52 protein-coding genes (2 of these 52 cut by a window edge) are annotated in these 57,671 nt (G+C 40.1%); 29 read left to right on the top strand and 23 right to left on the bottom strand.

Features of this window, described 5'->3' with window-relative positions; translation table 11 throughout:
* From QSH13_RS09950 to QSH13_RS09935, 4 genes are all read left to right on the top strand, one after another.
* Nucleotides 1–1,337, top strand: the 3' portion of a protein-coding gene (locus QSH13_RS09950; protein WP_185901423.1) for a DUF4026 domain-containing protein. The gene continues 109 nt to the left of window position 1, outside the view; only the last 1,337 of its 1,446 coding nucleotides appear in the window; its start codon lies off the left edge, out of view; it ends in the stop codon at nucleotides 1,335–1,337.
* A 398-nt stretch (nucleotides 1,338–1,735) separates the two neighbouring features.
* Nucleotides 1,736–1,972, top strand: a complete 237-nt coding sequence (feoA, locus tag QSH13_RS09945) for a ferrous iron transporter A (RefSeq protein ID WP_109395933.1) — start codon at nucleotides 1,736–1,738, stop codon at nucleotides 1,970–1,972.
* 48 nt (nucleotides 1,973–2,020) lie between these two features.
* Nucleotides 2,021–4,348: a Fe(2+) transporter permease subunit FeoB gene (feoB, locus tag QSH13_RS09940; RefSeq protein WP_109395934.1), complete on the top strand. Its 2,328-nt coding sequence runs from the start codon at nucleotides 2,021–2,023 to the stop codon at nucleotides 4,346–4,348.
* A 19-nt stretch (nucleotides 4,349–4,367) separates the two neighbouring features.
* Nucleotides 4,368–4,598, top strand: coding sequence for a FeoC-like transcriptional regulator (locus tag QSH13_RS09935; RefSeq protein ID WP_006534547.1), 231 nt, complete (start codon nucleotides 4,368–4,370; stop codon nucleotides 4,596–4,598).
* Nucleotides 4,599–4,690: 92 nt separating this feature from the next.
* On the opposite strand, the gene bioH is transcribed toward QSH13_RS09935, so the two are convergent.
* Complete coding sequence (gene bioH / locus QSH13_RS09930; protein ID WP_109395935.1) at nucleotides 4,691–5,458, bottom strand: pimeloyl-ACP methyl ester esterase BioH; 768 nt, start codon at nucleotides 5,456–5,458, stop codon at nucleotides 4,691–4,693.
* Between the two features lie 37 nt (nucleotides 5,459–5,495).
* Between bioH and gntX the strand changes: the two genes are divergently transcribed.
* The 6 genes from gntX to glpD all read left to right on the top strand — a co-directional run bounded on the left by gntX (nucleotide 5,496) and on the right by glpD (nucleotide 10,792).
* Nucleotides 5,496–6,188: a DNA utilization protein GntX gene (gntX, locus tag QSH13_RS09925; protein WP_109395936.1), complete on the top strand. Its 693-nt coding sequence runs from the start codon at nucleotides 5,496–5,498 to the stop codon at nucleotides 6,186–6,188.
* 60 nt (nucleotides 6,189–6,248) lie between these two features.
* Nucleotides 6,249–6,827 carry a Fe-S biogenesis protein NfuA gene (gene nfuA, locus QSH13_RS09920; protein ID WP_006534544.1) on the top strand — a complete coding sequence of 193 codons (579 nt, stop codon included), beginning with the start codon at nucleotides 6,249–6,251 and terminating at the stop codon, nucleotides 6,825–6,827.
* A 179-nt stretch (nucleotides 6,828–7,006) separates the two neighbouring features.
* Nucleotides 7,007–7,333 carry a thiosulfate sulfurtransferase GlpE gene (glpE, locus tag QSH13_RS09915; protein WP_196543827.1) on the top strand — a complete coding sequence of 109 codons (327 nt, stop codon included), beginning with the start codon at nucleotides 7,007–7,009 and terminating at the stop codon, nucleotides 7,331–7,333.
* 19 nt (nucleotides 7,334–7,352) lie between these two features.
* On the top strand, nucleotides 7,353–8,192 hold the full coding sequence (glpG, locus tag QSH13_RS09910) for a rhomboid family intramembrane serine protease GlpG (RefSeq protein WP_109406756.1): 840 nt from the start codon (nucleotides 7,353–7,355) through the stop codon (nucleotides 8,190–8,192).
* A 38-nt stretch (nucleotides 8,193–8,230) separates the two neighbouring features.
* Nucleotides 8,231–8,989 carry a DeoR/GlpR family transcriptional regulator gene (locus tag QSH13_RS09905; RefSeq protein ID WP_006534541.1) on the top strand — a complete coding sequence of 253 codons (759 nt, stop codon included), beginning with the start codon at nucleotides 8,231–8,233 and terminating at the stop codon, nucleotides 8,987–8,989.
* 309 nt (nucleotides 8,990–9,298) lie between these two features.
* Nucleotides 9,299–10,792, top strand: coding sequence for a glycerol-3-phosphate dehydrogenase (gene glpD / locus QSH13_RS09900; protein ID WP_109395939.1), 1,494 nt, complete (start codon nucleotides 9,299–9,301; stop codon nucleotides 10,790–10,792).
* A gap of 113 nt (nucleotides 10,793–10,905) precedes the next feature.
* Here glpD and QSH13_RS09895 read toward each other — a convergent pair whose 3' ends face one another.
* Nucleotides 10,906–11,265 carry a DUF488 domain-containing protein gene (locus QSH13_RS09895; protein WP_109395940.1) on the bottom strand — a complete coding sequence of 120 codons (360 nt, stop codon included), beginning with the start codon at nucleotides 11,263–11,265 and terminating at the stop codon, nucleotides 10,906–10,908.
* A gap of 276 nt (nucleotides 11,266–11,541) precedes the next feature.
* On the opposite strand from QSH13_RS09895, the gene metF reads away from it, so the two are divergent.
* Nucleotides 11,542–12,441 carry a methylenetetrahydrofolate reductase gene (gene metF, locus QSH13_RS09890; RefSeq protein WP_098941645.1) on the top strand — a complete coding sequence of 300 codons (900 nt, stop codon included), beginning with the start codon at nucleotides 11,542–11,544 and terminating at the stop codon, nucleotides 12,439–12,441.
* A gap of 50 nt (nucleotides 12,442–12,491) precedes the next feature.
* On the opposite strand, the gene QSH13_RS09885 is transcribed toward metF, so the two are convergent.
* The 9 genes from QSH13_RS09885 to QSH13_RS09845 form a co-directional block, all read right to left on the bottom strand.
* Entirely contained in the window at nucleotides 12,492–13,082 is a 591-nt protein-coding gene (locus QSH13_RS09885) for a DUF4291 domain-containing protein (protein ID WP_185901429.1), read from the bottom strand.
* A gap of 246 nt (nucleotides 13,083–13,328) precedes the next feature.
* On the bottom strand, nucleotides 13,329–14,333 hold the full coding sequence (locus tag QSH13_RS09880) for a LacI family DNA-binding transcriptional regulator (protein WP_109395942.1): 1,005 nt from the start codon (nucleotides 14,331–14,333) through the stop codon (nucleotides 13,329–13,331).
* A 56-nt stretch (nucleotides 14,334–14,389) separates the two neighbouring features.
* Nucleotides 14,390–15,907, bottom strand: coding sequence for a tripartite tricarboxylate transporter permease (locus QSH13_RS09875; RefSeq protein ID WP_109395943.1), 1,518 nt, complete (start codon nucleotides 15,905–15,907; stop codon nucleotides 14,390–14,392).
* Between the two features lie 19 nt (nucleotides 15,908–15,926).
* Nucleotides 15,927–16,388, bottom strand: coding sequence for a tripartite tricarboxylate transporter TctB family protein (locus QSH13_RS09870; protein ID WP_109395944.1), 462 nt, complete (start codon nucleotides 16,386–16,388; stop codon nucleotides 15,927–15,929).
* A 61-nt stretch (nucleotides 16,389–16,449) separates the two neighbouring features.
* Entirely contained in the window at nucleotides 16,450–17,424 is a 975-nt protein-coding gene (locus QSH13_RS09865) for a tripartite tricarboxylate transporter substrate binding protein (RefSeq protein WP_228407144.1), read from the bottom strand.
* Between the two features lie 20 nt (nucleotides 17,425–17,444).
* Nucleotides 17,445–18,497: a sialidase family protein gene (locus tag QSH13_RS09860; RefSeq protein WP_109395945.1), complete on the bottom strand. Its 1,053-nt coding sequence runs from the start codon at nucleotides 18,495–18,497 to the stop codon at nucleotides 17,445–17,447.
* A 22-nt stretch (nucleotides 18,498–18,519) separates the two neighbouring features.
* Nucleotides 18,520–19,449 carry a dihydrodipicolinate synthase family protein gene (locus tag QSH13_RS09855; protein ID WP_109395946.1) on the bottom strand — a complete coding sequence of 310 codons (930 nt, stop codon included), beginning with the start codon at nucleotides 19,447–19,449 and terminating at the stop codon, nucleotides 18,520–18,522.
* A 10-nt stretch (nucleotides 19,450–19,459) separates the two neighbouring features.
* Entirely contained in the window at nucleotides 19,460–21,106 is a 1,647-nt protein-coding gene (locus tag QSH13_RS09850; protein WP_109395947.1) for a signal transduction protein, read from the bottom strand.
* A gap of 50 nt (nucleotides 21,107–21,156) precedes the next feature.
* Nucleotides 21,157–22,743 carry an FGGY-family carbohydrate kinase gene (locus QSH13_RS09845; RefSeq protein WP_109395948.1) on the bottom strand — a complete coding sequence of 529 codons (1,587 nt, stop codon included), beginning with the start codon at nucleotides 22,741–22,743 and terminating at the stop codon, nucleotides 21,157–21,159.
* A gap of 440 nt (nucleotides 22,744–23,183) precedes the next feature.
* Here QSH13_RS09845 and QSH13_RS09840 point away from each other — a divergent pair, with 440 nt between their 5' ends.
* Nucleotides 23,184–23,612, top strand: a complete 429-nt coding sequence (locus QSH13_RS09840; RefSeq protein ID WP_286039089.1) for a hypothetical protein — start codon at nucleotides 23,184–23,186, stop codon at nucleotides 23,610–23,612.
* Nucleotides 23,613–23,663: 51 nt separating this feature from the next.
* Here QSH13_RS09840 and QSH13_RS09835 read toward each other — a convergent pair whose 3' ends face one another.
* The 6 genes from QSH13_RS09835 to QSH13_RS09810 all read right to left on the bottom strand — a co-directional run bounded on the left by QSH13_RS09835 (nucleotide 23,664) and on the right by QSH13_RS09810 (nucleotide 29,475).
* Nucleotides 23,664–24,416, bottom strand: a complete 753-nt coding sequence (locus QSH13_RS09835; RefSeq protein WP_286039090.1) for an ABC transporter ATP-binding protein — start codon at nucleotides 24,414–24,416, stop codon at nucleotides 23,664–23,666.
* 27 nt (nucleotides 24,417–24,443) lie between these two features.
* Nucleotides 24,444–25,259 (bottom strand): ABC transporter ATP-binding protein, encoded by an 816-nt coding sequence (locus QSH13_RS09830; RefSeq protein ID WP_286039091.1) that lies wholly within the window; start codon nucleotides 25,257–25,259, stop codon nucleotides 24,444–24,446.
* Nucleotides 25,237–26,106 (bottom strand): nickel/cobalt ABC transporter permease, encoded by an 870-nt coding sequence (opp1C, locus tag QSH13_RS09825; protein WP_109395952.1) that lies wholly within the window; start codon nucleotides 26,104–26,106, stop codon nucleotides 25,237–25,239. Before opp1C ends, QSH13_RS09830 begins: the two co-directional genes overlap by 23 nt.
* Before the next feature lie 2 nt (nucleotides 26,107–26,108).
* Nucleotides 26,109–27,035, bottom strand: a complete 927-nt coding sequence (opp1B, locus tag QSH13_RS09820; RefSeq protein ID WP_286039092.1) for a nickel/cobalt ABC transporter permease — start codon at nucleotides 27,033–27,035, stop codon at nucleotides 26,109–26,111.
* A gap of 71 nt (nucleotides 27,036–27,106) precedes the next feature.
* Entirely contained in the window at nucleotides 27,107–28,681 is a 1,575-nt protein-coding gene (nikA, locus tag QSH13_RS09815) for a nickel ABC transporter substrate-binding protein (RefSeq protein WP_286039093.1), read from the bottom strand.
* An 11-nt stretch (nucleotides 28,682–28,692) separates the two neighbouring features.
* On the bottom strand, nucleotides 28,693–29,475 hold the full coding sequence (locus QSH13_RS09810; protein WP_109395955.1) for a class I SAM-dependent methyltransferase: 783 nt from the start codon (nucleotides 29,473–29,475) through the stop codon (nucleotides 28,693–28,695).
* 407 nt (nucleotides 29,476–29,882) lie between these two features.
* Here QSH13_RS09810 and QSH13_RS09805 point away from each other — a divergent pair, with 407 nt between their 5' ends.
* The 13 genes from QSH13_RS09805 to QSH13_RS09745 all read left to right on the top strand — a co-directional run bounded on the left by QSH13_RS09805 (nucleotide 29,883) and on the right by QSH13_RS09745 (nucleotide 48,188).
* On the top strand, nucleotides 29,883–31,376 hold the full coding sequence (locus QSH13_RS09805) for a vWA domain-containing protein (RefSeq protein WP_249717091.1): 1,494 nt from the start codon (nucleotides 29,883–29,885) through the stop codon (nucleotides 31,374–31,376).
* A 578-nt stretch (nucleotides 31,377–31,954) separates the two neighbouring features.
* Nucleotides 31,955–33,430 carry an SrfA family protein gene (locus QSH13_RS09800; protein ID WP_286039472.1) on the top strand — a complete coding sequence of 492 codons (1,476 nt, stop codon included), beginning with the start codon at nucleotides 31,955–31,957 and terminating at the stop codon, nucleotides 33,428–33,430.
* Between the two features lie 3 nt (nucleotides 33,431–33,433).
* The gene (locus QSH13_RS09795; RefSeq protein WP_109395958.1) at nucleotides 33,434–36,418 is read left to right on the top strand and encodes a virulence factor SrfB; all 2,985 of its coding nucleotides are present in this window, start codon (nucleotides 33,434–33,436) and stop codon (nucleotides 36,416–36,418) included.
* On the top strand, nucleotides 36,415–39,126 hold the full coding sequence (locus tag QSH13_RS09790) for a putative virulence factor (RefSeq protein ID WP_286039095.1): 2,712 nt from the start codon (nucleotides 36,415–36,417) through the stop codon (nucleotides 39,124–39,126). Before QSH13_RS09795 ends, QSH13_RS09790 begins: the two co-directional genes overlap by 4 nt.
* A 3-nt stretch (nucleotides 39,127–39,129) precedes the next feature.
* Nucleotides 39,130–40,137, top strand: coding sequence for a hypothetical protein (locus QSH13_RS09785; protein WP_109395960.1), 1,008 nt, complete (start codon nucleotides 39,130–39,132; stop codon nucleotides 40,135–40,137).
* 9 nt (nucleotides 40,138–40,146) lie between these two features.
* Nucleotides 40,147–42,144, top strand: a complete 1,998-nt coding sequence (locus QSH13_RS09780) for a vWA domain-containing protein (RefSeq protein ID WP_109406747.1) — start codon at nucleotides 40,147–40,149, stop codon at nucleotides 42,142–42,144.
* The gene (locus QSH13_RS09775; protein ID WP_109406746.1) at nucleotides 42,144–42,836 is read left to right on the top strand and encodes an ABC transporter ATP-binding protein; all 693 of its coding nucleotides are present in this window, start codon (nucleotides 42,144–42,146) and stop codon (nucleotides 42,834–42,836) included. The genes QSH13_RS09780 and QSH13_RS09775 overlap by 1 nt, the downstream gene beginning before the upstream one ends.
* Entirely contained in the window at nucleotides 42,817–44,052 is a 1,236-nt protein-coding gene (locus tag QSH13_RS09770; protein WP_260619511.1) for an ABC transporter permease, read from the top strand. Before QSH13_RS09775 ends, QSH13_RS09770 begins: the two co-directional genes overlap by 20 nt.
* Nucleotides 44,042–45,598, top strand: coding sequence for a formylglycine-generating enzyme family protein (locus QSH13_RS09765; protein ID WP_286039096.1), 1,557 nt, complete (start codon nucleotides 44,042–44,044; stop codon nucleotides 45,596–45,598). Before QSH13_RS09770 ends, QSH13_RS09765 begins: the two co-directional genes overlap by 11 nt.
* 26 nt (nucleotides 45,599–45,624) lie before the next feature.
* Entirely contained in the window at nucleotides 45,625–46,308 is a 684-nt protein-coding gene (locus QSH13_RS09760; RefSeq protein WP_109395964.1) for a hypothetical protein, read from the top strand.
* Nucleotides 46,309–46,325: 17 nt separating this feature from the next.
* Nucleotides 46,326–46,814 (top strand): hypothetical protein, encoded by a 489-nt coding sequence (locus tag QSH13_RS09755; RefSeq protein ID WP_109395965.1) that lies wholly within the window; start codon nucleotides 46,326–46,328, stop codon nucleotides 46,812–46,814.
* A gap of 251 nt (nucleotides 46,815–47,065) precedes the next feature.
* Complete coding sequence (locus QSH13_RS09750) at nucleotides 47,066–47,617, top strand: Ail/Lom family outer membrane beta-barrel protein (protein ID WP_109395966.1); 552 nt, start codon at nucleotides 47,066–47,068, stop codon at nucleotides 47,615–47,617.
* A gap of 70 nt (nucleotides 47,618–47,687) precedes the next feature.
* Complete coding sequence (locus QSH13_RS09745; RefSeq protein ID WP_286039097.1) at nucleotides 47,688–48,188, top strand: outer membrane beta-barrel protein; 501 nt, start codon at nucleotides 47,688–47,690, stop codon at nucleotides 48,186–48,188.
* Between the two features lie 117 nt (nucleotides 48,189–48,305).
* Here QSH13_RS09745 and chbG read toward each other — a convergent pair whose 3' ends face one another.
* The 6 genes from chbG to QSH13_RS09715 all read right to left on the bottom strand — a co-directional run bounded on the left by chbG (nucleotide 48,306) and on the right by QSH13_RS09715 (nucleotide 53,668).
* Complete coding sequence (gene chbG / locus QSH13_RS09740; protein ID WP_109395968.1) at nucleotides 48,306–49,070, bottom strand: chitin disaccharide deacetylase; 765 nt, start codon at nucleotides 49,068–49,070, stop codon at nucleotides 48,306–48,308.
* 36 nt (nucleotides 49,071–49,106) lie between these two features.
* Nucleotides 49,107–50,462 carry a 6-phospho-beta-glucosidase gene (locus QSH13_RS09735; RefSeq protein WP_286039098.1) on the bottom strand — a complete coding sequence of 452 codons (1,356 nt, stop codon included), beginning with the start codon at nucleotides 50,460–50,462 and terminating at the stop codon, nucleotides 49,107–49,109.
* 160 nt (nucleotides 50,463–50,622) lie between these two features.
* Nucleotides 50,623–51,480 (bottom strand): transcriptional regulator ChbR, encoded by an 858-nt coding sequence (gene chbR / locus QSH13_RS09730; protein WP_261191319.1) that lies wholly within the window; start codon nucleotides 51,478–51,480, stop codon nucleotides 50,623–50,625.
* 1 nt (nucleotide 51,481) lies between these two features.
* Nucleotides 51,482–51,829, bottom strand: coding sequence for a PTS N,N'-diacetylchitobiose transporter subunit IIA (gene chbA, locus QSH13_RS09725; protein WP_109395970.1), 348 nt, complete (start codon nucleotides 51,827–51,829; stop codon nucleotides 51,482–51,484).
* Between the two features lie 59 nt (nucleotides 51,830–51,888).
* Complete coding sequence (gene chbC, locus QSH13_RS09720) at nucleotides 51,889–53,247, bottom strand: PTS N,N'-diacetylchitobiose transporter subunit IIC (protein ID WP_286039099.1); 1,359 nt, start codon at nucleotides 53,245–53,247, stop codon at nucleotides 51,889–51,891.
* A gap of 94 nt (nucleotides 53,248–53,341) precedes the next feature.
* Nucleotides 53,342–53,668 (bottom strand): PTS sugar transporter subunit IIB, encoded by a 327-nt coding sequence (locus tag QSH13_RS09715; RefSeq protein ID WP_006534491.1) that lies wholly within the window; start codon nucleotides 53,666–53,668, stop codon nucleotides 53,342–53,344.
* A 452-nt stretch (nucleotides 53,669–54,120) separates the two neighbouring features.
* Here QSH13_RS09715 and QSH13_RS09710 point away from each other — a divergent pair, with 452 nt between their 5' ends.
* The 4 genes in view from QSH13_RS09710 to QSH13_RS09695 are tightly spaced (at most 1 nt apart) and all read left to right on the top strand, a layout consistent with a single transcriptional unit that may run on beyond the window.
* Complete coding sequence (locus QSH13_RS09710) at nucleotides 54,121–55,092, top strand: siderophore ABC transporter substrate-binding protein (RefSeq protein ID WP_109395972.1); 972 nt, start codon at nucleotides 54,121–54,123, stop codon at nucleotides 55,090–55,092.
* On the top strand, nucleotides 55,089–56,051 hold the full coding sequence (locus QSH13_RS09705; RefSeq protein WP_109395973.1) for an ABC transporter permease: 963 nt from the start codon (nucleotides 55,089–55,091) through the stop codon (nucleotides 56,049–56,051). Before QSH13_RS09710 ends, QSH13_RS09705 begins: the two co-directional genes overlap by 4 nt.
* Nucleotides 56,038–57,045 (top strand): iron chelate uptake ABC transporter family permease subunit, encoded by a 1,008-nt coding sequence (locus tag QSH13_RS09700; RefSeq protein WP_109395974.1) that lies wholly within the window; start codon nucleotides 56,038–56,040, stop codon nucleotides 57,043–57,045. Before QSH13_RS09705 ends, QSH13_RS09700 begins: the two co-directional genes overlap by 14 nt.
* Before the next feature lies 1 nt (nucleotide 57,046).
* On the top strand, nucleotides 57,047–57,671 hold the 5' portion of the coding sequence (locus tag QSH13_RS09695) for an iron ABC transporter ATP-binding protein (RefSeq protein ID WP_109395975.1). The gene runs 131 nt beyond the window's last position; 625 of the gene's 756 nt are visible here — the first part of the coding sequence; its start codon is at nucleotides 57,047–57,049; its stop codon lies off the right edge, out of view.

Here is a 57,671-nt window from a genome sequence, read left to right as displayed (position 1 = left end):
AACGTCTAGACGAGCAAACCGATTACACTGATGGTGAAATAAATTATCTGAGTGAAAACATTGACGACGGTTTTTTCTATCGTTGCCAGCATGGTGATGACGAGTTACATTTTTTTGTCTGTCTTTACCCTCGTGATGAAAGTTACGAAATACGGCCAATGTATTCGACTGATGAGCTCACACCACAACGACTCGCACATGCGAATGCGACCACTCAAGATTTATTGTTGGAAACACTGTTTACTGAAACCTTGCATCCTTTAGCTAGCTATCGCCATCAACTGAATTTTCTTAATATCATCGCACCAGAAATAGTCTTAGCATTAGATGAATCCGCGGCAGGCAAAGCATTAACACCGGAATGGATCCGCTTCCAATTAGAAACGCCTGATCTCTATCCAGAAGTAGAAAGCTTATATGTTATTCATGCTGTCTATGACACAGAAAATGATCCACCAACCATGTTCTGGTTCCATACACATGGATTAGCCCGTTGTGGCATAACAGAAGTCGATTTAGTTATTCCAAGTATGCTTGAATCTTACTATGGTATTCCTGATCTCTTCCGCTGTTTTGTTAACAACAGTATTAACCATCGCCAAATTAAATTTGGTGAACCAATGCTTTGCGGCCAAACATCATCAGGCTTGGAGTATCTTGTCGCATTACCTTTTGAAGAAGGTATTCGCCATGTTAATCAATCAACACCTCTTGAAAACCTTAGACCTTTAGAAGAGATGCGTTATGACACTCAAGGCGCACCAAATGGCGTTTTCTTGGGGGATTTAGCCGATCGTGATGAATATCATCAACATCCTTCTTCTATGCTATTTAGAACCAATGAAGAAAATCCTGTTTTAGAAACCTTCTTTAAAGGTTATGAAGAGCAGCAAGCAATGATGCTACTGCGTAGCAATGAAGAAACCTATGAGATGTCTGAAAAAGCCAAGCGACGCTGGGAATACTTCGTTTCTATGTTTGATAACTACAATCAACCACCTGTTGAGAAAAAAAGTGGTTTTCTCTCCAAACTATTAGGAAAAGACAAACCCGAAGAGACCGAAAACCCTTGGCAGTTTATGATCAAATTCGGTATTCCTTATGGTGAAGAGGAAGAAAAAGAGCTAGAGCATATGTGGTTTGTGCCACAATCTCGTGATGGGGATACCGTTTATGCAAAATTACTCAACGTGCCATTTTATGTTCAGGATATGCAAGAAGGTGAAATCTATCCTATCAACACGGCACTCATCACTGATTGGGTCGTTTCATTTGAAGGTGATAGTTATACCCCTAACAATATTTACCAACTTTTTAGCCACCAGCAAACTCACTAATTAGCGGGTATTTCACAATAACAACGCGAGCTTTCCACTTAAGCTCGCGATCTTCATATTCTTGAAATCTACTTTTATATTGTTACCCGTTAATAGCATTAATTGATTATTATTTTGTTGCTACATTGACATTTCAACTTGTTACATTCTGTTTTTGTCTAATAACAGATAGGATAAACAGTCAATTTTCATCTCAATATCTTTTCTCTAGTTGATTTAAATCAAGTGCAGATAAGCGTAGACTAGGCTAAATTATACCCAATAAGGATAATTATAATTCTCATTAGCATTAAAAATATTTATTATAATTAACCAGACTATTATTATGTGAATTCACATGCTAGTTAATAATAATCATTATCATTATTTTTTGTATCAATATTCGTGGAAGGACAATTATGTCTCTGATCCCAAATCACAGTTATAAAATCTTGAGCTACTCACCTCAGATTAGCCCTGCATACAGACAGAAATTATTATCCTTAGGTATGTTACCTGGCGCTGTGTTTAACGTTATTCGTATTGCGCCACTGGGTGATCCTATTCAAATAGAAACGCACCGAGTCTCTCTAATTTTGAGAAAAAAAGATCTCGCATTCATTAATCTTAGCGAAGTGCTTCATAACGAAAAATAATCGTTATTTCTCATTCAACCAGGCAAGACAACTATTGGCATCACTATTATGACTCCTCTCACTATAGGCCTTATCGGTAATCCCAATGCCGGTAAAACAACACTCTTTAATCAGTTAACAGGCTCTCGTCAGCGTGTGGGAAACTGGGCGGGGGTTACGGTCGAACGCAAAGTTGGTCGTTTTACAACTGCAAATCATAAAATTGAACTCGTCGATTTACCCGGAACATACTCTTTAACAACAATCTCAGAACAGACCTCTCTCGATGAGCAAATTGCCTGTCATTTCATTTTAAGTAATGAAGCAGACATGTTGATTAACGTGGTTGATGCATCAAATCTTGAACGTAACCTCTATTTGACATTGCAACTGCTTGAGCTTGGTATTCCGTGTATCGTGGCATTAAACATGCTCGATATTGCAGAACATCAAGATATGCAAATTGATATTCAGGCACTTTCAAAACATTTGGGTTGTCCTGTTATTCCAATGATTTCAACCAAAGCATCTGGCATTGATAAGCTCAAAGAAGCCATTGATACCTTCCCGGCTGAAAAGAAAAAACCACAAGAATTACTCACTTCTTATCCACTATGGTTATTAAATGAAGTTGAGGTGCTTGCTGAAAAAATTAATCATGATGAGTTTAATTTACAGCAACGTCGTTGGATGGCATTACAGTGCTTAGAGGGCGATATCTATACTCACCAACGAGCTCAAATCACTAGTGAAGACATCAAAACTATTCGCCAACGCATTCAAGACGAACAGAATAATGAACCAGAATTAGTCATCGCTGATGCCCGTTACCAAAATATTGAGCGCATCTGCCATACCGTGATTAATATGGAGTCCATCAAGCCGAATATTCTGACACAAAATATCGATAAAGTGATATTAAACCGTTGGTTAGGTGTTCCTATCTTCCTGTTTGTTATGTATTTAATGTTCGTTCTAGCAATTAACATTGGCGGTGCATTACAACCTGCTTTTGAAGGTGGCTCCGAAGCTATCTTTATTCATGGTATTCAATGGATTGGCGCAACGTTTAATTTCCCTGAATGGCTAACAATTTTCCTTGCCCAAGGTGTCGGTGGCGGTATCAATACTGTTCTTCCATTGGTGCCACAAATCGGGATGATGTACCTCTTTTTATCTATCCTTGAAGACTCAGGTTATATGGCTCGTGCCGCATTCGTTATGGATAGATTGATGCAAGCTCTAGGGTTACCGGGTAAATCATTCGTACCACTGATTGTTGGTTTTGGTTGTAACGTACCTTCCATTATGGGTGCACGTACTCTTGATGCACCAAGAGAGCGATTGATCACTGTATTAATGGCGCCGTTTATGTCTTGTGGTGCACGTTTAGCTATCTTCGCGGTATTTGCGGCAGCTTTCTTTGGTAAAAATGGTGCAAGTGTTGTTTTCTCACTTTATCTTCTGGGTATTGTGGTTGCTATCCTCACAGGCTTACTGCTAAAACACACTATTATGCGCGGTGAAGCGTCACCTTTCGTGATGGAACTGCCTGTTTATCACGTACCACACCTAAAAACGTTACTACTACAAACATGGCAACGTCTAAAAGGCTTCGTTATACGTGCTGGTAAAGTCATCATTATTGCTAGTATGTTTATCGGTGCACTAAACAGCTTTACCTTCTCAGGTAAACCTGCAGATAACATCAATGATTCTGCACTAGCTTCTGTCAGTAAAGTGATCACGCCATTACTGCAACCTATTGGTGTTCACAATGATAACTGGCAAGCAACGGTTGGTTTAGTCACAGGTGCAATGGCAAAAGAAGTGGTTGTTGGAACATTAAATACCCTCTATACCGCAGAAAGCATTGTTAATGAGCCATTTGATCCTGAAGAGTTCGACCTGTGGGGAGAAATTGGTGATGCATTTGGTGAAACATGGGATAGCTTAAAAGAGACATTCACTTTAGCTGCACTATCTAACCCAATTGAAGCCAGTAAAGGTGATGGTGAAATGGATACCGGCACAATGGGAACAATGGGGGCAAAATTTGGCTCAGGTATCGCAGCTTATAGCTACTTAATCTTTGTTTTACTGTATGTACCTTGTGTTTCAGTCATGGGTGCGATTGCACGTGAAACCAGTCGTGGCTGGATGACTTTCTCTATTCTTTGGGGGTTAAATATTGCTTACTCACTGGCTGCGCTGTTCTATCAAACCGCAACCTTTAGCGAACACCCGCAAAGCAGTACCATTACCATTGCCGCGGTTGTGATATTTAATCTGGTTCTATTTATTTTGTTGCGTAATGCGCGTAATCGTCTAACAATTAACTTAAGTAATAAGTCTTCATTGGCTAAACAATGTTGTTCAAAAGGTAGCTGTCACTAAGTGACAAAGGAAGAGCAAGATGGCGAGTTTGATAGAAGTACGTGATTGTATCGCCCTTAATGGTCGAGCCGATGCCCGTCTTATCAGCCATCAACTCAATATGCCAGAACCGTTGGTGCAAGCAATGTTAGAACGGCTCACATTGATGGGTAAGCTTCAAGAGGTAGATGTTGAGGATTGTCTTACGGGCAGTTGTAAAAGTTGTCCAGAAGCCACCGCTTGCCAGACAAAGCTTTATCAATTACGTTAATGCGTTATAAAAAACAAACCCCTATTTTTTATAGGGGTTTTCTTTATCTCCAAGAAAAACGATACTCGTGTTCTATCTTGACGTATCTGAAATCACTTTTTACACGTATTAATAAGTGCATCACTAAATTCATCTGGATGTGAAATAAACGGCGCATGTGCTGCATTACGGAAAATAACCGAAGGTGATTGCGGATAAATAGCATCTAATAATCCAGCCACTTTTCGAGGCACTAACCCATCTAAATAACCATAAAAACGAATAAAAGGACAACGCAACATTTTCAACTCTTCTCGTAAATCCTCAGTACGCAAAATTTCTAATCCGCCATTAAGCACTTCAACAGAAGGAAGGGGTTGCTCTAATACCACGGATTTTAATGCCTTCATATCTTCACGCGCACTTTGAGTGCCCAATGTTTGCAGTGCTAAAAAACGTTCAACTGTACGATGAAAGTTCTCATTTAACTGTTGCTCAAACCCTCTTAGAACCTCAGGTTTGATACCTGGCCAATCGTCATGAGCACTAAAACAAGGCGAAGAGGCTACTGTAATCAATGCTTGCACATTATTGGGATTATCCAAGACAACACGGCTCGCAACTAATCCACCTAAAGACCATCCTAACCAAATGGCATTATCGGGAGCGTTGGCAAACACAATCTCAGCCATCTCTTTTAATGTAAGAACAGGAAAACCTTGGCTACGACCATATCCTGGGAGATCAACGAGATGCAGTGTAAAATGCGAGTTTAGTCGCGGTATTAATGATTGCCAGACCTCTGCATTCAATCCCCATCCGTGTAATAGCACAAGATCTGTTTTTCCTTCACCGATTGTCTGCCAATACAATTTATTCATTGTTATGCTCTCTTCTCTTAGTACAGGGATTTTCATTATGTGGATAACAATAGCAGGATATTGTTGGTTATGTCGCCAACCCTTACATTATGATACTAAAGGTATTTGTTCGAGTTGTATTCGCCATTTACCTAAACAGAATAACCGTTGCCCATGCTGTTTATATCCCTCATCTCACGCTATGATGCTATGCGGACGTTGCTTACAATCGCCCCCACCATGGAAACAGATGTTGACAGTCACAGACTATCAACCCCCATTAAATAAATTATTACACCTTTATAAATACCAACCTCGCCCTCAAATAGCTTTATGTCTCGCACGGCTTTTTCTATTGCGATGGCTTTCACATCGCAGAGACAATGGGGTGCAAAAACCCGATAGAATTATTAGCGTTCCTTCGCATCGCCATCGCCGTTGGTCTAGGGGCTTTGAGCAAGTAGAAGCTATCGCAAAGCCTTTGGCAAGGTGGCTAAATTGTGCTTATCAACCGAATACCCTGATAAGAACTCGTGCTACACTGGTGCAAACGCATCTTAATGCCAAACAAAGGCAGCAAAATTTAAAGAATGCATTTGTATTAAATAACACAGTGTCGGTATCAGGGAAAAATCTGGCACTAATTGATGATGTTATCACTACAGGCGCGACATTAAAGAGTATTGTCCCCTTGTTATTTCGTGCTGGAGCACGCTCTGTTGAGGTATGGGCGATTTGCCGAACCTTGTAGTTAACCGCCAATTGGGCGTATGATAACCAACCAGAACAGTCAACTATTGAGCAAGACGATATGATTATTATTACTGATGCCGCACAGGCGCATTTTGCCAAACTACTGGCTAACCAAGAACCCAACACTCAAATTCGTGTATTCGTTATCAATCCTGGCACACCTAATGCTGAATGTGGCGTTTCATACTGTCCACCTGATGCCGTAGAGCCAAACGATACTGAAATTAAGTTCGAAAAACTTTCTGCGTATGTTGATGACATCAGCGCACCTTTTTTAGAAGATGCGGAAATTGACTTTGTCACTGACCAACTGGGCTCACAATTAACCTTGAAAGCACCTAACGCAAAAATGCGTAAAGTCGATGCTGATGCACCTTTAATTGAACGCGTAGAATACGTACTACAATCACAAATTAACCCACAATTAGCGGGCCATGGTGGTCGCGTTAGTCTAATGGAAATCACAGAAGATGGTTATGCTATCTTACAATTCGGTGGTGGGTGTAACGGTTGTTCAATGATTGATGTCACATTAAAAGATGGTATCGAAAAAGAACTATTAAACCAGTTCCCAAATGAGTTAAAAGGTGTGAAAGACTTAACTGAACACCAACGTGGCGAACATTCCTACTACTGATCCTTCAGTATGACATCCCCTATGATACTCACCTGCACGGATATCATGGGGGATTTGTTTATTAAAATAATCATTTACAAAGTATAACGTCATCTTTACCTATTTAACGTTATGATAAATGTACCGTTCTCTCGCTCAGAACAAATAAATCAATTAACAATATAATAAATAAGACAATTATGGATAAGTTTCAATTTCTCAGCATTGAACAAGCCTATCAATTCTGGACATCTCAATCGGCAATCTTAGTTGATGTTAGAGATCCTCAGAGTTACCGCATGGGCCATGCTACCGGCGCATTTCATCTCACCAATGATACGCTAAACACATTTTTACAAGATGCTGACTTTGATGTGCCTGTGATGGTGATGTGTTATCACGGCCATAGCAGTCAAGGAGCAGCTCAATATCTGGTCAATATGGGCTTTGAAACCGTTTATAGTGTTAACGGTGGTTTTGAAGCATGGCTAAGAGAGTTTCCACAAGCGATAACCTCTCTGCAATAACTACAGATGAGTTTTGTTAATGATCCACATTATTACGCTTTCTAACCCTCAAGCGGCTGATTTATTTGTCAATTATATGGCAACGAAAGGTGTGCGAATTCACACAAAAAATGAAAATCAGCAGATCTCACTTTGGTTAGAAGACCAACATCAATTGGATATGGTTGAAAAAGAACTCAATACTTTTTTACGCGAGCCTTTTCACCCACGTTACCAAGCCGCAAGTTGGCAAACCGGTGATCCAAAAAATACAGGTATCAAATATCGCCCAGCCTTTTCGATAAAAAATATGGTGCAACGATCAGGTCCATTAACAGTGCTGGTCGTAATTTTATGTGCTCTTATTTTTATTTGGCAACAAGTAGTGGGCGATTATGACGTTATGCTCCATCTAGCATGGCCTTATAAAGAGAGCCTGAACTTTGAAATTTGGCGCTATATCACCCCTGCGTTTGTTCACTTCTCACTAATGCATATCGCCTTTAACCTTGCAATGTGGTGGTATCTCGCCAGTCAAACAGAGCAGCGATTAGGCACAGGTAAGTTATTTGTCATCATGCTCGTTTCTGCGCTCTTTAGTAATTGGGCACAATCACTGTTTACACAGTCCAATTTTGGTGGGCTTTCCGGTGTTGTCTACGCATTAATTGGCTATGTCGGCTTAACGGGAATACGTAATCCAGAAAAAGGTATTGGTGCTCCAACTGGCTTACTCGTCTTTTCGATTTTGTGGATTGTTGCGGGTTATATGGGCGTTTTAGGTGACTCTATCGGAAATACTGCACATTTTGCAGGCTTCCTTATCGGCTTATTGATGGCTTTGTGGGATAATCGACATCAATTATCTCGTAGATCATAATAAAATTAACATGATATTTTTAACATTAGGGGATACCTGTGAAGCAAACGCAACGACATGATGCCATCATTGAACTGGTACGCCTACAAGGCTATGTCAGCACTGAAGAATTGGTGGAGCATTTTGAAGTCAGCCCACAGACAATCCGACGCGATTTAAATGAACTAGCGGAAAAGAACAAAATCCAACGTCATCACGGTGGTGCGGCATTACCTTCAAGCTCAGTGAATACAGCTTATCATGATCGTAAAATTATGTGGTCTGATGAAAAATCACGTATCGCACAACGAGTAGCAAGCTTAATTCCTGATGGTGCAACACTATTTATTGATATTGGTACAACGCCTGAAGCGGTCGCTCATGCATTAATTAACCACAAAAACCTACGTATCGTGACCAACAACCTCAATGTTGCAACATTACTGATGGGCAAAGAAGACTTTCGCTTAATTCTTGCGGGTGGTGAAGTGCGTACGCGAGATGGTGGTATTGTCGGTGAAGCCACACTTGATTTCATCTCTCAATTCCGTCTTGATTACGGTATCTTAGGGATAAGCGGTATTGATATGGATGGTTCTCTACTTGAGTTTGATTACCATGAAGTTCGAACTAAACGCGCAATTATCGAAAACTCACGCTGTGTAATGTTGGTGACTGACCATTCTAAGTTTGGTCGTAATGCGATGGTGAATTTAGGTAATATGAATCTGATCGATTACTTATTTACCGATCAAGAACCACCAGCAGGGATCCAAAAAATTGTTGAGCAACACAACGTTCAACTCGAATTATGTTAATTTAATCCATTCCTCAAAAAGTACCTTATCAGGTACTTTTTTTTCGCCTATTCCCAACTAAACTCTAATTAACCCATTCTATTTACTCTTATTTTTAATCTATCTACGCTTTTTTTTATTAACACATTAACAATGTTGCTTATTATTAATAAACCCACAAAAGATGTGGATATGATAATAAATTGTTATCCATATCACGCGGTTATGTTTTTTATCAGTTATATAGTTGGCATTTTCATCAAACTTCATTACAATTATGAGCGAAAACGAACATTAAAGAATTATTTCGCGCATTCGTAGGAGGATGTTATGAAAACTCAAGACTTGATTGTCATCGGCGGCGGGATAAACGGCGCTGGAATTGCGGCGGATGCAGCTGGCCGAGGCCTTTCAGTACTTATGCTGGAAGCTCAAGACTTAGCAAGTGCGACATCTTCCGCGAGCTCTAAACTGATCCATGGTGGTTTACGTTATCTAGAACACTATGAATTTCGCTTAGTAAGCGAAGCACTAGCAGAGCGTGAAGTGTTATTACGCTTAGCACCACATATCGCATTTCCAATGCGTTTCCGCCTGCCACATCAACCACATTTACGTCCAGCTTGGATGATCCGTATTGGTCTATTCCTTTATGATCATTTAGGAAAACGTGTCAGTTTACCAAGCAGTAAAGGGATTAAATTTGGTGCAAATTCTGTATTAAAACCAGAATTAACACGCGGTTTTGAATATTCAGATTGTTGGGTTGATGATGCACGTTTAGTGGTACTCAATGCACAAGAAATCGTCCGCCATGGTGGTGAAGTACGCACGCGCACTAAAGTCACTCGTGCTTGGCGTGAAAACAATTTGTGGATGGTAGAAGCACAAGATTTACGTACTGGTGAAACATCGCTCTATCAATCAAAAGCTCTTGTCAATGCAGCAGGTCCTTGGGTTAAAACACTGTTTGACGAAGGCTTAAAACTGAAATCACCTTATGGTATCCGTTTAATTAAAGGTAGCCATATTGTTATTCCTCGTGCCCATAACGAACCACAAGCCTATATTTTACAAAACGAAGATAACCGTATTGTGTTCGTTATTCCTTGGATGGATGAGTTCTCTATCATCGGTACTACTGATGTTGAATATAAAGGCGATCCTAAAGATGTCGCTATTGATGACAATGAAGTTCAGTATTTACTGAAAGTTTATAACGATCACTTTAAAAAGCAGTTAACCAAAGAAGATGTCGTTTGGAATTACTCTGGTGTGCGCCCATTATGTGATGACGAATCAGATTCACCACAAGCGATAACCCGTGATTACACCTTAGATGTTCACGATGATAATGGTCAAACACCACTATTATCTGTATTTGGTGGTAAATTAACGACTTATCGTAAATTAGGTGAACATGCCGTTGATAAACTCGTAAGCTACTTCCCTAACATGGGCAAACCGTGGACTAAAAATGGTCAATTACCAGGTGGGAATTTAGAAGGTTGTGATCGTGATGGTTATTCACGTTTAATTCGTCAACGTCATCCTTGGTTACCAGAAGCACTGGCACTGCGTTTTGCCCGCACTTATGGTAGTAATACTGAATTACTGCTTGAAGGCATTACTGATTTAGCCGGTATGGGCGAAAACTTCGGTCATAATCTGTATGAAGCAGAATTGCGTTATTTAGTGAAACATGAGTGGGTTATCGAAGTTGATGATGCCATTTGGCGTCGTACCAAACTCGGCATGTGGCTAAATGACGAACAAAAACAACGTATTAGTGAATGGTTAGTGGCAAATACACACACAGCATAAGAATAGCAAAAATATTCTCTGACTCTGTTCGATGTTTTTATTAGCAATTTTTGTGGCGCCTAATACCGCGCCACTTTTTTTGCTTTTTTATCAAAATGATGAAATTACCATCATTAGCAATGAGTTAACTGCTTTTCTAGAAAAGCTTTTAGCACCGTTGCATTATTTTGTTGCTCATCTTTACCTGAATAAAGTAATACTAAGGGTTGCTCTTTTGCTATCAAAAGGAGAGGTTGCCAATGTTCTGGCCTATCTGTCAATTCTTTAATATAACGTTGCGTAAATTCAGCAAAGTCTCCCCCACCAGCATGAAACCATTTTCGTAATTCAGTCGAAGGTGCAACCTCTTTATTCCACTCATCATAATGAAAATCGGTTTTCTTCACGCCTCTAGGCCACAATCTATCAACTAATACACGATAACCTTCATTCGTCCCATTTTTATCGTTATACACACGTTTACAGGTGATCATTTCGCCTCTCGTCAATTAGTTACTTCAATTAATTGTAGAAGAAAAATTATCAGGCTAATGCCTAGTGAGACTCTTTTTTTTATAAAGAAAACTTCAACATGAAGTTTTCTCTCATTTCTATTGAATTATCCTCATCAAAAATAGGTGAATAATTGTTGACTAAATAACCTAATTAAGAGAATCTACATCTAGACGTCTAAATGGTTAGATGGGTGACTAGGTAGTGATACTTAAATAAGAATAACAACACAGAGACATGATTGATGAGGTATAGGTATGAGCTTTTATCACGCAAGCCAACATGAAGCATTAAACCAAAATCTTGCCGAACTTGATGGTCAGATCCAAGTTTCTTTTGAGTTTTTCCCTCCTCGTACCGAAGAGATGGAAAATACCCTTTGGCAATCTCTTGCGCGCTTAAATACCTTAAAACCTAGCTTTGTTTCTGTAACTTATGGTGCAAACTCGGGTGAGCGCGATAGAACGCACTCTATCATTAAAGGGATTAAAGAGCGTACAGGATTAGAAGCAGCACCGCATTTGACTTGCGTTGATGCTAGCCGTGAAGAACTACAACATATCGCACAAGATTATTGGCAAAGTGGTATTCGCCATATTGTTGCCTTACGAGGTGATTTACCGGACAACACTCAAAAGCCCGATATGTATGCCACTGATTTAGTTCATTTACTCAAAGGCGTGGGTGATTTTGATATCTCCGTTGCGGCTTACCCTGAAGTCCATCCTGAAGCAAAAAGTGCGCAAGCGGATCTCATTAACTTAAAAAGAAAAGTCGATGCGGGAGCAAATCGTGCGATCACCCAATTTTTCTTTGATGTCGAAAGCTATCTACGTTTTCGTGATCGCTGTGTTTCAACCGGTATTGATGTTGAAATAGTGCCAGGCATTTTACCTGTCACTAATTTTAAACAACTAAAACGCTTTGCCGGTTTAACCAATGTGAAAATTCCGGGTTGGATGCATAAAATGTTTGATGGGTTAGATAATGATCCTGAAACCCGTAGTCTGGTCGGAGCTTCAATTGCTATCGATATGGTGAAGATCTTAAGCCGTGAAGGCGTCAAAGACTTCCATTTTTATACACTTAATCGTTCAGAATTAACCTATGCTATTTGCCATACGCTCGGTGTTCGTCCTGAACTTGTACAAGCCTGATCCTAGCTTACCATTACCCCGCTAATTAAGCGGGGTGACATCGAGATAGATTACTCACCAAAGTGATAAGGTTTTTCTACTGGTAATAGGTTGTATGCAGTGTCGAGATCACCATTAGCAATACAAGCATCTATTTTACGTGCCTTATCGGTAATATCCGTAATATTCACAATCCACTCGTTGCAATATTTTTCAACTGCTTGATTTCGCAAACCAATTTGGATAGTGCGATAACTGAGTCGATTCAGATAAATATCACGTTCAGGATCCCACTGAATACGGATATTACTGGTTTCTGATGCTGCTTTCCAAGCCTCAGCACTGACATAGCGGTCTGGATCAAAATGACTCACAACACCTTGTGTCAGCATCTCTTGAAAGCCTTCATGGGTAATATCAACTGCAAGAATAGAAGCTTGATTAGCGTCTTTGCGTCCCCAACCAGAACGGTACATCATCCAAAGAAAGGAAGGTTTTACCCAAGTCATGCGGGTCATACTAAAAGGGGGCGAAACAAATGTTCCGTTTGCGACTGCGCTCTGAGCAATAGTATTTGAATAGGCTTGATAAACACGAACAAAATCATTCGTATAATATGCCCTTACTTCACACTCAGGACATCGGTCAACATCATCGTTCATCTTTCTTTAATATCCTTTTATATTAATAAAATGGAACTATCCGCTTAAATTATGAGCCTCTGATTACAGATAATCAAGAGTCCCTATTTTTGATAAGGCTATATAAATAGCGTAACGCGTGCCCACAGAAATAAAAAAGAATAACAATAAAACAAACCGACGACTGTCACGATTGTGGTTTATTTGTACAGAAATGAGTCAATTAAAACGTCTATTCTGCTCACAAGAATAAGCGATTTAATTAACTCATTGGGGAGAAATTAAGCGCTCGATAAGTTGCGTTTTTATTAATGCTGGGGATTTGACTGTGGTACCCGCTATCTTTGCCGTCATGATTTCAAACGCTTTTTCGACTAATAACGCTTCATCCTGCTTCATTGACCACACATTATTCGGTAAAAAGCTGAGCATCACATGCTCATCGAAGGTACCAATATGAAGATGAGCGGGGATACTTCCTTCACGTTGACGGATAACACTCAATAAACCTTCAAGAATAGGCAATGATGAGGCAATAAAATGAGAGGGTATTTGCTGATGTTGCTCCAAATACTGTTTCATCATCTGCTCACCATCTTTGGTTGTATTATGCTCAGCATAAGAGACAGTGACCCGGTTATCATCACCATAATGTCCTTTTATCGCTTGCACATAACCGCGCAAACGAGCGGCGATGGTTGGTAATAATGCATCACCGGCAAAAAAGTGGATTGGCACATCTTGCTTTATCATCGCTCTTGTCAGTTGAGCACCACTGTCACAGTTATCTGAAGCGACACAAATAGCCCCACTCACAGAAAAATCTCTATCTAAAAATACCAATGGCTTTTGACGATGCTTAACATGGTGTAGCTGATTTTTGCGGCTTGATGAAACAATAAAAATGCCATCGACATTGCGCTCGTCCATTGATTTAACAAGCTTATTCTCATTTTTAATATCACCATAGGTACAACTAATTGTTAGCTGGCAACCAATTTGGTGACAATGCATCTCTAATTTTTCCGCTAAAGCGGCAAAGAATGGGTTAGAAAGACGAGGGATAACCAATCCATAGGTATCTGTTTTATTAAGCTTTAAGCTTCTAGCCGCATGATTGACGGTATAGCCAAACACCTCAACATAATCTGCTATCTTCTTTTGCGTTTTTGCACTGATCCGGTATTGATCACCTTTGCCATTTAATACCAATCTGACTGTGGTAATAGACAAATTCAGGTCATTTGCAATCTGTTCAACTGTTTTTGCCATTAATATTCCATCATTGATATTGTGCCCTCATCGTAATGATGAGGGCCTGTTAACCGTTACTGAGCTGGTTTGGCTCGGTATTTCTTCCACATTGCTTTTAACGAAGGTCCAATAATGGGTAGGATCAACGTCAGTATCGCAATACCTAAGAATGTCGCTGTGATCGGGCGCGTATACAGGATAGATAAATCACCCTGAGACATCATTAAAGCACGACGTAAATTTGATTCTGCCATCGGCCCTAAAATAATCCCGATCACCACAGGAGACATAGAAAAGTCGAGCTTTATCATAATATACGCTAACAATCCTGCGCCCATCATCACAAACACATCAATGATGCTGTGGTTTACAGAATAAGCACCGACACTACACAATACAAAGATAATAGGTACTAATACACGACGGGGTACATCCATCACTCGAACAAAGAGTTTCATACATAAGAAACCTAAGATACCGAGGAAAATATTCGCCATCATCAAACCAAGGAAGATGCTATTAACTTCAACCGGATTGTCAGTAAAGAGCTGAGGCCCTAATGCCAATCCTTGAACCATAAATGCACCCATGATAATGGCTGTTGCACCATCACCCGGAATACCTAAGGTCATTAAAGGCACCATGGTTCCGCCTGTTACTGAGTTTGCACCGGCTTCTGGTGCAGACACACCTTCTGGTGAGCCGTGACCAAACTCTTCGGGATGCTTAGACCAACGTTTTGCTTCGTTATAAGAAATAAATGATGAGATATCTCCACCCGTTCCAGGAATAGCACCAATCGTTGTACCAATAGCTGATGAACGGAAATAAGTTGGCAATACTCGTTTAAAGTCTACCCATGTCGGTAATACACGCTGAATACGTGCATTAATTTTTTCACTCTTTTTCTGTTTACGCTCACGGTACTCTTCTTCGAAACTAATCAGTCCCTGAGAAAAAGCAAACAGACCAACCAAGATAGGAATAAATGAAACCCCACCCATTAAGTAAACGGTATCAAAAGTAAAACGAGGCCCAGATGTCATTGGATCAAGTCCAATAGTCGCAATCGCTAACCCTATCGCACCACCCATTAATCCTTTCACAATCGATTGCGATGATACACTGGTAATAATACTTATGCCAAATACAGCGAGTGCAAAATATTCAGCTGCCGAGAAACCTGTTGCTACTTTTGCTAATTGCGGCGCAATAACAATCAAGGCAATCGTACTAAAGATCCCCCCGAACATAGAGCCCATCGTGGATAAACCCAGAGCCCGCCCTGCTTCCCCTTTTTTCGCCATTGGATAACCGTCCAATACCGTTGCAGCGGAAGCGGGAGTACCCGGCGTACTAATCAATATCGCAGTAATTGAGCCACCATAAACGGCACCACAATACATTCCTAATAATAGGAGGATCCCTGTCATTCCTTGGAAGGAGTAAGTTAATGGGAGAAGTAATGCAATCCCCATATTCACTGTTAAGCCTGGTAATGCGCCGATAATAATACCCGCGAATACCCCCAACAGGATCATCGTTATCGTTTCCAGACTGAAAACGACCATTAAAGCGTCTAATATTTCCATCTCAAAGCTCCTTTACCGCTTACTCAAAAAGGACGGAGGTTGGCAGAGGTGAATTAAAGATAATGTCAAAGAAGACATAAACGGCGGCAACCATTACAACCGGGATAACAACCAAGGCAATAGGTTTTCTTTCATTCATCAGCCACATAATGATCGGGATAAGAAGCAGTGACGGAATAATAAAGCCGAAAAAGTGCAGGCCTGTGGCATAGACCAACATAAAGAGGCCTAAACCGTAAGCGCGTTTAACTGCAGTAGAACTCAGGTCAACAGACTGGTGTACATGTTTGATTTTATCAATCACAACACCGATCCATTGAAAAATCCCCAGTAAAATAAATAAGATGGCAAGACCATAAGGCCAAAAACGCTCCCCAGGCACACCATAATCATCAAACATGCTCATATCACGGGAGAGATAGATAATAAGTGCCCCGAAAGCCACTGAAATCGCACCGATGATTGTATTGATTTTTGTCATGTCGGGATCTCCCCGACCCTACCTGCCGTAACAGGTAGGGTGGTTTATAATAATAGAAAGGTTATTTTTTCAGGGTTGTTGAAATTAACTCAGCATACATCTCGTGGTCTTCTTTCATCATTTGGTAAGCATCGTCACCCGTGATGAATACAGGCATAATGCCTTGTTTTTTCAGAGCTTCTTGATATTCAGGTTTTTGCACCACTTCAGAGAATGCATCTACTAACTCTTTCTTCACGTTATCAGGTACATTAGCGGTTGTTGCTAATACAGCCCAAGCACGCATTTTCACGTTAGTGTCTAATTTCAATGCTTCTTTGAAAGTAGGAACAGCAGGGAATAATGGGAAGCGACGCTCATCCATGACACCCAGAACACGCAGAATACCGGCATCAACTTGAGACTTAACAGCACCTGGGGTGGTTAATACGCCATCGATATGATTACCCACTAAAGCTGCAATTGAAGGGCCTGTACCTTCGTTATAAGGGATATGGTTAAATTTAGCACCCGTAGTACGTTCGATATTAACGCCCGCTAAGTGATAAATAGCACCCATACCTGAGTTACCAACTTTCAGTTTACCCGGATTTGCTTTCGCGCCATCGATAAACTCTTGTAACGTGGTGTAAGGTGATTCAGCATTAACCACTAACACCACTGGATCAGCGATAGTTGTTGCGATTGGAGTGAAGTCTTTATAAGTAACTGGTGATTTTCCTTGGTGTGGGAACATCGCCAGTTCAACTGTTGTCATCACTAATTTTGTGCCATCTGGGCGCGCATTAGCAACTTCAATCAGCCCCGTTAAACCATTACCAGCAGGTTTATTTACAGGAACGAAAATACGTCCAGCTGGCATCACGTCTTTTGCAAATTCAATGATAGTACGTGCAGAAGTATCAGTACCACCGCCCGGATTTTTCGGGATGACAACATCAATATTTTTTGTAGGATACGTTAACTGTTGGGCAACTGCGTTCCCCATGCCCAGTGTCATCGTAATCGCCAACGCTGCGAGTAGACTCTTTTTCATAAAACCCTTTCTCCACATTTTTATTGAGTAGCCATTAACTGCTGATAAACAATGTTTTTTCGATTCCAAGTAAAGGTCACGTGCAGGGTATTGTTTTCAGCAATAATAGCCGGATATGAAAATTCGCCTTCCCCATCGAGTAAATCGAATGGTTCAGACCAAGTACTGCCATTATCGGATGAAAGACTGACAGAGATAGGATAACGACGGCTCCAGTTACCTGAATTCGGGTTATATACCAATGCCAGTTGACCATCTGCGAAGGAGACGACATCAATGCCGCTATTATTATTTGGTAATATTGTTGCATAAGCCGGACACCAATTGCGCCCATAATCCGTTGAATCGCTACGATAAATAGTACCGCGCGTACTCCGCATCATGGCATGCACATGCCCAGGCTGGGATTCCCATAGTGTTGGCTGTATCACGCCATCCCATTGAAAAACGCGTTGTAGATCAGTCTCCCATAAGGCATCGTCCTTTAAACCTTGCCAGATTTCATGTTCCGCCTGTTCACCTTTATGATGTTCAATTGGAATATCTACTCGCAACCAGTGTTGACCGTTGTCACTCGAAATATCAACAAACGCATCCCAGAATTGGTCATCCTCAACCGATCCTGGTGCCAACCACTCGCCGTTCGACATCACTAACACTTTATTTTTCACAGGACCTCTAGGTGTAACATCACCAGAAACCAATTCACTCGGTAAACTCCAGCTATTTCCGCCATCCTTCGAGATAACGTATTGGGTCGTCCAACTATGTACATCGGGACCCGTTTTATAAAACAGCCAGATATTACCTGTTGATGGGTCAACATGTAAAACTGGATTCCAGTGCGCAACACCCGGATTTTTAACAACAGGTTGAGCGTGTTGCCAATGATCACCCTCTTTCATCACTAGCCAGATAGCGGTATTACCGCTACCTTCTTTATCACCAGCGAAAAAAGCGGTTAACAAACGCTCAGAGTTAGGCACACGCACAATCGTTGAAGCATGGCAGTGATTAAAAAGTGAATGTGCATTATCAAGCACAAACTGGGTTTCCTTCATCACGAAAGGCATATTCCTACTCCTGTGTCCTAAATTAATCTAACGAAAGCCACTTCTTCATATTCTCACCCAATGCAGTCATGCTATTGACGGCAGAAGGGAAAAATGAGTTTTCAAACTGACTGCTGTTACGGGAACGGCAGACCAGTGTGCTGAAGTTACCAATCAGGCGCTGATAATATTTAGCGCATGCTGGATAATCCAGTGTTTCGGTCATCGCTGCTGTTGATAAATAATCCGCTAACACCGCAGCCTGTTCTGGTTTATCTTTCCAATTCTCATAAAGCCAAACATAAAGCTCTGGATGGAAATTTGCCATAACACCGCTATATGCCTGACATCCTGCTTGGAATGAAGCTAATAGCGTTTGACTGTTGGCGTTTGCAAGATGCAAGCGAGTTCCTTTTGATAATGCCAAACGACGTTCTATCATCGGAAGAGAACAGCACGTATCTTTGATAAAAGTAAAGCGATTGCTTTGTGCACACCACTCTACAATCTCTTCAGATAACAAGCGCTTGTAAGGATAAGGGCATTCATAGATACCCAAATCAATCTCTTTTGGTACCACATTGGTTAAGACTTGCAGTGTTTCCAGCGCTTTATCATCTGACTCACCGACTAGAGCCAAGCGATTACTAATCATAATGACGCCATCGACGCCTGTACCCGCCATTGCCTGCAATTGTTCTTTTTGCTGACTTAATGCGGTTGCAGTATGACCAGAAGCGACTACAGGTACTCTTCCATCTGCTTTCTCAACGATAAAACGGGTAAGTGCTTGAGTCTCCTCATCACTTAAATAGAACATTTCGCTTGATTGGCAAGCGGCAAATAGACCATGTACACCGGAATCGATATACCAATCTACAAGACGCTCTAATGACGCCCAATCAATCTCCCCTTTGGCATCAAAAGGGGTTAACATAACAGGCCAAACACCGACGTATTTTTGCTGACTCATCATCAATTCCTTACAGTAAGTTAATGGCATCACCTGCCACTTTCACTTGGATACCTTGAGTCAATGCTTGAGCAACAAATGCTTTTAGCACAAACGCCAATTTATCTTCATCAACATAAGCCACAGTAATGTGGTTACTTTGATGTCCCGCCATAAGGTCATCACGTGTTACGCCATCTAACGTACAGTTCAGTAATGGCCATTCGTAGTTAGTTGCTCTACGACGACGTTCAAATTCTGCTTCAGGTAATTCCACCGCTACACCAGTACCAATATGCATAATTACATCTGTACCTTCATAGTGTGCACGCGCCCATAACAAACGCCCTGCTTTACCTTGACCTGCGATAGTTGATCCCCCTTTAGGGAAGAACATCGGAGGCTGGCGATAACCTGTCGCACCTTTTAAGCCGCCTTTGAGGTGTTCAAAAGGAACAGAGCCTGAAATTTCCATATCCCAGTAGAATGTGCCTTCATACTCACTACCCCAACGAATATCATGTAGTGTGGTTTCAGCCGGTAATCCTAATGAGGTTAATAAACGCCATAACATCGTTTGAGGAATAGCCGTACCCATATCCACTTCATTGATACAAGGAATTGGCGTGTTAGGGCAGATAATCTCGCCGTTTTCATCTGGTAGAGGGAAACGCATGGTTGAACCAATCGCACCTTCAGCAAAGTCAGACGCAGGGCAACAATCTTTTAAGCCCTGCTGATATTGCACACCCACCGCAGTTAGACCAAAACGTTTTACGAAACGCGCCATTGCAATCATCATGGCGCACTGCTCCATCACTTGTTCACGGGTGAGTTCAGTTTTGTCATCCTGACCAAACATAAACGTCATCCCGTTATCTTCGTACCACTGTAAACATGCCTCTCTTAATTCTGTCGGTACTTTCGCCATTTCGACCAATAACGCAGATTGAGAAAGGGATTCAATAGGCATACCAATATTGATCATTGCCTGTTGTGGGAAGACCCCGTTAATCATTCCCATACAGAATGTATCGAACAAACCAATTATTTCTTTATTTTTAATTATATATTCGCCGACTTTACGACCCACTTCGCCAGCTTCTGTCGCCATTACCCTGTGTGTTGGCGCAACATCTGTAAGATAGCTAAGCTTATGATTTACATAACCATATTTTAACCAAGTTGCTAAACCATCTACAAAAAATTCATCATCAAACGCTTCTGACCATAAACGTGAATAATTTTTACCTAAGCTAGTCATCGTACCCGCTAAGCACAACATACCCACTAGACCCGGCCATGTACCATCAAAGTTAGCCAGCAGTAAAATAGGGCCTCTATGGTGTGCCAAGGAAGAGGCAATATGGTGTGAATATTGCCATGCGGTTAATAACACGATAACCGGAGCATCAGGATCAATTGCGGCAAACATATCGCAACCTTCACGCTGACTGCTGATAAAACCATGACCGCGAGCTTCATTAATTTCATGAGCACGCTTCATTTTGTAACCTTGAGCTTCTAATGCTGCGGCCAATTTATCTTCAAATTTTTTCTGTACAGGCCAGCATGTTACGTTTGCAGGCTCACGTAAGTCTGCGTTGGTGACCATCAGGATCTCTTTCTGACCAGCTGTGATGGTTGTCGGTAATTTTGGTAGATTTAAGTTCAACATAAGATATCCCTGGTGAGGTAAACTTGGTTCATAATCGGAAACATTAGAGGTCAACAATCTGACATCATTTCGTTATAACGTTGCTGATCTTGATACATCTGCAAATAAACTTGATATTTAGCTTGATGGAAGGCAAATGTGTCACTATCTGGTGTGATAATGCTACCTTCTCGTACCATTGCGCTGGCAGCTTTAGAGAAATCATCGAAGGCTTTACACGCTACAGCGCCTAATAATGCAGCCCCTAAATTCACCGCATCTTCTTCTTGCGCTAAATGAATTTCACGGCCTGTCGCATTAGCGTATTCACGTAGCCACAATGGATTCTTTGTTGCACCACCACACATCACGATGCGATTGATTTGATGTCCCGCATCTTCCAGTGTGTCGATAATATGGCGTGTGCCATAAGCAATAGATTGCAGTGTTGCAAGATAATAACGAGCCAATGCAACACGACCACTTTCCAGCGTTAAACCGCTTACCATACCTTTTGCAGCAGGATTGGCGCGCGGAGAACGATTGCCATGATGGTCAGCTAAAACATGAAACTGAGCTGTTGGATATTGTTCATTCTCTTCCAATTCAGCGACAGCTTCGTTTAATAAGGCATAGTAGTTAACACCTTTTTCTTTTGCTTCTTGCTCTAATTCAGCCCATGATTCATGACGGCGGATAGACCATTCAACTAACGCACCAGCAGCACTTTGCCCACCTTCGTTTAGCCATAATTCTGGTAACATCGCGCCAAAATAAGGCCCCCAAACACCGGGAACCATAATTGGATATTGGCTGACTATCATGTGGCAATTAGACGTACCACTGATAATTGCCAAACTACCTTCAGGTTGTGATGCCGTTAATGCCAAACCACCTGCATGTGCATCAATAATGCCTGAAGCAACAATGACACCCGTGTGCAAGCCAAACGCATCAGCAACCGACTCATCTAAACAACCGGCCTGTTCGCCTAACGCAAGAATGGTTTGTGGTACTTTTTCTAATAATTCATCCAAACCTACATCGGCTAACAAGCTCTCACTAAATTGCCCTTGATGTGCTAAATAGTTCCATTTACAAGTTAATGTACAAGTACTTGCGACATCCCCTGATGTTGCTTTCCAAACTAAAAAGTCGGCTAAATCAAAGAATCGCCATACGTTTTGATAACGCTCTGGATAATGATTTTTTAACCACAGAATTTTTGGCAATTCCATTTCAATACTCACTTCACCACCGACATATCGTAGTGAAGGATCATTGGTCAAATTGATGGTGACCGTTTCTTGTACAGCACGGTGATCCATCCACATGATGATATCTTGTTCCGCTTTACCACTTGGAGAAACAGAAAGCCCTTTACCATCCTTATCCACAGCAACTAAAGAACAAGTGGCATCAAAACCAATAGATTTCACATGGATAGGATCAATAGCAGATAACGCCACCGACTCTTTTACTGTCGTGCAAACCTGTTGCCAAATATCGGTAGACGATTGCTCAACGAAATCCGTTTTTGGACGGAATTGAGCAATAGGGCGGACAGAAAAGCCCAAACGCTTTCCATTGCTATCAAATACCGCTGCACGGACACTGGCTGAGCCAACATCAACGCCAATAAAATATTGTTGTTCCATGCGAACCCTCATCATTTGCTAACGCTATGCTAATTTTTGCTACTTCGAGTTAGCAAGTTAATTCGAGCATGACGAAAAAACAATCACAATAAGATTGGTTTGTGATGTAGATCTACATCGATAATCTAACGATATGATTTTATTAATAATTTATTTATTTGATTTTATACGCTATTTAGATGATGCACTGAATCGATTATGTTCGTTATGAAACTAACGAATATTTAATTAATAAAATAGGTAAAAGCACTTATAAAAATAGTAATATCTCGACAATAAACTCTCTTTTATTAAAAGATATCTCACTAATAATGAGAGATATTATTCAAAAAATAATGAAACCCGGGAAAACGATAATATTCCTATTGCTATAACGCTCTATTACTTTATTTTTAATAAGTTAATTTAAATTTATATATTCTTTTTTGGAGCATTTAATTATGTTGAAAAATATTGCGATTAGTCTTTCTCTACTTTTTATTACCTCTTCTGCCTTTTCAGCGACATTAGCTGAAAAAGAATTACAACAAAAATTTGAGGAGAATATTCAGTCTCGTGTTATGGATTTAAATAAAAGCTGTGATACCAATATAAAAGTGGTTTTTGATTGGCCTGCATTTTCTGCCGATGATTTAAAAACAATAGGTATTGATAGTTATTGCAGTGAAGGATTAAAAGGTGTAATTAATACTTGTGAAAGCAGCCAAATAGCACAAGAAACGGTAAAAGAAAAAATAGAGAATATTATCTGCTCTAAAGCAACACCGCGTAGTATTGAACTCAAAGATGGCACTCTAAATTTTGGTATTGATTTCAATGCGGCAAACGATGCAAAAGCAGTTCAAGAACACTTAATGAATAATCTCTAAATATATTAAATTCATCAAGCAATAATGCTTAAAGGCATTACTGCTTGTTGATTAAATAACAGCTTGAATAAGCTTTTTAGAATAATCATGAGAAACATCGCCTAAATTATTTATCTCACACAATTCAATATTTTTGCCTTGTAAAAAGAACATCACTTTATCACAGAAATAAGCCACCGTTTGAATATCATGACTAATAAAAAGATAAGAGAGTGCAAATTCTTCTTTTAACTGTTTTAATAAATCTAATATTTGAACTTGAGTAGGAATATCTAAAGAGCTAAGCGCCTCATCTAATACAATAAGTTTTGGGTAAGATGCTAATGCACGACATAAACATACCCGCTGAGCCTGACCACCAGAAAGTTCAAATATATAACGGGTATAGCAACTTTTAGGTAATTCTACTTTATCTAAAAAAGCAAAAATAAGTGTTTTCAGTGCTTGATGGCTAATACTTGGATTAATGATTTTAATCGGCTCAGCAATAATTTCGCCTACCATTAATGTCGGATTAACAGAAGTCAGATAATCTTGAAAAACGATACTGATTATACCTTGGCGATGAAGTCGTTTTGTAACGGGCTTATTATTTAAACAGATAACACCACTATCAGGTAACTCTAATCCACAAATCAAACGTGCTAACGTACTTTTACCACTACCACTTTCACCGACTAAACCAAAAGCTTCACTCGAATTAATATTAAAAGAGAGTGAGTCGATAACCTTCACTTTTTCACCGAATAGTGTGTTATTTTTTTGAATATAATATTTACTTATATTCTCAACGTTTAATAACATAACCCCTCTTTTATTATTATGATGATATCAGTATATTTTTTTATTAATCAATTGCTCAAAGCGTAATGAAAGTTGTCGGCGTGCATTAATTAAATAACGCGTATATTCTTGCGTTGGATGAGCTAAAACGGTTGCTTTCTCACCACATTCAACCATTTTTCCTTTTTGCATGACAAATATATCGTCAGCCATTTCATTAACTATCCCTAAATCATGAGAAATAAAAATCAGTGTTGAATGATGAGTTGTGACGACCTGCTGGAGAAGTTTTAATATATCTTGGCGAAGAGGTGCATCAAGCGCCGTTGTGGGTTCATCTGCAATTAATAACTTCGGTGATAAGGCAAGTGCTATCGCAATCATTACACGTTGCAATTGCCCACCACTTAATTGATGAGGAAATGCTTGCATAATAGATTGAAATTGATGAGGAAATACATGAGATAATGCCAACGCCATTTCTTCTATAGCTTGCTTTTTAGAATAGGAAAAATGGTAGATTAAAGTTTGGCAAAATTGCTTTCCTATTTTCATTAAAGGATCAAAGGCCCCCATGCCATTTTGCACAATCACACCTAAAGATGTCCCCAATAAAGCGCGACGTTGAGAAAGCGATTCATGGCTGATTTTCTTTCCATTCAAGAAAATCTCCCCTGACATGACTAACTGTTCAGGTAGTAATCCCATAATAGCTTTACTAATCAAGCTTTTGCCACTACCACTTTCTCCTACAATCGCGAATGTACGCCCTTGCTTTATTGAAAAAGAGATATCATCAATCAGCTTTTTTCCACTTTCTTGGTGAGTGATAGAAACATGCTCAAGCGTCAGTAAGTTGTTCATGTTTTTCTCCTACTGACTGGCGATTATCCGGATCAAACACATCACGTAAGAAATCCCCCCAAAAATTAAATGCGGTGACAACAAGCGTGATAGCAATACCTGCAGGTAACATTTGCTCTGGATGTAATACCATGACATTTTTTGCTTCACTGAGCATATTTCCCCATTCTGGCGTTGGTGGTTGTACACCTAACCCTAAAAAGGAGAGAGCAGATATCATTAAAATAACACTACCAATATCTGTTGAGGCTAAAACAATAGTTTCAGCAAAGGTGACAGGTAATAAATGACGGCGCAAAATATGGCTAGAAGGCGCGCCAATCACTTGTGCATATGCAATGTAATTACGATGGGAATATTGGCGAACGACCCCTCTGATCATTCTGGCATACCATGCCCATTTCACCAAAATAACGGCAATTAAGATATTACCAATACCCGGCCCCATTATTCCCACTAGCGCTAAGATCATAATTTCTGCAGGAAATGACAAAACAACATCACATAACCGCATAATTAATGTATCTGTCTTGCCATGGAAAAATCCGGCTAACATGCCCATTAACCAACCAATCATTAATGTCACACTCATGGCTAATAAGGCATAAAATACCGTCGTTCTAATACCAAACAATAACCTTGAAAAGATACAGCGCCCTAAATTATCCGTACCCAACGGATAATCAAAACTCATGGGCTTAAATTTCAAACGTATCGACGTTAATGTCGGATCATGTGGTGCCAACCAAGGGGCAAATATTCCTGCAATAACCACAATCGTAATCACCAATAAACACAGTTGTGCACTTTTATCTTTTCCGAGTCGTTGCCAAAACAGACGCCACATCATTATCTCCTTAACCGTGGATCTGCCATCATTTGAATGACATCCATCAGAAAATTAAAAAAGAGAAATAACAGCGACATCAACAGAATATAAGCTTGTATCATCGGATAATCACGACCAAATATAGCGCTGATACATAGTCGTCCGATCCCAGGCCAAGCAAAAATATTCTCAATCACTACCGTACCAGCAATAAGCTTCGGAATACTCATTCCCAATGCCGTTAAACTGGAATACAGCGAATTACGTAAAATATGGCGACGTAAAATAAGATTATCGGGTAATCCACGTGCTCTAGCATAAAAAACATAAGGCTGATGCCATTGATTTAACATCGTCCCTCGTAATAGCCGTAAATAAGTGCCGATATACCCAAAAGAGAGCGCTAAAGCAGGCAAAATAACAGACTGAGGCGATAGCATCCCGCTAACGGGCAACCAATTTAAATAAACTGCGACACCCCAAATTAATAATAATCCTAACCAATAATTAGGAATAGCCGTTAAAACAAACACAATAAAACGGATACATTTATCCGTAAAACCTTGAGGTTTAGCCACACACCATAATGCTAAAGGGAGAGCCAGAATAATCGTAAAGAATAGCGCCGTTGAGGCTAGCCAAAGTGTTGGTGGTAACGCCCTTAACATCTCTTGAATAACTGGGGTTCTTGTCAGAAAAGAAGTACCAAAATCAAGTTGTAAACCCGCTATTAACCATAAAAAATAACGCGTAAAAAAAGGTTTATCTAACCCTAACTCATGACGCATACCTTCAATGGCTTCGGGTGTTGGCACTATTTCATTGACGCGTAGCGCGACTTCCGCAGGATCAGATGGCGCTAACTCCAACAGAATAAAGGCAATAAATGAAATTATCAGTGCCAGTGGAAAGATAGCCAGCACTCTCCAGAATATATAACGTAGCATAAGATTTGATCAGTGTGGCGCGTTGATATGACGAGCCACACTTATTTGGGTTAACCTCATTGAAGTATTAATTAAGGCTTAAAGCGCATCTTTTCAAACGGTATTTCATATTGAGATGGATTAAAACCCACATTTTCTAATTCACTACGATGGATAGCCTTAGTACGTGAATAAGTTAACGGAATATAGACTGCTTGCTCTGCTAATGAGGTAAATAAGGCTTTATAGAGTTCCTGACGACGCGCTTCATTAGGTGTAATTAATAGCTCGCTAATCATTGCATCCAATTGGGCTTTATTGGCCAATCCTTTTTGCCCTTGATAATCTGCATGAGCCGGTATTCTAAATGATGAAACAAAAGAAGCCGGATCGTAAGGCGTTCCCCATGAGAGTGAATATTGTAAATCGAAATCACCATTTTTTTGTCTATCTAAATAGGCTTGCTTCTCTTCACCTAAAATCGTTAGGCCGACACCAATCTTTTTAAAGTCATCTTGAATAAGTTCAGCTATCTCTTTCTCAACAGCATTATTCACATTATAAGAGAGCAATAGCTGTAATTTTTCACCGTGTTTTTCACGGATCGCCTGACCTTTTGGTAATACCCAGCCTTCGGCTTCTAATAGCTCAATCGCTTTTGTTGGACGATAAACATAAATTGGAGAAGAAAAATCACAGTAAGGCACACTGCGCGCCATTAAAGTGTCAGCGACTTTTTCGCTACCCGCCAAAATACCTTGTGCAATCCCTTCTTTATCAACCGCATATTGTAATGCTTGGCGAACTTTTTGGCTGGATGTCATTGCACGACTACTATTGAGCACAATCGCGCGAGAAGCAATCGGTGCACTCATTTCAGTTTTGAATTTATCTGATGCCATAAGAGCTTCAAATGAATCCATATCTAACATGTCACCATCTGCACCAAAAATAAGCTGAATATCCCCTTTTTGCAGAGAAAGTAACATGGTTTGTCTATCGGGGATCACTCGCCACACCACACCATTTAATACTGGCTTCGCTCCCCAATAATTTGGGTTAACTTTAAACTCAGCATATTGGTCTTTTTTATGTTCAGTTAATACCCAAGGCCCAGTACCCACATAGTTCTCAACACCCATTTTGGTTTTACCATTAATAAAAGAATTCGGTGAAATAAAGCGAAATGGGCGAGTTAAACCTAATTCAGTTAATGTTGGATAGTAAGGATTTTTTAGATTTAATCTAACAGTGAATTCATCAACAATTTCAACGTTATCAATCTGACGGACTAACTCTAACCATGCATGACGTTCATAGTTGTCTAGCACAGCTTCAATATTTAATTTTACCGCGTTAGCATTAAAGGGTTCACCATCACTAAACGTCACATCATGACGTAAAAAGAAAGTGTAGCTTTTTCCATCAGGAGAAATATTCCAACGCTCCGCTAAATAAGGTGCAACACCTTTTTCGGTATTTAATACAAGGGATTCAAATACCATGTTTTGAGCCGCCATCTCGCCCGAGTAGAGGTGCGGGTTAATATCACGAATATCTTTTGTGCTGGCATAATCCAACATATTATTACTTTTATCTGCTAACGCAGGAAAAGCACATGTAATTGTTAATAATAGTGTTGGAAATACTGAAAATAAGGACTTCACGTTATTCTCCTTTAATTATTTTTTTGTTTTTGTGCGTGGATCATAAACATCGGTGTTGAGCCATAATTGATTTTTTCTTCTTCGTTCCATACAAAATCACCAATGCGTGTGTCTATCATATATCGGCTAAAACCGACTTCTAACAGAGTATTAATATCCCATTGTGGGCGTTTAATTTGACTTAACGGTAATTGGCGTGCAATTCGTTCCATCTCCTTGGTATCTGTGTTGACGTAGTGATCTTCAACTTGCTTTTCAATTGAACGTTCTCTATCAGCCACAAAACCCTGCCAGTAATTTTCATCAAAAAGATGTAAATACCAGTTAGCATCAAAATTAATTAAACTGCCACCCGGTTTTAATACACGAAACCACTCTGAATACGCTTTTTCAGGCGCTTTTAAATTCCATGTCACATTGCGACTAACCACTAAATCAAATTGCTCACTGGCAAAAGGCAGTTGGTGTACATCACCACGAATAAATTGAATATTTGCTTTATGTGTTTGCGCATTTTGTTTGGCTTCCAGCAACATGCCCTCAGTTGCATCAATTGCCGTAACATCATGACCTGATAACGCTAATAAAATGGCAAAAAAACCGGGCCCTGTTCCAATATCAAGCACCTTTAAGGTTTCACCCTCTTTAATATGCCCTAATAACAGATGACGCCATTTCTGTTGTTTCTCGCTCAGCAATTCCTGTTGATTAGACTCACTATAACTTTCAGCTCTGATATTCCAGTAGCGAGTTACATCATTTAGTAATTGGTTATTATTTATTTTATTTGTCATCAGAAACCTGCTGTTATATCAACGTAAAGAGGGGAATAAATTCCCCTAAAAGCGAATGATTTGGCTATTTTTTAGTGTGGGTAACATACCTTGTAACCCCAAGATGCTCTATGTGCTATATCAATATTCACCGGTACTTAACACGGGAGACCAGCTAATTTGCGATCTTCATCTGTAACTATAAATGTGCATCCTAATGGGGGTGAAGATAAATAAGCAAATGAATTATTTCCGCTGTTAAAATAGAGAAACAAATTGAGCGAATTTAGAAATAAAAATAAAATTTACCTTGTATTAAAAAAGTGGGCGCTTTAATTCCACTTTTTTATAAAACCGTTATAGTCGATAATATTGCTATCTTAAATTTCTTTAAACGAATATAGCCGTCACATAAGGCTTTCTAAAATATGAATCGAATCTCACGATTAACGGCTGATATTGCCCGCGCCGATTTTGCCTTAACGCATCAACAGCAATTACTTCAATTGCTAACTCAACACTTTCCGACGAAGTATCATTCTCTATTTGCTACTCCAGAGAAAAAATCGGATAACGTGATTGAATGGTATTCTCCTGTTTCTGGTCATCCTGTCGCTTTAACCTCGTTACAAGGAGAAGAGCAACAAGAAATAAGACGTATTTTAGATGAACGCCTTAACGATATTAAAACGCAAACGGCGTTATTAGCATCGCAAAATCGCATTACAGATGAAGAGCGCCATCTTTTAGATACCGCATCAACACTACCTGATAGCGATAGTGTCTATATTATTAATGGGCAGCCCGTTATCACATGGTGGCCACGTACAACACCTCTGCCACCTCCTATTGCACAAGTCACCGCAGGTGCAAGTGCTGCGGCTGCAGGTGCCGCACTTGCTGATGTACCCGCCCAAACACGCAATCGCTGGCTACGTTGGTTATTACTGTTTCTATTCTTGCTGTTTTTAATCTTACTCGCATCTTGGTTGAAAGGCTGTTTTGATCCTAAAGCGGTTCCTCCTGTCATTGAAGAGAAACCCGCCGTTGTCATGCCACCAAAACCAGAGCCGATCCCTGAACCCGTCCCAGAACCTGTACCTGAGCCTACTCCCGAACCAGAACCCGCTCCAGTGCCTGCACCTGCGCCCAAGCCTGTTCCCGTGAAAAAACTCACACCACTAGAAGCTTGTGTGCAAGATGAATTGAAACAAGCAGGTGTAACAGAGAAAACAGCAAATACGACTTGTGAAAATCGCTTAGCAAACAAAATTAAACAAATGTGCCCAGCAGATCGCCCAGCGGAACTTGCCCCTCAAGTGATCCTTATCTTTGATGCATCAGGCTCTATGGCACTAAACATGAATTTAACAGAAAGTGATTTAGACTATATTGCTTCAACTGGACAACTTTTCCCCGGTTATGATGCAGAACCTCGACGGATCACAACAGCAAGAAATGCAGCAATAAAAATCATTAATAACATTCCGTCAGATATGAAAATTACCACCGTTGTGGCATCTGATTGTGGTGTTGTGAAATCAAGCCCTGCTTATGGGGGTAATGAGCGATCAAAATTACTCAGTTACATTAAGCGCATTGAGCCCGATAGTGGCACACCATTAGCCGAGTCTATTAAACGTGCAGGTAATTTAATTAAAGGCAATAATCGCGACACCATCATTGTGTTGTTATCAGACGGTTTAGAGTCTTGCGATCAAGACCCATGTGCCACAGCTAGAACCTTAAAACGCGCTCATCCTCGCGCTGTTATTAATGTTGTCGATATCTTAGGAACAGGTGCAGGTAACTGCGTTGCGCAAGCAACGGGAGGAAAAGTATTCACTGCGCGTAATGCGAATGAAGTCAGTTTAATGACTCGAAAAGCGATTGAAGATTATATTCCGAAGAACTGTAAATAATGATTAATTACTATTTCTAATATTTAATTCACCCTCTTTGGTTTTACATTGAGGGTGAACTTTTTCACGTATCGCGTGTATTCTATTATTATATTGAAGTTAGCAATCTCTATATCTTATCGATTTCAGACCATTCTTTAATTATGTTTTTTTCTTTTCTGATCCTTTCGTTATTCAGAATAAACCTATTTTGTGATTATTATCACAATGATTTGATAATCATTAATAGTTTGTTCTTTTATATTTCGTCTTTTTTCCCTTCTACTCCATTATTTTTTAATGTAAAAACCAATATATTGGTAGTTTTATCCATATATTTAAGAAAATAGCGCGTAAACTGTATTACCACTATTTAATTATCATAATCGCTATCTCAATATTCCCTCTTTCACACAAGAAAAATAAAAAAGTCTTTAATAATAATCAGTTAATTAACCCCAAATAATCCGCTAGATAGACACCTAATTTCTGATAATATAAAATGTATACCAAATTTATATCTTTATTTTTAGCCTTAAAGCCTATTTACGGATAAGCCAACTTACCCATAGATAATCTTGCCTAGCGGAATGATCGTCGTGAATAAAGCATTCTTACGAAGTGGTAAATTAGAAAATTACCTCCCTATGGGAGAAAATGGACAGGCTGTTTATATCTCTGCACTGCAGCTACGTGAAACTCTGCGTTTAAGAGGAAAGGCTCATATTTCTCAATGCCTTGCCATTCCTCAGCCAAATGAAACTGGCGAACGCATTGACTGGTATTCACCGATTGATGGCTCGGTGATTCCTTGGTCTGCAGCTTCAGAGGAAGAGCGCACCGCCGCTTATGCCCTACTGAAAAAGAATCAAGATGATTTAATCGCCTTTAGTGAACAAGAGCAGCAAAAGACTGGAAATAAAGAAAGTCAGCTTTTTGGCGCGCTACTCAGTAAAACCATTCAATTTCCTGACGAAAACCATATTTTTATTGTTGATGGACAACCGATTATTACCTTTTGGGGCTTTGTTAGCGCCAATCAGCAACTTAGAGTTGACCCAGTTGCTTGCTTAAAGCCAGCTGTTGCGCCAATTACACCTACATCAACCGTGGTTCCACCAGCACAAGAAAACGTTATCATTACTGACACTAAGCGCCCTTGGTGGCGTTTCTTATGGTGGTTGTTACCTTTATTACTACTTCTACTCGCTATTTTCTTCTTAAGAGGCTGTTTCTCAACGCCAGCGTTACCTACGGTCGATATTAAAACGCCAAATATTGAAGCGCCTAAATTGCCAGATCCTACACTTGAGAAACCAAAAGTTCCCACAGTAGTGGCAAATGGGCACACCGTCGGTGTGCCAACAGGCACTGTTCACACAGGTACATTAGGTACTGTAGATGCGAATGGAAATGTGATTAATGGCACTGGCGGTAACGGCGCGGTAGTTGATCCTAATACGGGTTTACCTGTGGTTGATCCTCAAACAGACAGTAACCAAGGTACATTACCTGAAGGAAACCTGCCTAGCGATGCGCAACAACCCAATATTCCTCCGGTTGACCCCACAGCGCAAAATGAGCAACCCAAAACAGATAATAACCCAAATACAGGGAATGAAAGCCCTCTTCCTAACCCTTCGGTTGATCCCAATGCCCCACCCGATGTCACACCGCCTGCAACAGCAGATAACACGACACCACTCACTATTCCGGCCAATGCGTTAGCCAATGGCTCAACACAATTTCTCAATGGTCAATGGAAAGCGGGCGCAGGTATTCAAGATCAAAAAACGGGTAAACCACTGAGCCTAAATTACCAAATCGATAACGGTAAAGGACAAGTCGTGATGACACGCAGTGATGGCGTGACCTGTAAAGCCCCTGTCAATGCAGCCGTTAATCAAGGCGGACTGAATATTAATAACCAAGGTCAGGCTCTATGTAGTGATGGTTCAAACTATTTGATGCCAAATATTATTTGCCAACCTGGAAGCCAAAATATTGCTGATTGCCAAGGGAAATATGAAAACAGTCAGCCATTCCCATTATCAATGAAGCGGGAGAATAACTAATTCATGTTAGCGCCACTGACCGATTATAAAGATAAAATCACCCTTATCCGTGATAGTAGTATTCAGTTTCTGGATTTTGGTTTTACGCTACCACAGCGCAAAGAATATGGTGAGTTTGTTAAAAAAGGCGAAAACGGCCCGTTAATGCGACTCATCTATAATGAACGAGACGATAACTACCTCTATCCTGCACCTAAAAATCAGCCTCAAATACCGAGAGAAGCTGAATTTAGTTTCTCCCTTGAAGAGTCATTAACGCTATTAAATGACACATGGTTACCAGTGCCATTTTTCCGTTTTAATCCACCACGCGCATTCTCTCAAGGCCCTGATAACTGGGTAAGAATGATGTTCCATCAATTGCCAGAGCCAGATGAAGATGGGCATACACACCGCGTTGTTGTGGCATTTGATACTCGAATAGAGCCAAATCGCACTAATACCGCTTATCTGGCACCAAACGAAGAAGATGTACGTTCTGGTGTTGCTTTTGCGTTGGCCTATTTGGGCTATGAAGTTGAAAACTTTCTTGAGACACCATGGATTGATGGTTGGTTAAAGGAAGTCTTTAGCGAAAGAGCGCTGACTGTAACCAAAATGTACCATGATGAACTGGATGAGGCGCTTAAAGAGTTTCAACATCAGGCACATTATCTCAATTTACTTAATATATTAGGTGAGAAACTACGCTTACCTGAGATCAAAATTAACGAAACCAAACCACAAGAGCCTGCAATTGAAGTTGACCTTATTCTTGATGTGGGTAACTCACGCACCTGTGGGATCTTAATTGAAGATCATATCAATGATAACAAAGGGTTAACGCAACTCTATGAAATGACGCTGCGTGATTTAAGCCACCCTTATCAAATCTATAACGAACCATTTGAAAGCCGTATTGAATTTGCGCAAGCTGAATTTGGTAAACAAGATTTTTCAGTTAATAGTGGTCGCAACAATGCCTTTATGTGGCCCACTATTGGTCGCGTTGGCCCAGAAGCCAATCGCATGGCGGCACAACGCTTAGGTACTGAAGGTTCAACAGGTATTTCAAGCCCTAAACGCTATTTATGGGATGATTCGCCATATTCTCCAGGTTGGCGCTTTAGCCGCTCTTTTGGTCAAACAGACAGAGAGCCACTAGCGACTGCTGTTCCTATGACATACCTTCTAAACGATCATGGTGAACCATTATTTCGTTTAGAGCCGGATGATCGCATGCCGGTATTTACACCAAACTATACCCGCAGTTCATTAATGACCATGATGTTAACCGAAGTGTTAGCGCAGGCATTAACACAAATGAACAGCCCAGCTCAACGCCTTAAAATGAGTCATGCAAGCGCACCTCGTCAACTGCGCAATATCATTTTAACTATTCCACCTGCGATGCCAAAACCAGAGCGCGCCATTTTTGAAACGTGCATGGAAAACGCATTAGGGCTAATTTGGAAAGCAATGAATTGGGATCCCACTGACGAAAAACTGCGCTTTGATGGTAAAGATGAACAATGTCGTATACCAATGCCAAACATCCATGTGAAATGGGATGAAGCCACTTGTGGTCAGTTAGTTTACCTTTACAACGAAACACAAATTAAATTTGGTGAGCGTACTGAAGCCTTTTTTGCCAGCCAAGTACGTGAAGATAATCGCGCATTAACTGGTGATAGCACATTAAAGATTGCCTCAATTGATATTGGTGGCGGAACCACCGATCTCGTGATCACACGCTATAAACTAGATACTGGTACCGGTAGTAACGTCAAAATTATTCCAACACAGTTATTTCGTGAAGGATTCAAAATTGCAGGTGATGATATTTTATTAGATATCATCCAAATCTGTGTATTGCCAGCATTACGCACCGCATTAACGGATGCGGGTATTTCTGATGCCGATGCTCTGATGTCTTCTCTTTTTGGGAGTGAAGGTTTAGATGCGGGGCAACAAGTGTTACGCCAACAGCTTACCCTACAAATCTTCAATCCGATTGGATTGAAGATTTTAAGTCAATACGAAAACTACGATCCATTAGTGCCTCATGAAGGCATTAACAGTACGTTTGGTGAATTACTTAACGTTCAACCGACAGAGCATGTACGTCGTTATATTGATGATGCAACCAATAAAGAGCTCGGTGGTGGCGAGAGCTTCTCTATTTTAAATGTACCTGTACAAATTAACTTTGCGCAATTGCACGCTGAATTTATTTCAGGTGAACGTATCAATATCACCCGTAGTTTAAAAGCACTGTGTGAAGTGCTTTATTACTACTCCTGTGATGTTTTACTGCTGACAGGTCGCCCTTCTCGTTTACCGGGTATTCAAGCACTATTAAAAGTATTACAACCTGTACCACCTTCTCGTATTCTGCCATTACACGGTTACAAAACAGGTGGCTGGTATCCATTCAACAAAAAAGGCCGTATTGACGATCCAAAATCAACTGCGGCAGTCGGTGCAATGTTGTGTTTAATGGCTGAAAATGCACGTTTGCTCAACTTCTACTTCTCGACAGGTAACTTTAAAACTTACTCAACAGTACGCTATTTAGGGATGTTGGATAATAACAACACTATTTCCGATAATGACGTCTACTACCGTGATATTCAGGATAAATTTGAACCTGATCCTGATACCTATTTTGAAGTCAGAGGCGGGATCCGCTTAGGTTTCCGTCAATTAGATAATGCCCGTTGGCCTGCATCTCCACTTTATACCTTACGCATTAAAAGTCCGAAATTGGCACAACAACTTAGCCAAGAAGACAGCGTATTGCATATCAAACTTGGAGAAGAAAGAGGTGCCTCTGGCCATAATGATAACAATAAATCTGAAAAATTACGGATTGAAGAAATGGAGCTGATTAACGGCAAAGGTGGCGTTAATAAAAACGGTTTAAGCTTCAAACTCAATACGTTAGCAGATAGTGGTATTGGTGAAACATCCTATTGGCTGGATAGCGGGAGTGTATTAGGTAAATGAATATGATGGATGAAAAACAGTTAACAGCCAAATGGGATGCCATTTATCAAGGTGCAGGCAAAGCCATTGATTGGATAAGTGCGGTAAGAGGTAATGCGCCTCGTTTAAATACAGAAGCAGATAGCCTTATCTATCGTCTGCGCCGTAGCCGTAATATGGCGAAAAACCTCAGTTTAGCGACACAACGTCCAATGTCTGTGGGCTTTTTTGGGCTATCACAGGCAGGAAAATCATACCTGATTTCAGCGCTTGCTGCTGGGCAAGAGGGGCGTCTAAGAACCAGTATGTCAGGTAAAACGCTTGATTTTATCGACCATATCAACCCACCGGGTAGCGGTAAAGAAGCCACTGGCTTAGTCACTCGCTTTAGTCGCAACGCCACAAAAGGTACACAAACGTTTCCTGTCGAACTGCATCTTTTCAGCGAAATTGAGATCGTTAAAATTCTCGCCAATGCTTACCTGTATGACTTTAATCAGGAAAAAATTGATTTTGAATTAGATGACGAGAAAATTTCTCGTTTAATCAATTCATTAAGCACACAACGCAGTGCGACACCTGTTGCGGGTATTACTCATGATGATGTTGTTTCATTGTGGGATTATCTTCAACGCCATGCGGAAAAAAGCCAAAAAAAATTGGCGACATCCTATTGGCCTAAAGCGATTGAATTAGCGCCTTATCTCAGCATTGCGCAACGCGCTAAACTCTTTTCTGTTTTATGGGGCGATATTGCAGAGCTGACATCCGCTTATCAGCGTTTTAGCACCACACTGGCTACTTTAGGTCATGCATCTCTTGTTTTGGCTCCGCTCTCTTCTTTAGTCAAAGAGCAAGACGGCGTGTTAGTACAAGAAGACAGTATTATGAACGTAGATATGTTAGAGCGTCTTAATACTGCCAATGATAGCCAGATCAACATTTGTCCTGTTCATGGTGATCGTATTGATGCCCCTGTTACCCTTTCGTTAGCAGAGTTAACTGCGCTGACCGTTGAACTCGTTGTCCCGTTATTAGATGCACCAAGTAAAGCCTTGTTTGAACACGTTGAATTGCTCGATTTTCCGGGTTATCGCGGACGTTTAGGGGTTGAAACTATGGATGATGTTCGTCGTCAGGTAAATAATGACAGTGCAAATCCACTGGCTCAGCTTATTTTACGAGGTAAAGTTGCCTATCTGTTTGAGCGTTATACCGATAACCAAGAGATGAATGTGTTGGTGGTGTGTACTGCGTCTAATAAACAGTCTGACGTCAAAGAGGTCGGTGGTGTACTCACAGAGTGGATACATAATACCCAAGGTAAAGATGCTCAAACTCGTGCCAAACGCCCTTCTGGTTTAATTTGGGCAATGACTATGTTTGATACACGTATTAATAACGCTTTAACCATGAATGAAGCGTTATTACGCCAATCATGGGGTAAAGGGGGCATGATCAAAATGGCGATGTTAGAGCGCTTTGGTCAATACCCTTGGATGTCAGATTGGATGAATGGAAATGCCTTTAATAACACCTTCTTGGTGCGTAAACCGGGTATGCCTACTCCGTTTATTCAAATCAGTAATGGCAAAGAGAGTGTGCTCAATGAGGACAGCGTTTCACAATTACATCTGATGAAAAAAACCTTTGCTGAAGACGAAACTGTCCAACGCTATATTCGTGAGCCTGACCAAGCATGGGATGCCATGTTGTCGCTCAACGATGGGGGTATGCAACGCCTTGCCGATTACCTTGAAACGGTTGCATTAAAATCACTAAAACTTGAACGTATCAGCGAGCAATTGCAAGAAATTCAACGTGATTTAATCGGTCATCATCTTGAAAAATGGTATCAATCAGGTGGTGAAGAAGAGCTCCAAATCAAACGTCGTAATGCCACCACTATTTTACGCTTTATGCAAAGTCGCCCTTATCTACAAGGTGCCTTGCTAGATTATCTTCTGCCTTCTCGTAAATCACTCTACGACCTGTATATGCAGGAAAAAGAGGTTATCGATACGCTTTCAGAGAACAAAAAAGCGACTCAGGCTCCAATTTCGGCCTTTGCAGCGATGGAGCAACCAACTTTCGATCTCTTTAGCGATGCGCCAATTTCGCTAGAGCCAGAAGAAGATAAAGCCCCTAAAGGTCACGGCAACGAGGTTACCTATCCTAAAAAAGTGATGGCCTTATGGATAAATCATCTGCGTAGCCTACCTGATAACAGTACGTTGTTAACCTATTTAGGCATTGACCAAGAAATTATGGTGCTATTAGTGGATGAGCTTATCACAGCGATTAATCGCCTTGGTGTTGAACAACGCATGTTGAAAACGCTTGCCGGGACTGAAGCCATTGCCCGTCGTGATGACTTAGCTGAACAGCAATCATCTCGTGTTTATAATGTATTGGGTGATTTTATTACTTGGTTCAACTTCAAAGATGACGGTGTTGAGAAGCCTGATAGCAAAATTAATGTCGGTCATAAAATCTTTGAAAAACCGGATAACACTAGCGTGCAATGGGGTGAGGATGAGCGTTTAGTCCGCTTACCTACCAACCCCGTTAACTATACCCTTTTATTTGTGATTGATTGGCTTATCGCTTTATCAGCAGTTATTACTGAGAATGCGGGGCATTCTGCGGGCAGAGAGATCAGTGCTGAACAAAACGCACTATTAGGCCAAATCATTCACACAATGAAATCATCCGTCGTGGAGTCATAATTCGTGTTTATTCCAGAATTAAAACCCGTACAACCAGCTCGTCCCGGCTTTGCGGTATTAAGTATTCGTAATTGGGAAGGTGACGCTTCCCCTGTTTATTTAAGCATTCAGCGTAACCAAGATCGCTATTTCTTAAATGATAAAGGGGAATGGGTAGGTAATGCCTTTTTCCACCAGCTGTCTCTTGAAGATGCTGATGACGGTTATCAAATCGTTCTTGATAAAACGTTGGTTGATCCCCTCGTTAGCAACTTACAAATGGCGTATCAATTTACGTTAAAAGATGATAATGAAACACAAGATATCGGGCGATTACGCATTCGTGATGGTGTATTAGCCTCACAAGCTCAAGGTCAAAGTGAAGCATTAAAATCAACGGCTACATTAGATAATCAGCCTGTTCCGCCTGCGCCCATTGCTGAAACATCCCCCGCACCAGAACCTGAACCACTCAAAATACCTGAGCCAGAGCCTATTATCCCTGAAATCAAAGTAGATGAACCGCCACAGCGTCCAATACCACCGGCACCGAAAAAATCAAAAATCGGCTTAATTTTCGCGATTATTTTGATCTTAATTTTAGCGGGTATCTTAACGTGGTTCTTCTTACTAAGGGGTAATCCTGCTGGCGAGCCTGCGCCACAGCCAACACCAGAACCCACAACACCTAGTGTCTGCAGTGTTGAAAACATGAAATCGGGTACCGCATTAACCTTTGTACAAAGTTGCATACAGAGCCAACCAGATAGCAAAACTATCCTTGCAACGATCTCACTCGCAAAACAGAACAATCAATGTGATGTTGCTCAGCGTTTATATGCTTATAAAGCACAATCAGGTGATGTTGAGATCGCACTAAATTACGCTCGTGAATACGATCCAGAAACCGCGTCAACACAAGGCTGCTTTAGTGCAGATAAAGAAACGGCCATTTATTGGTACGAAACGGTTCTCAATCATGATCCACAAAACAGTGACGCAAAAGCGCGTCTTGAAGCTTTAAAAAAATAGGAAAGTCGCATGAAAAAGGCGCATTGGCTTACGCTTATTCTCAGTGGTTTAATTCTAACAGCGCCAGCAAGTGCTGAAGAGAAAAAGCCACTATTACAAGAGGGTAAAAAGACCCTCTATCAACGTGTATTAACTTACCCGGGTTGCCAAATCGCTGACACTATTGGCGCAAAAGGTAAAGAGCAACCTGCATTTAGCCGTTTTTATGTTTATCAACGCCAAAAACAGGGCGCTAATGAGTGGTTACAAGTTGGCCCTGATAGCTTAGGTCATATTAGTGGCTGGATGAATGCAAGTTGTACCTCAGAATGGAAAATGCAGTTAACACTCGCATTTACTAACCCTGCGGGTCGTAACCCAATGCTATTTTTCAAAGATAAGCAAACGGTTGAAAGCTTACTTGAAAGCCCAACGCCTGAAAAACAGTACAAACCCTTTTTAGCAGATATCAAAAACCAAAAAGTCAATCCGGCTATTTTAGCAAAAGAGCCTGATTATATGATTGATCAGAAAAGTAATTTCTATCTACTGCCTGTATTAGGATCGGATGAAGTCTTTACTGATGCGGGCTATAAAGTGCGACTGCTCAATGTGGCTTCTGTTTCTTCACAAACTAAAGACAGCAAAGACGCACAGAATGCAACTGCAAACAGTACAAAACCAGCGACACCGAATAGCAAAGATGCTGACAATATGATGCAAGGTTTTTCTGCCGCAGTGGTGTTTGTTATCGACTCAACAATATCCATGGATCCTTATATTGATAGAACCAAACAAGCGATCCAAAAGGTTTATGCACAAGTCGAAAAAGACAATATGTTGGATAAGGTAAAATTTGGTTTAGTGGCGTTTCGCTCTAATATCAAAGCCGTACCAGCATTGGAATACGACAGCAAGATGTTTGTAAATCCCAATGATGTAAAAGATGGCCCTGATTTTCTGAATAAAGTTAAAGAATTACGCCAAGCTAAAGTCTCAAGTAGCCGTTTTGATGAAGATGCTTATGCTGGCGTAATGCAAGCCCTTGATGATGTTGATTGGACACGCTTTGGTGCGCGTTACGTCATTTTAATCACTGATGCAGGTGCATTAACAGGAGATGATCCTCTTTCATCAACTAAGCTCGATGCGGAACAAATTCGCCAAGAAGCGGCTTATCGCGGTGTTGCACTTTATACACTGCATTTAAAAACGCCATCAGGTGCAAAAAATCACGCTTCTGCACAAACGCAATATGAAGCATTAACGCTTAATCCGTTCTTACACAAATCACTTTACTACCCTATCAACTCAGGGGATGTAAATAGTTTTGGTCGCATGGTAGACAGTCTGGCAACCGCTGTCACCACTCAAATTCAAACGGCTTATCGTGGCGAAGCCACTGTGGGAAGTGCATTAAATGCTGATCCTACTTATGGCAAAGATAAAGAGACAGACACCTTACTTAGTGATGCACACGATTTAGGCTATGCCATGCGTTTAGCTTATTTAGGTGAAAAACAAGGTACAAAAGCGCCTCCAGTCTTTCAAGCATGGATAAGTGATCGGGACTTATTACAGCAAAATATCCCAACCACAGAAGTACAGGTTTTATTGACGAAAAGTGAGTTAAGCGATTTAAGTGATGTCATGAAAAAAATCGTGAATGCGGCTAATGAAGGTTTGATCTCGCCTGACAATATGTTTGCGGATTTACGCTCAATCGCTGCCACAATGGGTAACGATCCAAATCAAATCAAACAAGGTTCAGCAACCAAGTTAGGTGAAATGGGATTATTAGGTGAATACATTGAAAATCTCCCTTACTTAAGTGAAGTCCTTGGCTTAGATGAAGAGACATGGAAAAGCTGGGATGGGCTAGAGCAAGAGAAATTTATCCGTCGTCTCAATACCAAGTTGCAATACTACCAACGTTATAATGAAGATGTTGATCGTTGGATATCCCTTGCACCACAAAGCGATCCTCGCGATCACGTTTATCCTGTTCCACTGGAAAACTTGCCTTAATGATCCAGATTGAAGGCATGGCAATTACGCGTGGTGATGCGCAACATGGTTTTCGTGTTGCGCTTCCTTCATTGACCCTTGAAAAAGGAGAAATCTGCGCGTTAACTGGGTTAAGTGGTTGTGGTAAAAGTACCTTACTAGAAATGATAGGGCTAATCTTACGTCCAGATGAATTAGCGCATTTCCAACTCGGTGATAATATCATTATCACCCAAGCGGTATTGCATAATGAGCAGACTCAACTCGCATCATTGCGTGCTAAGAACTTGGGTTTTATGCTCCAAAGTGGTGGGTTACTTCCCTTTTTAACCGTCATACAAAATATTCAATTACCTCGTAAGATGCTGGGGTTAACCCAACACTCCGCTTGGCTTGATCACGCTATTGAGCATCTACAGTTACGTCCTTTACTTGATCGTTTTCCTCGCCAGCTCTCTATTGGTGAACGTCAACGTGCTGCTTTTATTCGCGCAATTGCCCATGAGCCCGCTTTACTGCTTGCCGATGAGCCCACAGCTGCTCTTGATCCTCATAATGCACAAGCGTTATATGCATTGATTGTGGAGATGGTAAAACAACTCGATATCTCTGCGCTGGTTGTTAGTCACGACTGGTCTTTAGTCGAGCGTTTTGAATTTAGCCACTATCATGCACAACTACAAGGGGGCGGTAGTGTCTTTCTCAAACAATAATATCCATCCCAATCGCCTCGGCTTACTCAGCTCACTCGCTTGGCGTGACTTAATTTATGATCGCAAAGTTGCGCTCTGTATTGTGTTCTCTTTAGTCTCAGTGATTGCGCCACTGTTACTGCTGTTTGGGCTAAAAAACGGCATTGTGACGCAACTTCACAACCAACTGCTAAATGATCCTCGTAACCTTGAAATACGGATGTTAGGCAATGGTAATTATCCACAAAGCTGGTTTGATGAAATTGCGCAAAAAGAAGAAGTCCGTTTTGTTATCCCATTAACACGTAGCTTAAACACACAAGCCGATATTGTGATTGATGGACAGCATTTTATTGATAACGCTGAAATTATCCCAACGGCAGAAAACGATCCTTTATTAACAGATGTGACTATTCCCAAAAATGCGGACACCTTAGTGCTCTCTGCCAATGCGGCACAAAAACTACAGGCGAATGTAGGCGATAGTGTGCGCTTATTTATCAGCCGTAAGCTTAATGGCGTTAATGAACGAGCCAAACGTACCTTTACTATCGGTGGCATTATCAGTGATAGTAAATTTCCAAGAGCAGCGGCTTTTGTTTCTCTTGATGTTTTAGTGGCAATGGAAGATTACCGAGATGGTTATCAAGCACCTCTTTTTGGCGTCACACAAGGCATCGAAGCGAAATCAAGAACCCAGTTTGCCAAAGCTCGCCTTTATGCAAAAAATTTAGATGCCATTGCACCACTAGATGATTGGTTTAGACAACAACACATTGATGTGATGACACAAAAAAGCCAAATAGAGTCTGTAAAAGCTATCAGCTACGTCCTTAACGTTATCTTTTCCGTCATTGCTTGGGTATCACTATTAGGCTGTATTGCCTCATTAATTGGTGCATTCCTTGCCAATATTGACCGTAAACGTAAAGACATGGCAGTACTACGCCTATTAGGTTTTCGTCAATTTGCCGTCTCTTTATATATTGTGTTGCAAGCGCTGTTATTAACCAGTGTTGCCTTTATTTTAGCCCTTGGGCTTTACGGCATCGGTAGCACCTTATTTACCACATTATTAGGCACACATTTACCTGAACAAGCCTTTGTCTGTCAGTTAACATTTTGGGATTTATTAATCGCTATGTGCAGTGCCTTGCTTGTGGCCTTACTCGTGGCAAGTATTGGCGCATTACGTGCCGTTTCGATTGAACCTGCGGAGAGCTTACGTGAAATTTAATTTATCGCTTCTAACTTTATCATTCGCGCTGTTATCTAGCAGTTTTACCGCATCTGCCAAATGGGACGATAAATTCGTTAACCCAAAAGCGTTGCCTGATGATGTGATCTTGCCTTTCCCTTGTGAAGGTTCCATGGTGTTTCGCCAAGTCACCATCCCCTTAAGCCAGCCATTACAAGATTACAGTATCACCCTGGGGCAAGAAGGTGATGAATGGGGTTATTTAGAACAATCACGAGCAGAACATATTGCGGGTAGCTTTCCATTAAAAGGTAAAGAAAAAGGTCGTTACTACCTTATGGCAAAATACCCTGTTACCGATCTGCAATATAACGCCATGCAGAGCGTGATTAATGGTAAAGAGTGCCCTGTTGCTTCAAATAAATTACGTTTACCAAAAGTGAATATCAGTTGGTACGAAGCGATGCAATTTGCAGATCAATATAACCAATGGTTAAGAAGCAAACATCCCGAAGCACTCCCTGTTGAAGATGGCGCAAAAGGTTTTGCTCGATTACCAACAGAAACGGAGTGGGAATTTGCCGCCCGCGGCGGTTTAAAAGTCTCAGCTTCAGAATTTCGTGACATACGTTTCCCAATGCCAGAAGGTACCAAAAACTATATTTGGTCAGCAGGTAGCCAATCTGCTAATGGCTCATTACAACTCACCGGTTTGTTATCACCCAATCCTCTAGGCTTACATGACATGTTGGGTAATGTCGCTGAAATGATGTTTGAGCCTTTTAGGCTCAATAAACTCGACCGCTTACATGGACAAGCTGGTGGCTTTATTGTGCGCGGTGGTAGTTATCTCACCCCAGAAAGCGATATGCGAAGTTCGTGGCGTCAAGAAGAGCCTTATTACACCAATACTGGTGCCAATAAAAACAAATACACTGGCTTTCGTTTAGCTATTGTCGCCCCAGCATTAACATCACGTGACAAAATCAAAGAGATAGAAAAAGAGTGGCAACAATTAGGTAATGAAAAGCCGACAAATAGTAAATCAAAAAACAATAGTGATAACTCCATTAATAGCCTAAATACGCTCTCGACCCAAGTACAAGATGAAGCACTGAAAAAACAGTTAGCTGAATTGAAAAATACATTACGAGCAAATGCACAACTGCGAGATGAGCAACGTGACCAAGCTATCCGTACTTCACTGCAATTAGGCGCTTTTTTATGTACCAAATTAAAAGATGATGGCGAGTTCTACGACCGATTAATCGCATTACATGAAAAAAATTGTCCTGTAGGCACAAAAGATGCCACTTGTGAACGACGTCAAGAACAAGTCAACGAACATAAGAAAACCCTCGACTTTGTTGTGAGCTATTACGCTGACACCTTAGTGGATATGGCAACAACATACGACGCCTCGTTAGTAAAACCTCAAGTTGAAGTGGTACGCCAATTGATGGAGGCCAGAGGTAAATCAAATTTAAATACGTACCTTTCAACGTATATGCAAGGACTTCAAGGATATTGGGCTAACGGTAAAGTTTCACGGAATGAATGGCTTGAAGCGTGCAAAAAACAATAACAGAGACTTGGGATAATAGGTGTGGTATGAACAAACAATTTATGGCAACACTTGGCATTAGTGCTTTACTTGCCCTATCAGGATGCCAAAGTAATAAAGGGGCAGATCCTCGTTTAACAAATAATAGCGATATGGAGTTTTTCAGCAAATCCGGTATCACGGCTTGTGCCGGTGGTGCGGCAATCGGTGCCTTAGGCTGTCTCGTCTCAAACTCAAGCAATAAGGGCGCATGTATGCTTATTGCTGCTGTCGCGGGCTGTGGCGTCGGGATTGGTGCAAATGCCTATTTAGATAATAAACGTCAAAATTATGCTTCTAAAGAAGAGATGCTCAATTCCATGATTGCTGATATTCAAAAAGAAAATCAGCACTTACAAAGCGCCTCTAACACCGCAAAAGCCGTTATTGCTGATGATAAAAAAGCGATTGCAAAAATTCAGCAAGATATGAAACAGCAACGTTTAAATAAAGAAGCGGCTGAGAAACAACTGAAAGGCGTTGATGCCAATATCGCAGCATTGCGTTCTCGCTTAGCCGATATGAAAAAACGTGAAGCCGAATGGCGAGATATCGCCACTCAAAGCCGTCAAGATGGTCTAAAAACGGCACAACTTGATAAACAAATTGATGGGATGAAGCAACAAGTTGCCTCTTTACAAGAAGAACTTGATAGCCTTTATACTCAACGTACAGCAATAAAACTTAGTTAACGTTAAAAAGGATGATAATGAAACTTTTACCTCTTTCCCTTGTTGGCATAAGCTTACTATTAAGCGGTTGTGTCACCAATCCCGCGGATTGCGATCCAACAACCGGTGATGTTAGTATAATTACTAAGTTTAACTGTAATTATTCAGGGACTTACGACAATCGCATTGAGCAAAAACAAGCTATTTTAGCAAATGAGAAAGCATTAAATACGGAGTTTAAAGCCGTTTTTGCTGCTATCGAGAAAGAAAAGCAACAAACCAACGCCTCTCTCAAAAGTAAACAAGCTAGCCAACAAGCATTAAACCAATCAATGAATAATCTGTTAAATCAAATTCGCCAAAAAACGAAAGGGCAAAATGATATTCAAAAACAGATCAATGAAATTGACAAGCAAATGAAAGCGGCACAAAACAATCCATCAAAATCAGTGATGGAAAAACAGCTTGAGTTAGAAAATTTACAAAATCAAGTCATTAACCTGCAAAGTGATTTAGGCCTTAAATAAACCTAAAAAGGCTCTCTATTATTATTTAGAGAGCCTTTTTCTTTATTTTAATTATTATTTTTTATTTATATAGTAATTCATATCACATTTAAATTATTATTTATTTAATATTCATTGAAATTAATACACATCTTTAATAAAACAACCGTATTTAAATTAGCGTGCTATTTTTTATTCCATTAAAAATAAACTCATCATTATAATCCCCTCGCTTAATAACACATTATTATTTAAATTATGGGATATGACTAATGAAAACAAAATTACTATCAACTTTATTTATAACTGGTCTATTGGCTACTTCTTCTGTTTATGCCCAAAACGACTTTAAATTAGATAAAACCACACTTTCAGCGGGTTATGCACAAATCAAAATGGCAGGTCAAGATCCAATACACGGTGGTGTTTTTTCTATTCGTCAAGAAGTTAATTCACAATTTGGTGTTTTAGCAACAGCAACTTATGCCCAAAATGAATATGATTTAAATAAGCCTGTTAATACTTTTTTTAAAGACGTAACTGTGCGTTATTACTCTGTTATGGCTGGCCCCACAGTACGTTTAAATGATTTTGTTAGTGTTTATGGTACGGCAGGTATGAGCCAAGTTCAGTTTAAATCCGACGATTCAGAATTAAAAAAAGTAAAGAAAAATGCATTTAGTTGGGGTGCAGGTTTAATTATTAACCCAGCAGAAATGGTTTCTATTTCTCTTGGATATGAAAATAGCCGTTTTAAATTTAAAAATACCGATAATCGAATTATCTTAGATGGTTTCATTGCTAATATCGGTTATCGTTTTTAATTAAACTTAAGCACATATTATTTTATAGTATGTGCTTTTTCTTTTTTTAATTATTAAATTTACTATTCTTATGATAAAAATATTATTATTCTTTACATTACTCTTTACTTCTTTCACTTATGCTAAAAGTGATCGTACATTATATTCTATTGGTTATGCTTATATTAAAGTAAAAGATTTACCCACAGCGAATGGGATTAATATGAGAATTCAAGCATTACCTCAAGCTAATAAAAAAATCTCTATACAACTTGCAGGAACGTTATCTCATCAACCATTATCAGATAATCGTCGATTACGCTATGCTTCTATCACCTTAGGCCCCGCTTATGCTCTAACACCGTTTATTGATCTCTATACTACAATTGGTGCCAGTGGCATAAGTTATCAAACAAAAGAAAATATAAATAAAGATAATTCATCTAAATCTGTCAGTTGGGGAACAGGTATCACATTTACATCATCACAAAATATTACACTGACTTTAGGCTATGAAGGCAGTTACTTTAAAATAGAAGGGAAAAGTTATCCAAGTTATGCACTTATCAGCAATATTGGTTATCGGTTTTGATTTCTACGGTGACAAAAATAAAAACGCCTCTGCTTTATAACAAACAGAGGCAAAATCATGCAAAAGACCCACACCAGGGAATAACACAGACATCAATCATCTAAACCACATTCCAAATCATTTCATTAAATCTTGATACGTTCCCAATTGATAACCTCGTTCAATAATCGCTTGTTTTAACGTCATATCTGTTAATACTTCAAGTTCCGTTAAGCGCTGGAAACAATAACCACTCGCTCGTAATGGATTATCCACAAAAGCGGGGTGTGTCATCACTTCAATAGAATGCTCATGACGCGCTTTCGATTCATCAAGCACCTTTAAAAATAATGCTTGTGTGATTTCATCTCCATAAAATTGGCTATCAAAACCATCACTACTTATCACACCCTCAGTATTAATCCCTTCTTTATGTGCAAACAGTCTATCAACGCGTATTGGTAGCGATTTTTCTCTGGCGAACTCCGCTACAATGGGAAAAATTTGCTTAAACATATGTACATGATGGTGGCTATCAATATGGTCTGGCTCACGACCAAAGATCTCAATAAAACGCTGATATTGTGCTTTAAGTTCAACACGAATTTCATCAAGCGGTAAACTACCCTCTTCTGCCATTTGCCATACCCATTTCCCCAGTACACCTTCACGCGTTAAAGAAGGTAAAGGAGACAGCGGTTTACCCATCGTCAATGTAAAATGAAGTCCAACACCTAATCCAGGCAACTCATGACACAATTGTGCTGCATGTTTAATTCCTTCAGCATTGACAAGTGCCGTTGTTGAACTAACCACTCCATGACGAAAACACTCTGCAATGCCGTAGTTTTGGCCTTTACTCAGTCCAAAATCATCTGCATTCACAATTAATAAACCAGCCATTTTGTCTCCTTATTACTTATTTTTATCTACCAACAATTAATGAGCGGCTTTTTCTAACTCAGCAATTGCTTTAGCAAAATTAGGGAGATGCGCTTTATGCGCTAATAACATTTCGCGCGTAAGCACTTCTGAATCTTTATCGGAAAGTACTAACGGCGTTAAGTTCATTGCTAATAAAGCATCATTTAATTCACCACTAATAGCCGCTTTGCTGGCCGCGATTTCAAAGGCTTTGATGGTATGAATTAATCCCATCACTTTTTCATCAAAATGCGTTAAACGTGGATGAGGTTTAGCACCATCACGCCCTAAAATAGCAGTCACTTCAATTGACCAATCTGCTGGAATATTATCGATATGACCATGATGAGGAATATTCACATAATGCTCAGCTTGTTTATCATTATAAATAGCATTAATCACTTCACAGGCGGCATCCGAATAATAGGCCCCTCCACGTAATTCCAACTCTTTCGGTTTGATATTTAAATCAGGATCTTTGTACAATTCAAACAGTTGCTTTTCGACTTTTTGTACTACTTTAGCGCGCGCCCCACCTTTATAGTATTCACCCATTTCAATAGCTAACATCTCTTTTTGCTTGAAGTAATACAGTAAATAAGAGCATGGCAACAGATTAAGAGAGCGGATCAATCCCTCACTAAAGGGTAGGTCAAAAATGTTCTTCACCGAGCCCGCAGTTAATGTGCCTGAAGCCACACCGTCTAATAATTCAGGAAAACGAGATTGGCCATTTACAATAACGTCTTTAATAAACACCATGTGATTTAAGCCAAATAAATCAATGGAAAGTTCATCTTTATCCGTTAACTTCAACACATCTGTAATAAACATCTTCATACCAATTGGAATATTACAAACCCCAATAAACTTCTTAAAATTGGTATGACGATAAACAGCTTCTGTTACCATGCCTGCTGGATTTGTAAAGTTGATGATCCACGCATTAGGGCAAATCTCTTCAACATCCTTAATAATATCGAAAATAACAGGAATAGTGCGTAAGCCTTTAAATAACCCACCTGCACCATTAGTTTCTTGTCCTAAATAGCCATGACTTAACGGAATAGATTCATCAAGTTCTCTTGCTTTCAATTGACCAACACGTAACTGTGTTGTGACAAAATTCGCCTCTTTTAATGCTTCACGACGATCAAGCGTTTTATAGATGGCTAAAGGAATACCCGCCTTTTTTACCATGCGCTGGCAAAGCTCAAAAATAATATCGAGCTTCTCTTTTCCTTCTTCTACATCCACTAACCATAATTCAGTGATCGGCAGTTCATGATAACGTTTAATAAAACCTTCTAATAATTCAGGTGTATAACTGCTTCCACCGCCAATGGTAACTACTTTTAATTTATGACTCATAAAACACTCCCATACAGCGTAATAATGCTGCTATTTGTGTATTAATGGCAAAATTAAGGCGTAAAGAACCATGAAGAAAATAAGCTTATTTTCTTCTTTCTCTCTTATTTCAATAAAATTAATCTTTATTGTTGATTAATTTATTACGCCTAATAATGAATTAGTTTGTTTCTTTAATACTACATAAATTTTTCCGATAACTATTTGGGGTTAGCGAAGTTATTTTCTTAAATGTCTTAATAAATAAACTAGGACTACTGTAACCCGCATCAAAGGCAATATCTGTTATCGAATAATTGGTAATTTCCAATTGCTTTTTCGCAAAATTAATTCGGATATCATGAATAATTTGCATTGGTGTTTTATCGTAATAACGCCGAGTTGCTCGGGTTAAATATTCTTGTGATTTCCCTGATAACATCACCATATTAACCAATGCATTTTCACCAAATTTTTGTTTGTCATGCATCTCGCTTATTGTGTCTCGCAACCATAAGGGAATATCGTCTTGCGTTCTATTTTCTCGATGGTGTCGTAATCTATTCACCACATTAAAGGTGACAATTTCAATAAATTCATTAAATTCGGTATGGCGGAAATTCAATGAGCCAATAACGGATTCAATATAGGAGAGAAACTCATTTTTTAATTCATAAACTTGTGAAGCGATAAAATAAGAAGGCAATAACGAGAGATAATGTTTATCAAAAAAGGCTTTACTAATTCCCACATTTAAAATACGTGTTGCACCAAAATCATAGAAGCTTTGGTGATGAGAGCCTATGGGAATAAAAACAAAATCTCCCCGCTCTAATAAAACCTTCTTACCATTAATCTCTTGATAATAACGCCCGGTTAAAACAATGGTGAATTCATAATAATCATGTTGATGCAGACCACTGACACTTTCTGTTTTATTATAAATAAAGACATGAAAATTTTTGCCATTAAATAGCTGATCTTCATAGACCATGCGTATTTCGCTTTGTGCTCTCAATGACTCCACCACGATATTCATCTTATTTTATCTTCTCATGTAACTCGATTAATTCTGTCACTAACTCTCTGGCTAACATCGATGTCATTAAATGATCTTGCGCGTGAACTAAGACCAAGCTGACTTTCGTTTTTCCGACACCTTGGTCATCACCAATTAAACGTGTCTGTATTTTATGTGCTTCATTTAATGCTTCGCGAGATTGTTCCATTAATTTTCTAGCGCCTTCAAAATCACCCTCTTTGGCTTTCTTTAATGCGCCATAAGCCACACTACGAGCTTGTCCTGAGTTAATGATAAGCCCCATGATGATCTCTTCAAATTCATCTTCCGTAGCACTGCTATCAACTGCATTTTCAATATCTAACATGGTATATCCTCTTTGACTCTAGAAAGTGCAGAGCAAGCTCTGCACTTCTTTTCTATAACTTAAAATTTCAATGCATTGGCAATATCTTCTTCACTCTCTTCTTTCTCAATTTCAGTTTGTGCTTTGTTTGAGATGATGACGAAAGGAAGATAAATCAGTGTTGCTACACCCAAGTTAAACAGTGCTAATAACAGTGCTGCGATACTGCCGTTAGTGTTAAAGAATGCACCTAACCCCGTTGGCATCGTCCATGGCGCTATATTTGTTACCGGTGGGATTATCCCTAAGTAATAAGCTGTCACAGTAATTGAGGCAAGAATAGGCTGAATAAGAATAAAGGGAATAAACATCACTGGGTTCATGATAATAGGCAAACCAAAAATAATCGGTTCGTTAATTTGGAATAAACCCGCTGGTAATGCCAGTTTTGCCACTTGACGATGATCTGCGCGACGAGATGCGATAAAGATAGCCAAGATCAGCCCCAGCGTTGCCCCTGTGCCCCCTAAGAAGATAAAGGAGTCTAACATCGGTTTGGCCCAGAGATGGAATGTCTTACCTGCCGCTAATGCCGCTTCAACAGAACCGTACTCTGTGTAAATCGCAATATTCTCTAATGCCCATGGTGTCATAATGCCACTATCAAGCGCTGTCAGCGCCAGTGAGCCATGAATACCAAAGAACCATAACAATGATGTGAAGATAACATACGCCCAACCCACTACTGAGCCTAATGAGGCTAAAGGCGTTGAGATAGAGTCTAAAATAACTTGGTGGAAATGTGTCTCATAATGTCCTAATCCCCACGAAACAATTCCCATAACAGATAAGATAATAAAACCAGGGATTAAGGCTGAGAATGAACGTGAAACAGAAACGGGTACGCTATCAGGTAAGCGGATCACCCAATTACGGCGCACAATAAAGGTGAACATTTCAGCAACAACAAGACCGATAATAATACCTGAAATAACATTCGCGCCCCCTAACCAGTTGGCGCCAACAGCATACGCCCCACCAGCATTATAAGGTGTGACGGTCATAAACGCAGCGATAGAGAGTAACCCAGCAGCGATAGGATCGACCTTACGCTCTTCAGCTAATCCCATACCGATAAAAAAAGGTGTCATTAATGACATGATACCCAATGTACCATTATAGACATTCCCCCCGATGGCTTTAAAACCATTGAGCGTTTCTATTGTTGATGCATCAAGGCGGATACCTAAAGAATAAAAGAAGGAGCCTTCACCAAAACTAAGAAAAACGTTATTGATAAGTACAAACATTGCCCCTGCAAGGGTTAACGGCATTAAACGAATAAAACCATTTTTAATCGCATTAACGTGAGGTTGCTTTCCAATTTTAACCGCAAAAGGAAGGAGTACCTTTTCAAGTGAACCAATAAACTTACTCATAGAAAAATACCCTTAAAATGCCGCTAATTGCTCGGCTTGCTGAAAAATTCGCTCTTTGACTGGAATAGAAATAATAAAAAAATAAAAAATAGAATTAATTTGTTGTTGCAGATGCTTTTTTAATAGAGGCGACAGCGGCTTTTAACACACCTAAGCCATCTACTTTTCCGTATAACAAAGAATCGATCACTTCGACCGGTTTATTAGGGAGTAATTTTTGGATATCAGGCAACATCCAACTAATTTGTGGACCAAGTAAAATTAGATCCGCATCCTGTCCTTTTTGTGCTGCTAAGGTTTCAGGAAATGCTTCAATAACCACAGGCACTTGATATTTTTCTGCTTGTGCTCGCATTTTGGTCACGAGAAGGGATGTTGACATGCCAGCAGAACAAAATAAGTAAATATATTTCTTTTGCATAAAACCCTCTTGAGTTGGCAACGATTTACCCTAGAGATAACAAGGCTTTCTCTTGTGCATTCATTACTGTGTCAGTACAGAAACCGAAGTAAGATTAAAATAAGGATTGTTTCTGCTTGAATGAAGTATACGCAATGATACTGGCTAACGATATTTCTTAGTGGTTAAGAATTGTCTCTCCTTGACCTACTCTTTTGACACTCTTCACAAATTGAGCAAATAATCTTAAGAGTTCTTTCACGTCACAAAATTTGTTCTTTATTTTCCTTTAATGATCTCTCACAAAGTTTCGCCATTTTAGTCAAGTTAATTCTTTATTATTATGAGAATGTGAATTAGTATCATTACTCTTTATGTCTTTAATGGTATTATCGTCTTCTTTGTGGATCGACCTTTAAGCCACCGCTGTAAAGATCCGTGTTATTTCGTGTTGCAACAATATGGGAAAGAGAATGTTTAAAAAGTCATTAAGCCCACTGTTTTTACTGCTTTCTTCACTTGTTATCGCAGGTTGTGATAACGCTCAAGACACATCAACAGCACAATCAGCGGAGAAACAAACTCTCACGATTGAACATTTCCAAGGGACAACTGAAATCCCTGCACACCCGCAAAAAGTGGTTGTGATGAATATGGAAACCCTTGATATTATTGATGCATTAGGTGTTCCTATTGTTGGTCTTCCACAAACGAATGTTCATTTACCAAAATTTTTAGAGAAATACACCAATCCGAACGACTATATCAATGAAGGTGCATTATTTGAACCGAACTATGAGAAGCTCAGCACAACAGCACCTGATTTAATTTTAAGTGGTAGTCGTGCTCGTGATGCGTATTCTAAATTAAGTGAAATTGCACCCGCGATTTCAATGGATATCGATCCTAAGCGTTTCGTTGAAAGCCTAGCTGAACGCACAACAACATTAGGTCAAATTTTTGGCAAAGAAGAACAAGCTAAAAAACTACTGGCTGATTTCAATAGCAAAATTGATACCGTAAAAACCAAAACACCAGACGCAGGTAAAGCAATGGTGGTTTTAGTCAGTGGTGGTAAAATTTCTGCTTATGGCCCAAGCTCACGCTTTGGCTTTATTTATGATGTATTAGGTTTTGAACCGGCTTATGTTTTTGATAGCCCTGGCTCACACGGCAATATCGTGAACTCTGAATTACTGCTAAAACTTAATCCAGACTGGCTGTTTGTTATTGACCGTGACGCAGCTATTGGCCGTGAAGATTCACAACCTGCTAAACAAGTTCTTGATAATGCACTAGTTAGAAAAGTAAATGCTTGGAACAAAGACCAAGTTATCTATCTTGATGCAAGTTCCATTTATATCTCCGGCGGGATCCAAACTTACTCTCGTTTAATGGATACAATTAATCAGGCCTTGGATCAAAAAAATAAAGTAACTGAATGAAAACGTTCCATTTATCATTGGGGATAGGGGTTATCGCTATCCTCTCAATGATCAGTCTATTCGTCGGCGCAGGAGATATTACTCCTGCTTCGCTTTTTACTGATCCCGATATGCGCGATATCTTCTTTATCAGCCGTGTTCCAAGAACTCTATCATTATTACTCGCTGGTGGTGCCATTAGTGTTGCAGGATTAATTATGCAACTGCTCACCCAAAACCGCTTTGTCGAACCTTCTCTTGCTGGAACAACGCAATCTGCAAGTCTTGGATTATTAGTCGTCATGCTGCTCTTTCCAGCAGCAGGCATCTTCACCAAAATGATGGTCGCAACTGTTTTCGCCCTTCTTGGTACGTTGTTGTTTATGTTGCTTCTGCAAAAGATCACTTTAAAAACAACACTGATAGTTCCTTTAGTCGGCATTATGCTCAGTGCAGTTATTGGCGCACTCACCATTTTCTTAGCGGTGTACTTCGATTTACTGCAATCATTAGATGCATGGACAAGTGGCGATTTCTCAAGTGTGTTACAAGGCCGTTATGAGCTGTTATGGCTTGTGGGTGCGCTGGCAATCATGGCGTGTTGGGTTGCAGATAGTTTTACTGTTGCCGGAATGGGGCGAGAATTCTCCATTAACGTGGGGCTGAATTACCGCAAAGTAATGATAATAGGATTATCGATTATTGCGCTTATTAGTGGTGTTGTGGTTTCTGTTGTGGGTGCATTGCCTTTCCTTGGTTTAATTGTGCCCAATTTGGTGAGCTTAATAATGGGGGATAATATTCGTAAAACTATCCCTTGGGTTTGCTTAAGTGGTGGGGCGATTGTTTTACTGTGTGATGTGATTGGACGCCTTATTCGCTATCCATTTGAAATTCCTGCCAGCGTTATTTTAGGCGCTGTGGGTGCTATTATTTTCCTTTTCTTACTACTAAAGCAGCAACGTTATGCAAAAAGTTAATTCATCCATAATTAGCAAATGTACTGGCGCTGTCGAACATAAGAAAACACGCCTCTCACCTATGTCTCGTATCTGGTTATTATTAGGGGCATCGTTATTAGCTATTGTGCTATTTATGACGATAAATCTAAACGGCAATATCTCTTATATTCTGACTCACCGAGCTTATATTATTCTTACGATGATTGTGGTAGCTTTTGCCGCAGGTGTCTCCACGATATTGTTTCAAACTATTGCCAATAACCGTATTTTGACCCCATCACTTATGGGGTTAGAAGCCCTGTTTGTGTTGTTACAAACCGTGTTTGTTTTCTTTGAAGGTGATATGCCTGCCTCGTGGATGCTAAACCTATCAAAGTTCTTCTTAGAATCAACATTACTCGTACTATTTTCCGTTGTACTCTACCGCTGGCTGTTTAGCTCTGTACGCTTTAACATCAATTTAGTCCTCATGATTGGGATTATTTTAGGAACTCTATTTCGTAGTTCAGCTACGCTATTACAACGCTTGATGGATCCTAATGAGTTTTCCATCTTACAAGGTCGCATGTTTGCCACCTTTACTCGTGCCACTCCTGATCTTATCTTTTGCTCTTTAGCCATTATTGTGGTTGTTGGTGTTTTACTTTGGCGTATGCGTTATAGCTTTGATGTAATGGCATTAGGACAAGCCAATGCCATTAACCTCGGTATTAATTACCGTAAACAGACCACTTATATTCTATTACTGATTTCTGTTTTAGTTGCCGTTTCTACCGCTTTAGTTGGCCCATTAACCTTCTTGGGTTTAATTGTAGCTAACCTGGCTTATCATATCAGTGGCAGTAGCCAGCACCGTTTCTTGATGCCCGTGGCCTTCCTACTGGGTACTATTGCCTTAATCGGTGGACAACTGGTTTTAGAATATGGCTTAAAAATGACAGGAACACTTTCTGTTGTGATTGAGTTTGTTGGTGGGATGTTCTTTATCTATTTGGTGTTAAGAAGACTTTAATATGATTGAAATCAGCAAGATATCAAAACATTATCAAGACACAACTGTTCTCGATAATATAACAACAACAATTCAACGTGGCGGTATTACTTCGATCATAGGTCCTAATGGCGCGGGGAAATCCACACTACTTTCAGTTATTGGACGTTTACTACTTCCTGAAAGCGGGATGGTTAGCGTTAATGGTATGGATGTTGCTGCAACTGATAGCGATGTTCTTGCTAAGAATCTCTCAATACTACGCCAAGAAAACCAGTTTGTTAGTCGTTTAACCGTAGAAGAATTAGTCGGTTTTGGACGCTATCCTTACAGTAAAGGGCGTTTAACACTAGACGATAAAAAAGTCATTGATGAGTCATTAGCCTTTTTAAATTTGACTGAATTTCGTCATCGCTATCTAGATGAGTTATCAGGCGGACAACGTCAACGTACCTATGTTGCGATGGTGCTATGCCAAGACACCGAATATGTGATGCTTGATGAACCACTGAATAATCTTGATATGAAACATGCAGTGATAATGATGAAACTTCTGCGAAAAGCCGCAGATGAATTAGGAAAAACCATTATTATCGTGATCCATGATATCAATTTTGCCTCTGTTTACTCTGACTATATTTTAGCCA

The sequence above is a fragment of the Proteus faecis genome (assembly GCF_030286765.1).
Lineage (GTDB): Bacteria > Pseudomonadota > Gammaproteobacteria > Enterobacterales > Enterobacteriaceae > Proteus > Proteus faecis.
Note: the sequence above shows the minus strand (reverse complement) of the source record. Positions and strands in the feature narration are given on the sequence as shown.

Excerpts from the sequence above, each read along its gene's own strand:
- glpG (WP_109406756.1), top strand. The coding sequence starts at position 7,353 with ATGATCCACATTATTACGCTTTCTAACCCTCAAGCGGCTGATTTATTT.
- QSH13_RS09780 (WP_109406747.1), top strand. The coding sequence starts at position 40,147 with ATGAAAAAGGCGCATTGGCTTACGCTTATTCTCAGTGGTTTAATTCTA.
- chbA (WP_109395970.1), bottom strand. The coding sequence starts at position 51,829 with ATGTTAGATATTGAAAATGCAGTTGATAGCAGTGCTACGGAAGATGAA.
- QSH13_RS09880 (WP_109395942.1), bottom strand. The coding sequence starts at position 14,333 with ATGGCAAAAACAGTTGAACAGATTGCAAATGACCTGAATTTGTCTATT.
- QSH13_RS09840 (WP_286039089.1), top strand. The coding sequence starts at position 23,184 with ATGTTGAAAAATATTGCGATTAGTCTTTCTCTACTTTTTATTACCTCT.
- QSH13_RS09895 (WP_109395940.1), bottom strand. The coding sequence starts at position 11,265 with ATGATCACCTGTAAACGTGTGTATAACGATAAAAATGGGACGAATGAA.
- QSH13_RS09835 (WP_286039090.1), bottom strand. The coding sequence starts at position 24,416 with ATGTTATTAAACGTTGAGAATATAAGTAAATATTATATTCAAAAAAAT.
- QSH13_RS09865 (WP_228407144.1), bottom strand. The coding sequence starts at position 17,424 with ATGAAAAAGAGTCTACTCGCAGCGTTGGCGATTACGATGACACTGGGC.
- QSH13_RS09935 (WP_006534547.1), top strand. The coding sequence starts at position 4,368 with ATGGCGAGTTTGATAGAAGTACGTGATTGTATCGCCCTTAATGGTCGA.
- QSH13_RS09845 (WP_109395948.1), bottom strand. The coding sequence starts at position 22,743 with ATGGAACAACAATATTTTATTGGCGTTGATGTTGGCTCAGCCAGTGTC.
- QSH13_RS09775 (WP_109406746.1), top strand. The coding sequence starts at position 42,144 with ATGATCCAGATTGAAGGCATGGCAATTACGCGTGGTGATGCGCAACAT.
- chbR (WP_261191319.1), bottom strand. The coding sequence starts at position 51,480 with ATGAATATCGTGGTGGAGTCATTGAGAGCACAAAGCGAAATACGCATG.
- QSH13_RS09700 (WP_109395974.1), top strand. The coding sequence starts at position 56,038 with ATGCAAAAAGTTAATTCATCCATAATTAGCAAATGTACTGGCGCTGTC.
- metF (WP_098941645.1), top strand. The coding sequence starts at position 11,542 with ATGAGCTTTTATCACGCAAGCCAACATGAAGCATTAAACCAAAATCTT.
- QSH13_RS09855 (WP_109395946.1), bottom strand. The coding sequence starts at position 19,449 with ATGAGTCAGCAAAAATACGTCGGTGTTTGGCCTGTTATGTTAACCCCT.
- glpD (WP_109395939.1), top strand. The coding sequence starts at position 9,299 with ATGAAAACTCAAGACTTGATTGTCATCGGCGGCGGGATAAACGGCGCT.
- bioH (WP_109395935.1), bottom strand. The coding sequence starts at position 5,458 with ATGAATAAATTGTATTGGCAGACAATCGGTGAAGGAAAAACAGATCTT.
- QSH13_RS09805 (WP_249717091.1), top strand. The coding sequence starts at position 29,883 with ATGAATCGAATCTCACGATTAACGGCTGATATTGCCCGCGCCGATTTT.
- QSH13_RS09870 (WP_109395944.1), bottom strand. The coding sequence starts at position 16,388 with ATGACAAAAATCAATACAATCATCGGTGCGATTTCAGTGGCTTTCGGG.
- QSH13_RS09850 (WP_109395947.1), bottom strand. The coding sequence starts at position 21,106 with ATGTTGAACTTAAATCTACCAAAATTACCGACAACCATCACAGCTGGT.
- QSH13_RS09830 (WP_286039091.1), bottom strand. The coding sequence starts at position 25,259 with ATGAACAACTTACTGACGCTTGAGCATGTTTCTATCACTCACCAAGAA.
- QSH13_RS09735 (WP_286039098.1), bottom strand. The coding sequence starts at position 50,462 with ATGAGTCATAAATTAAAAGTAGTTACCATTGGCGGTGGAAGCAGTTAT.
- chbG (WP_109395968.1), bottom strand. The coding sequence starts at position 49,070 with ATGGCTGGTTTATTAATTGTGAATGCAGATGATTTTGGACTGAGTAAA.
- chbC (WP_286039099.1), bottom strand. The coding sequence starts at position 53,247 with ATGAGTAAGTTTATTGGTTCACTTGAAAAGGTACTCCTTCCTTTTGCG.
- QSH13_RS09760 (WP_109395964.1), top strand. The coding sequence starts at position 45,625 with ATGAACAAACAATTTATGGCAACACTTGGCATTAGTGCTTTACTTGCC.
- glpE (WP_196543827.1), top strand. The coding sequence starts at position 7,007 with ATGGATAAGTTTCAATTTCTCAGCATTGAACAAGCCTATCAATTCTGG.
- gntX (WP_109395936.1), top strand. The coding sequence starts at position 5,496 with ATGTGGATAACAATAGCAGGATATTGTTGGTTATGTCGCCAACCCTTA.
- QSH13_RS09710 (WP_109395972.1), top strand. The coding sequence starts at position 54,121 with ATGTTTAAAAAGTCATTAAGCCCACTGTTTTTACTGCTTTCTTCACTT.
- opp1C (WP_109395952.1), bottom strand. The coding sequence starts at position 26,106 with ATGTGGCGTCTGTTTTGGCAACGACTCGGAAAAGATAAAAGTGCACAA.
- QSH13_RS09715 (WP_006534491.1), bottom strand. The coding sequence starts at position 53,668 with ATGCAAAAGAAATATATTTACTTATTTTGTTCTGCTGGCATGTCAACA.
- opp1B (WP_286039092.1), bottom strand. The coding sequence starts at position 27,035 with ATGCTACGTTATATATTCTGGAGAGTGCTGGCTATCTTTCCACTGGCA.
- QSH13_RS09875 (WP_109395943.1), bottom strand. The coding sequence starts at position 15,907 with ATGGAAATATTAGACGCTTTAATGGTCGTTTTCAGTCTGGAAACGATA.
- QSH13_RS09885 (WP_185901429.1), bottom strand. The coding sequence starts at position 13,082 with ATGAACGATGATGTTGACCGATGTCCTGAGTGTGAAGTAAGGGCATAT.
- QSH13_RS09755 (WP_109395965.1), top strand. The coding sequence starts at position 46,326 with ATGAAACTTTTACCTCTTTCCCTTGTTGGCATAAGCTTACTATTAAGC.
- nfuA (WP_006534544.1), top strand. The coding sequence starts at position 6,249 with ATGATTATTATTACTGATGCCGCACAGGCGCATTTTGCCAAACTACTG.
- feoA (WP_109395933.1), top strand. The coding sequence starts at position 1,736 with ATGTCTCTGATCCCAAATCACAGTTATAAAATCTTGAGCTACTCACCT.
- QSH13_RS09810 (WP_109395955.1), bottom strand. The coding sequence starts at position 29,475 with ATGACAAATAAAATAAATAATAACCAATTACTAAATGATGTAACTCGC.
- feoB (WP_109395934.1), top strand. The coding sequence starts at position 2,021 with ATGACTCCTCTCACTATAGGCCTTATCGGTAATCCCAATGCCGGTAAA.
- QSH13_RS09790 (WP_286039095.1), top strand. The coding sequence starts at position 36,415 with ATGAATATGATGGATGAAAAACAGTTAACAGCCAAATGGGATGCCATT.
- QSH13_RS09750 (WP_109395966.1), top strand. The coding sequence starts at position 47,066 with ATGAAAACAAAATTACTATCAACTTTATTTATAACTGGTCTATTGGCT.
- QSH13_RS09860 (WP_109395945.1), bottom strand. The coding sequence starts at position 18,497 with ATGCCTTTCGTGATGAAGGAAACCCAGTTTGTGCTTGATAATGCACAT.
- QSH13_RS09795 (WP_109395958.1), top strand. The coding sequence starts at position 33,434 with ATGTTAGCGCCACTGACCGATTATAAAGATAAAATCACCCTTATCCGT.
- QSH13_RS09745 (WP_286039097.1), top strand. The coding sequence starts at position 47,688 with ATGATAAAAATATTATTATTCTTTACATTACTCTTTACTTCTTTCACT.
- QSH13_RS09705 (WP_109395973.1), top strand. The coding sequence starts at position 55,089 with ATGAAAACGTTCCATTTATCATTGGGGATAGGGGTTATCGCTATCCTC.